Source organism: Romboutsia sp. MSSM.1001216sp_RTP31141st1_G3_RTP31141_220114 (assembly GCF_039031195.1).
In the GTDB taxonomy this organism is placed as follows: domain Bacteria; phylum Bacillota; class Clostridia; order Peptostreptococcales; family Peptostreptococcaceae; genus Romboutsia_C; species Romboutsia_C hominis.
Genome location: NZ_JBCIUO010000005.1, coordinates 1 through 57,671, shown reverse-complemented (window position 1 = coordinate 57,671; position 57,671 = coordinate 1). Strand labels below are relative to the sequence as shown.

The 57,671-nt window shown below is 29.3% G+C and carries 61 protein-coding genes (1 of these 61 running past the window's edge); 48 read left to right on the top strand and 13 right to left on the bottom strand.

Annotated features, from left to right (window positions below):
* Both ABCP60_RS09470 and thiI read left to right on the top strand, forming a co-directional pair.
* Window positions 1–939, top strand: partial view of a cysteine desulfurase family protein gene (locus ABCP60_RS09470; protein WP_092923635.1) — the 3' portion only. Its footprint begins 213 nt before the window's first position; 939 of the gene's 1,152 nt are visible here — the last part of the coding sequence; the start codon falls outside the window, past its left edge; the stop codon is at window positions 937–939.
* Between the two features lie 52 nt (window positions 940–991).
* Complete coding sequence (gene thiI / locus ABCP60_RS09465) at window positions 992–2,164, top strand: tRNA uracil 4-sulfurtransferase ThiI (RefSeq protein ID WP_343101660.1); 1,173 nt, start codon at window positions 992–994, stop codon at window positions 2,162–2,164.
* Window positions 2,165–2,258: 94 nt separating this feature from the next.
* On the opposite strand, the gene pflA is transcribed toward thiI, so the two are convergent.
* Both pflA and pflB read right to left on the bottom strand, forming a co-directional pair.
* Window positions 2,259–2,993, bottom strand: a complete 735-nt coding sequence (gene pflA / locus ABCP60_RS09460) for a pyruvate formate-lyase-activating protein (protein WP_092923641.1) — start codon at window positions 2,991–2,993, stop codon at window positions 2,259–2,261.
* A gap of 326 nt (window positions 2,994–3,319) precedes the next feature.
* Entirely contained in the window at window positions 3,320–5,551 is a 2,232-nt protein-coding gene (pflB, locus tag ABCP60_RS09455) for a formate C-acetyltransferase (protein ID WP_195238302.1), read from the bottom strand.
* A 342-nt stretch (window positions 5,552–5,893) separates the two neighbouring features.
* Here pflB and ABCP60_RS09450 point away from each other — a divergent pair, with 342 nt between their 5' ends.
* From ABCP60_RS09450 to spoVAE, 10 genes are all read left to right on the top strand, one after another.
* Window positions 5,894–6,853 (top strand): calcium/sodium antiporter, encoded by a 960-nt coding sequence (locus tag ABCP60_RS09450; RefSeq protein WP_092923647.1) that lies wholly within the window; start codon window positions 5,894–5,896, stop codon window positions 6,851–6,853.
* Between the two features lie 130 nt (window positions 6,854–6,983).
* Window positions 6,984–8,603 (top strand): DEAD/DEAH box helicase, encoded by a 1,620-nt coding sequence (locus tag ABCP60_RS09445; protein ID WP_092923650.1) that lies wholly within the window; start codon window positions 6,984–6,986, stop codon window positions 8,601–8,603.
* Between the two features lie 288 nt (window positions 8,604–8,891).
* Window positions 8,892–9,224: an anti-sigma F factor antagonist gene (gene spoIIAA / locus ABCP60_RS09440; RefSeq protein ID WP_092923653.1), complete on the top strand. Its 333-nt coding sequence runs from the start codon at window positions 8,892–8,894 to the stop codon at window positions 9,222–9,224.
* A gap of 13 nt (window positions 9,225–9,237) precedes the next feature.
* Window positions 9,238–9,666 (top strand): anti-sigma F factor, encoded by a 429-nt coding sequence (gene spoIIAB / locus ABCP60_RS09435; RefSeq protein WP_092923656.1) that lies wholly within the window; start codon window positions 9,238–9,240, stop codon window positions 9,664–9,666.
* 25 nt (window positions 9,667–9,691) lie between these two features.
* Window positions 9,692–10,456 (top strand): RNA polymerase sporulation sigma factor SigF, encoded by a 765-nt coding sequence (gene sigF / locus ABCP60_RS09430; RefSeq protein ID WP_092923659.1) that lies wholly within the window; start codon window positions 9,692–9,694, stop codon window positions 10,454–10,456.
* A gap of 176 nt (window positions 10,457–10,632) precedes the next feature.
* Complete coding sequence (locus tag ABCP60_RS09425) at window positions 10,633–11,220, top strand: stage V sporulation protein AA (protein ID WP_092923662.1); 588 nt, start codon at window positions 10,633–10,635, stop codon at window positions 11,218–11,220.
* Between the two features lie 8 nt (window positions 11,221–11,228).
* Window positions 11,229–11,645: a stage V sporulation protein AB gene (locus tag ABCP60_RS09420; RefSeq protein WP_343101659.1), complete on the top strand. Its 417-nt coding sequence runs from the start codon at window positions 11,229–11,231 to the stop codon at window positions 11,643–11,645.
* 3 nt (window positions 11,646–11,648) lie between these two features.
* Complete coding sequence (gene spoVAC, locus ABCP60_RS09415; protein WP_343101658.1) at window positions 11,649–12,089, top strand: stage V sporulation protein AC; 441 nt, start codon at window positions 11,649–11,651, stop codon at window positions 12,087–12,089.
* A 12-nt stretch (window positions 12,090–12,101) separates the two neighbouring features.
* Window positions 12,102–13,118 carry a stage V sporulation protein AD gene (gene spoVAD, locus ABCP60_RS09410; RefSeq protein ID WP_343101657.1) on the top strand — a complete coding sequence of 339 codons (1,017 nt, stop codon included), beginning with the start codon at window positions 12,102–12,104 and terminating at the stop codon, window positions 13,116–13,118.
* Window positions 13,119–13,124: 6 nt separating this feature from the next.
* Window positions 13,125–13,487, top strand: a complete 363-nt coding sequence (gene spoVAE / locus ABCP60_RS09405; protein ID WP_166505999.1) for a stage V sporulation protein AE — start codon at window positions 13,125–13,127, stop codon at window positions 13,485–13,487.
* Between the two features lie 115 nt (window positions 13,488–13,602).
* Here spoVAE and ABCP60_RS09400 read toward each other — a convergent pair whose 3' ends face one another.
* Window positions 13,603–16,383: a transglycosylase domain-containing protein gene (locus ABCP60_RS09400; RefSeq protein ID WP_343101656.1), complete on the bottom strand. Its 2,781-nt coding sequence runs from the start codon at window positions 16,381–16,383 to the stop codon at window positions 13,603–13,605.
* 238 nt (window positions 16,384–16,621) lie between these two features.
* On the opposite strand from ABCP60_RS09400, the gene yunB reads away from it, so the two are divergent.
* Window positions 16,622–17,296, top strand: coding sequence for a sporulation protein YunB (gene yunB / locus ABCP60_RS09395; protein ID WP_207733579.1), 675 nt, complete (start codon window positions 16,622–16,624; stop codon window positions 17,294–17,296).
* Window positions 17,297–17,336: 40 nt separating this feature from the next.
* Here yunB and ABCP60_RS09390 read toward each other — a convergent pair whose 3' ends face one another.
* Window positions 17,337–18,320: a SpoIVB peptidase S55 domain-containing protein gene (locus tag ABCP60_RS09390; protein WP_343101655.1), complete on the bottom strand. Its 984-nt coding sequence runs from the start codon at window positions 18,318–18,320 to the stop codon at window positions 17,337–17,339.
* Between the two features lie 315 nt (window positions 18,321–18,635).
* The gene (locus ABCP60_RS09385; RefSeq protein WP_092923687.1) at window positions 18,636–18,962 is read right to left on the bottom strand and encodes a hypothetical protein; all 327 of its coding nucleotides are present in this window, start codon (window positions 18,960–18,962) and stop codon (window positions 18,636–18,638) included.
* A gap of 203 nt (window positions 18,963–19,165) precedes the next feature.
* Here ABCP60_RS09385 and ABCP60_RS09380 point away from each other — a divergent pair, with 203 nt between their 5' ends.
* The 4 genes from ABCP60_RS09380 to ABCP60_RS09365 all read left to right on the top strand — a co-directional run bounded on the left by ABCP60_RS09380 (window position 19,166) and on the right by ABCP60_RS09365 (window position 23,113).
* Entirely contained in the window at window positions 19,166–20,002 is an 837-nt protein-coding gene (locus ABCP60_RS09380) for an N-acetylmuramoyl-L-alanine amidase (RefSeq protein WP_092923690.1), read from the top strand.
* A 14-nt stretch (window positions 20,003–20,016) separates the two neighbouring features.
* The gene (locus tag ABCP60_RS09375; RefSeq protein WP_166505996.1) at window positions 20,017–20,727 is read left to right on the top strand and encodes a zinc dependent phospholipase C family protein; all 711 of its coding nucleotides are present in this window, start codon (window positions 20,017–20,019) and stop codon (window positions 20,725–20,727) included.
* A gap of 143 nt (window positions 20,728–20,870) precedes the next feature.
* A complete protein-coding gene (locus ABCP60_RS09370; protein WP_343101654.1) occupies window positions 20,871–22,427 on the top strand; it encodes an ABC-F family ATP-binding cassette domain-containing protein in 1,557 nt (518 codons plus the stop codon).
* Between the two features lie 50 nt (window positions 22,428–22,477).
* Window positions 22,478–23,113 carry a TIGR01906 family membrane protein gene (locus ABCP60_RS09365; RefSeq protein WP_166505994.1) on the top strand — a complete coding sequence of 212 codons (636 nt, stop codon included), beginning with the start codon at window positions 22,478–22,480 and terminating at the stop codon, window positions 23,111–23,113.
* 23 nt (window positions 23,114–23,136) lie between these two features.
* Here ABCP60_RS09365 and ABCP60_RS09360 read toward each other — a convergent pair whose 3' ends face one another.
* Entirely contained in the window at window positions 23,137–23,400 is a 264-nt protein-coding gene (locus tag ABCP60_RS09360; RefSeq protein ID WP_092923702.1) for a cysteine-rich small domain-containing protein, read from the bottom strand.
* Window positions 23,401–23,513: 113 nt separating this feature from the next.
* Between ABCP60_RS09360 and hflX the strand changes: the two genes are divergently transcribed.
* The 5 genes from hflX (at window position 23,514) to ABCP60_RS09335 (ending at window position 28,220) form a co-directional block, all read left to right on the top strand.
* Window positions 23,514–24,809, top strand: coding sequence for a GTPase HflX (gene hflX, locus ABCP60_RS09355; RefSeq protein WP_092923704.1), 1,296 nt, complete (start codon window positions 23,514–23,516; stop codon window positions 24,807–24,809).
* 8 nt (window positions 24,810–24,817) lie between these two features.
* Window positions 24,818–25,483: a HEAT repeat domain-containing protein gene (locus ABCP60_RS09350; protein WP_166505993.1), complete on the top strand. Its 666-nt coding sequence runs from the start codon at window positions 24,818–24,820 to the stop codon at window positions 25,481–25,483.
* A gap of 173 nt (window positions 25,484–25,656) precedes the next feature.
* Window positions 25,657–26,094, top strand: coding sequence for an NUDIX hydrolase (locus tag ABCP60_RS09345; RefSeq protein WP_092923710.1), 438 nt, complete (start codon window positions 25,657–25,659; stop codon window positions 26,092–26,094).
* 141 nt (window positions 26,095–26,235) lie between these two features.
* Window positions 26,236–26,880 carry a YigZ family protein gene (locus tag ABCP60_RS09340; RefSeq protein ID WP_166505992.1) on the top strand — a complete coding sequence of 215 codons (645 nt, stop codon included), beginning with the start codon at window positions 26,236–26,238 and terminating at the stop codon, window positions 26,878–26,880.
* A 425-nt stretch (window positions 26,881–27,305) separates the two neighbouring features.
* On the top strand, window positions 27,306–28,220 hold the full coding sequence (locus ABCP60_RS09335; RefSeq protein ID WP_343101653.1) for a DUF2935 domain-containing protein: 915 nt from the start codon (window positions 27,306–27,308) through the stop codon (window positions 28,218–28,220).
* A 29-nt stretch (window positions 28,221–28,249) separates the two neighbouring features.
* Here ABCP60_RS09335 and ABCP60_RS09330 read toward each other — a convergent pair whose 3' ends face one another.
* Entirely contained in the window at window positions 28,250–28,642 is a 393-nt protein-coding gene (locus ABCP60_RS09330; RefSeq protein WP_166505991.1) for a sulfite exporter TauE/SafE family protein, read from the bottom strand.
* 1 nt (window position 28,643) lies between these two features.
* Window positions 28,644–29,012 carry a sulfite exporter TauE/SafE family protein gene (locus ABCP60_RS09325; protein ID WP_195238293.1) on the bottom strand — a complete coding sequence of 123 codons (369 nt, stop codon included), beginning with the start codon at window positions 29,010–29,012 and terminating at the stop codon, window positions 28,644–28,646.
* Between the two features lie 198 nt (window positions 29,013–29,210).
* Here ABCP60_RS09325 and ABCP60_RS09320 point away from each other — a divergent pair, with 198 nt between their 5' ends.
* The 3 genes from ABCP60_RS09320 (at window position 29,211) to ABCP60_RS09310 (ending at window position 31,148) form a co-directional block, all read left to right on the top strand.
* On the top strand, window positions 29,211–29,399 hold the full coding sequence (locus ABCP60_RS09320; protein WP_092923725.1) for a ferredoxin: 189 nt from the start codon (window positions 29,211–29,213) through the stop codon (window positions 29,397–29,399).
* 139 nt (window positions 29,400–29,538) lie between these two features.
* A complete protein-coding gene (gene nadE, locus ABCP60_RS09315) occupies window positions 29,539–30,294 on the top strand; it encodes an NAD(+) synthase (protein ID WP_166505989.1) in 756 nt (251 codons plus the stop codon).
* 131 nt (window positions 30,295–30,425) lie between these two features.
* A complete protein-coding gene (locus ABCP60_RS09310; RefSeq protein WP_092923731.1) occupies window positions 30,426–31,148 on the top strand; it encodes a YebC/PmpR family DNA-binding transcriptional regulator in 723 nt (240 codons plus the stop codon).
* 53 nt (window positions 31,149–31,201) lie between these two features.
* On the opposite strand, the gene ABCP60_RS09305 is transcribed toward ABCP60_RS09310, so the two are convergent.
* On the bottom strand, window positions 31,202–31,516 hold the full coding sequence (locus tag ABCP60_RS09305; RefSeq protein WP_092923734.1) for a DUF1540 domain-containing protein: 315 nt from the start codon (window positions 31,514–31,516) through the stop codon (window positions 31,202–31,204).
* Between the two features lie 92 nt (window positions 31,517–31,608).
* Complete coding sequence (locus tag ABCP60_RS09300; RefSeq protein WP_092923737.1) at window positions 31,609–31,929, bottom strand: hypothetical protein; 321 nt, start codon at window positions 31,927–31,929, stop codon at window positions 31,609–31,611.
* 161 nt (window positions 31,930–32,090) lie between these two features.
* Between ABCP60_RS09300 and ABCP60_RS09295 the strand changes: the two genes are divergently transcribed.
* From ABCP60_RS09295 to aspS, 21 genes are all read left to right on the top strand, one after another.
* Window positions 32,091–32,690 carry a hypothetical protein gene (locus ABCP60_RS09295; protein WP_343101652.1) on the top strand — a complete coding sequence of 200 codons (600 nt, stop codon included), beginning with the start codon at window positions 32,091–32,093 and terminating at the stop codon, window positions 32,688–32,690.
* 124 nt (window positions 32,691–32,814) lie between these two features.
* Window positions 32,815–33,324, top strand: coding sequence for a crossover junction endodeoxyribonuclease RuvC (ruvC, locus tag ABCP60_RS09290; protein WP_240294389.1), 510 nt, complete (start codon window positions 32,815–32,817; stop codon window positions 33,322–33,324).
* Window positions 33,317–33,919 carry a Holliday junction branch migration protein RuvA gene (gene ruvA, locus ABCP60_RS09285; protein ID WP_092923746.1) on the top strand — a complete coding sequence of 201 codons (603 nt, stop codon included), beginning with the start codon at window positions 33,317–33,319 and terminating at the stop codon, window positions 33,917–33,919. The genes ruvC and ruvA overlap by 8 nt, the downstream gene beginning before the upstream one ends.
* Before the next feature lie 160 nt (window positions 33,920–34,079).
* Window positions 34,080–35,096, top strand: coding sequence for a Holliday junction branch migration DNA helicase RuvB (gene ruvB, locus ABCP60_RS09280; RefSeq protein ID WP_092923749.1), 1,017 nt, complete (start codon window positions 34,080–34,082; stop codon window positions 35,094–35,096).
* A 192-nt stretch (window positions 35,097–35,288) separates the two neighbouring features.
* Entirely contained in the window at window positions 35,289–36,314 is a 1,026-nt protein-coding gene (gene queA / locus ABCP60_RS09275) for a tRNA preQ1(34) S-adenosylmethionine ribosyltransferase-isomerase QueA (RefSeq protein ID WP_343101651.1), read from the top strand.
* A gap of 10 nt (window positions 36,315–36,324) precedes the next feature.
* Complete coding sequence (locus ABCP60_RS09270; protein ID WP_092923755.1) at window positions 36,325–36,822, top strand: phosphate-starvation-inducible PsiE family protein; 498 nt, start codon at window positions 36,325–36,327, stop codon at window positions 36,820–36,822.
* Between the two features lie 28 nt (window positions 36,823–36,850).
* Window positions 36,851–37,972, top strand: coding sequence for a tRNA guanosine(34) transglycosylase Tgt (gene tgt / locus ABCP60_RS09265; protein WP_092923758.1), 1,122 nt, complete (start codon window positions 36,851–36,853; stop codon window positions 37,970–37,972).
* A gap of 183 nt (window positions 37,973–38,155) precedes the next feature.
* Window positions 38,156–38,434 (top strand): preprotein translocase subunit YajC, encoded by a 279-nt coding sequence (gene yajC / locus ABCP60_RS09260; RefSeq protein WP_092923761.1) that lies wholly within the window; start codon window positions 38,156–38,158, stop codon window positions 38,432–38,434.
* A gap of 66 nt (window positions 38,435–38,500) precedes the next feature.
* Window positions 38,501–38,863, top strand: coding sequence for a TIGR04086 family membrane protein (locus ABCP60_RS09255; protein ID WP_092923764.1), 363 nt, complete (start codon window positions 38,501–38,503; stop codon window positions 38,861–38,863).
* 64 nt (window positions 38,864–38,927) lie between these two features.
* Window positions 38,928–39,071 (top strand): six-cysteine ranthipeptide SCIFF, encoded by a 144-nt coding sequence (scfA, locus tag ABCP60_RS09250; protein ID WP_092923767.1) that lies wholly within the window; start codon window positions 38,928–38,930, stop codon window positions 39,069–39,071.
* A 244-nt stretch (window positions 39,072–39,315) separates the two neighbouring features.
* Window positions 39,316–40,689 (top strand): thioether cross-link-forming SCIFF peptide maturase, encoded by a 1,374-nt coding sequence (gene scfB, locus ABCP60_RS09245; protein WP_166505987.1) that lies wholly within the window; start codon window positions 39,316–39,318, stop codon window positions 40,687–40,689.
* A gap of 1 nt (window position 40,690) precedes the next feature.
* Window positions 40,691–41,191 (top strand): gamma carbonic anhydrase family protein, encoded by a 501-nt coding sequence (locus tag ABCP60_RS09240; RefSeq protein WP_092923773.1) that lies wholly within the window; start codon window positions 40,691–40,693, stop codon window positions 41,189–41,191.
* A gap of 74 nt (window positions 41,192–41,265) precedes the next feature.
* Window positions 41,266–42,930 carry an AarF/ABC1/UbiB kinase family protein gene (locus tag ABCP60_RS09235; protein WP_092923776.1) on the top strand — a complete coding sequence of 555 codons (1,665 nt, stop codon included), beginning with the start codon at window positions 41,266–41,268 and terminating at the stop codon, window positions 42,928–42,930.
* A 13-nt stretch (window positions 42,931–42,943) separates the two neighbouring features.
* Window positions 42,944–45,451 carry a single-stranded-DNA-specific exonuclease RecJ gene (gene recJ, locus ABCP60_RS09230; RefSeq protein WP_343101650.1) on the top strand — a complete coding sequence of 836 codons (2,508 nt, stop codon included), beginning with the start codon at window positions 42,944–42,946 and terminating at the stop codon, window positions 45,449–45,451.
* Window positions 45,452–45,465: 14 nt separating this feature from the next.
* Window positions 45,466–45,978: an adenine phosphoribosyltransferase gene (locus ABCP60_RS09225; protein WP_343101649.1), complete on the top strand. Its 513-nt coding sequence runs from the start codon at window positions 45,466–45,468 to the stop codon at window positions 45,976–45,978.
* A 192-nt stretch (window positions 45,979–46,170) separates the two neighbouring features.
* The gene (locus ABCP60_RS09220; RefSeq protein ID WP_166505985.1) at window positions 46,171–48,381 is read left to right on the top strand and encodes a bifunctional (p)ppGpp synthetase/guanosine-3',5'-bis(diphosphate) 3'-pyrophosphohydrolase; all 2,211 of its coding nucleotides are present in this window, start codon (window positions 46,171–46,173) and stop codon (window positions 48,379–48,381) included.
* 11 nt (window positions 48,382–48,392) lie between these two features.
* Window positions 48,393–48,842, top strand: a complete 450-nt coding sequence (gene dtd / locus ABCP60_RS09215; RefSeq protein ID WP_092923788.1) for a D-aminoacyl-tRNA deacylase — start codon at window positions 48,393–48,395, stop codon at window positions 48,840–48,842.
* A gap of 12 nt (window positions 48,843–48,854) precedes the next feature.
* Window positions 48,855–49,478, top strand: coding sequence for an MBL fold metallo-hydrolase (locus ABCP60_RS09210; protein WP_166505984.1), 624 nt, complete (start codon window positions 48,855–48,857; stop codon window positions 49,476–49,478).
* 130 nt (window positions 49,479–49,608) lie between these two features.
* Entirely contained in the window at window positions 49,609–51,081 is a 1,473-nt protein-coding gene (hemZ, locus tag ABCP60_RS09205) for a coproporphyrinogen dehydrogenase HemZ (RefSeq protein WP_343101648.1), read from the top strand.
* Window positions 51,071–52,333: a histidine--tRNA ligase gene (gene hisS, locus ABCP60_RS09200; protein WP_092923797.1), complete on the top strand. Its 1,263-nt coding sequence runs from the start codon at window positions 51,071–51,073 to the stop codon at window positions 52,331–52,333. Before hemZ ends, hisS begins: the two co-directional genes overlap by 11 nt.
* A 244-nt stretch (window positions 52,334–52,577) precedes the next feature.
* Complete coding sequence (gene aspS, locus ABCP60_RS09195) at window positions 52,578–54,362, top strand: aspartate--tRNA ligase (protein WP_092923800.1); 1,785 nt, start codon at window positions 52,578–52,580, stop codon at window positions 54,360–54,362.
* A 131-nt stretch (window positions 54,363–54,493) separates the two neighbouring features.
* Here aspS and ABCP60_RS09190 read toward each other — a convergent pair whose 3' ends face one another.
* Complete coding sequence (locus tag ABCP60_RS09190) at window positions 54,494–54,766, bottom strand: hypothetical protein (RefSeq protein ID WP_092923802.1); 273 nt, start codon at window positions 54,764–54,766, stop codon at window positions 54,494–54,496.
* Between the two features lie 303 nt (window positions 54,767–55,069).
* Between ABCP60_RS09190 and ABCP60_RS09185 the strand changes: the two genes are divergently transcribed.
* Complete coding sequence (locus tag ABCP60_RS09185; RefSeq protein WP_092923805.1) at window positions 55,070–55,360, top strand: metal-sensitive transcriptional regulator; 291 nt, start codon at window positions 55,070–55,072, stop codon at window positions 55,358–55,360.
* 10 nt (window positions 55,361–55,370) lie between these two features.
* Window positions 55,371–55,820 (top strand): SoxR reducing system RseC family protein, encoded by a 450-nt coding sequence (locus ABCP60_RS09180; RefSeq protein ID WP_343101647.1) that lies wholly within the window; start codon window positions 55,371–55,373, stop codon window positions 55,818–55,820.
* A 106-nt stretch (window positions 55,821–55,926) separates the two neighbouring features.
* On the opposite strand, the gene ABCP60_RS09175 is transcribed toward ABCP60_RS09180, so the two are convergent.
* Together ABCP60_RS09175 and ABCP60_RS09170 are read right to left on the bottom strand one after the other, a co-directional pair.
* On the bottom strand, window positions 55,927–56,403 hold the full coding sequence (locus ABCP60_RS09175; protein ID WP_092923811.1) for a threonine/serine exporter family protein: 477 nt from the start codon (window positions 56,401–56,403) through the stop codon (window positions 55,927–55,929).
* Complete coding sequence (locus ABCP60_RS09170; RefSeq protein WP_092923813.1) at window positions 56,403–57,191, bottom strand: threonine/serine exporter family protein; 789 nt, start codon at window positions 57,189–57,191, stop codon at window positions 56,403–56,405. The genes ABCP60_RS09175 and ABCP60_RS09170 overlap by 1 nt, the downstream gene beginning before the upstream one ends.
* Window positions 57,192–57,671: the final 480 nt, after the last annotated feature.

Sequence of the window (57,671 nt, the reverse complement as noted above, 5' to 3'; positions counted from 1 at the left end):
GAATCTAATAATACTATAATTAGAGGTGTAGTCAATCTACATAAAAAAAGAAAAAACCATATAATATCTACGAGTATAGAGCATCCATCAGTTTTAAATACATTAAAGGATTTAGAAAACGATGGATGTGAGGTAACATATTTAGATGTTGATAGAGAAGGTAAAATAGATTTAGAGGAACTTAAAAAAGCTATAAAGCCTACTACATGCTTAGTAACTATAATGCACGTAAATAATGAAGTAGGATCCATACAACCTATCCAAGAAATAGGTAAGTACCTTAAGTCATTAAAAGACAAAGTTTATTTACATGTAGATGCAGTTCAATCATATTCTAAGATAAACTTTAGACCATCAAGATATAATATAGATTTTATGAGTGTTAGTGGGCATAAATTCCACGGGCCTAAAGGTATAGGATTTATGTATATAAAGGAAACTAACAGGATAAAACCTATGTTAACTGGTGGGGGACAAGAAATCGGTGTAAGAGCAGGGACAGAAAATGCACCTGGTATATATGGATTAGGCGAGGCTATAAAAATTATAAATGATGATTTAAATTCTAAAATAGAAAAAATATCTTCTTTAAAGAATTTACTTAAAGAAGAAATATCTAAAAATATAGAAGATATAAAAATAAATTCTCCAGAAGATGGAGTGTGTCATATACTTAATATCTCATTTAAAGATATAAAAGGAGAAGTGTTACTTCATTGTTTAGAGCAAAAAGGTATGTATGTATCTACAGGTTCTGCATGTTCTTCTAAGAAAAAAGGAAGTCATGTACTAACTCAAATGAAATTAACTAATGAAGAAATAGAAGGAGCTATAAGATTTAGCTTATCAGATTTAAATACAGAAGAAGAGATTTTAGAAGCTGTAAAAATACTTAAAGAGGAAGTTGAATCTTTAAGAAAAATAATAAGAAGAAGTTGAATTTTTAAGAAAAACAACAAGAAGACGATAATCAAAATATGAGGTGATACATTTGTATAATATATTAATAGTTAAGTACGGGGAAATAGGTGTAAAAGGAAAAAATAGATACTTATTTGAAAATAAGTTAATAAAAAATGTAAAAAATATGCTTAAGCCATTAGGTGAATTTAAAGTTTATAAAGAATTTGGAAGAATATATGTAGACTTAGAAGACTATGATTATGAAGAAGTTGCAGAAGAAGTAAGAAAAGTATTTGGTATAGTAGGAGTATGTCCAGCAATAAGAGCTGAGAAAGATTATACTAAATTAAAAGAATTGGCGTTAGAAGTATTAGAAGAAAAAATAGATGCAGGGGCAAAGAGCTTTAAAGTAGAAAGTAAAAGAGGAGATAAGAGCTTTAAATTTACTTCTCAAGAAATGAGTAGAGATATAGCAGGTTACTTAGTATCTCAAGTTAAAGACAAAATAGCAGTAGATATAAGAAATCCAGAAGTTAGAATACGTTGTGAATATAGAGAAAATCATGTAATGGTATACAGTGATACTATACCAGGGTATGGAGGATTGCCTCTTGGAACAAATGGTAGAGCGATGTCTTTATTATCTGGAGGAATAGATTCACCAGTTGCATCTTGGATGGTAGCAAAAAGAGGTATGGAACTAGAATGTATACATTTCCACAGTTATCCATTTACTAGTGAAAAATCTCAAGAGAAGGTAAGAGATTTAGGAAAAATATTAGCTAAGTACTGTGGAAGAGTAAGACTTCATAAAGTTAATATGTTAGAAATACAAAAAACTATAGGTTTAAATTGTAAAGATGAAGAAATGACTATAATATCAAGAAGATTTATGATGAGAATAGCTCAAGCAGTAGCAGAAAAAAGACACTGTGATGCTTTAGTTACAGGAGAGAGTATAGGACAAGTTGCATCTCAAACTATACAAGGACTAACTTGCACAAATGCATCAGTTAGTATACCTGTATTTAGACCTCTTATAGCTATGGATAAAACTGAAATAGTTGATATAGCTCAGAAAATAGGAACATTTGAAACATCAATACTTCCAGAAGAAGACTGTTGTACAGTATTTGCTCCTAAAAAACCTGTGACTAAGCCTAGATTAGAGAGAATTGAAAAGTCAGAAAATGCATTAGATGTAGAAAAATTAATACAAGATGCTATAGAAAACATAGAAGTAGAAGATTTAGAATTCTAATTCTAAAATACTAATATTAAAATATATAACAAAAAAAGAAGTCCTAGGACTTCTTTTTTTGTTATATATAAATTATTCAAAAAAATTTAAGGGCTTATTTATTAAATACCTCAACACCAAATTCTTTTAAGACTTGGCTAGCTTTTTTAATATCTTCTGGAGTAGCATCAGGAACACCTTTTAACTCATACTCAATTCCCATACTCTCCCATTTGTGAACACCTATTGTATGATATGGTAATAATTCAAGTCTATCTACATTGTTAAGAGTAGATACAAACTTACCTAATGCTTCTAAGTTTTCTCTATCATCTGTTATACCAGGGACTAAAACGTGTCTTATCCAAACAGGTATATTTCTTTCATCTAAGTGTTTAGCTAACTTTAATGTTTTTTGGATTGTTACACCTGTTAAGTCTTTAGCCTTATCATCTATCATATGTTTTAAGTCAAGTAAAACTAAATCAGTATTATCAAGTATTGGATCTATTTTATCTATATCTACAAATCCAGAAGTATCTAAGCAAGTGTGTATACCATTTTTCTTAGCCTTAGCAAATAATTCTGCTACAAATTCTGGTTGAAGTGTAGCTTCACCACCTGAAACAGTTAAACCGCCACCAGAGAATTTCATATAAGATGAGTACTTAAGTACTTCAGTGATTAGTTCGTCAGTTGTATATTCTTTTCCACCTTTTGCATCCCATGTATCTCTATTGTGGCAATATTTACATCTTAATGGGCATCCTTGCATAAATACTATAAATCTTATTCCTGGACCATCTACTGTACCAAATGTTTCTATTGAATGAACTCTTCCTTTTATCATAATATCCACCTCTAAGTCGTTTTATAAATTAAGTTTCAAATATACTGTATACATAATATCGTCTAAATATATTATAAATTATTATATCTTTAAAGTCTATATTGTTTAAGTAATGTATAATTCCTTATATTTTAATTATACCCAGTAAGTACCTATACAAACTATATATGTAAAAAAATTTTAGATTATAATATTATTACATACAATTAATTTTAAAATAAATAAAAAAAGAGTGTAAGTTGATGAGACTTACACTCTGAAAAATTATATACTTTGATTCTTGATAATTGTTAAACTATCTGATGTAAGATTATAGATGTTATAAATTAAGCCATTTTTCCGTGGAATGTTCTGTTTATAACGTCTAATTGTTGCTCTCTAGTTAACTTGATGAAGTTTACAGCGTATCCTGAAACTCTTATAGTTAATTGAGGGTATTTTTCTGGATGCTCCATAGCATCTTCTAAAGTAGCTCTATCAAATACGTTAACGTTTAAGTGATGAGCTCCTTGAGCGAAGTATCCGTCCATCATTGAAGATAAGTTGTTTACTCTTTCGTTCATATCTTTTCCTAAAGCACCTGGTACTATAGAGAAAGTATTAGATATACCATCTTGAGCATGCTCGTATGGTAATTTAGCAACTGAAGATAATGAAGCTAAAGCTCCGCTGTTATCTCTTCCGTGCATTGGGTTAGCTCCTGGAGCGAATGGCTCACCAGCTCTTCTTCCGTCAGGAGTGTTACCAGTCTTCTTACCGTAAACAACGTTTGAAGTTATTGTTAATATAGATTGAGTATGGTAAGAATCTCTGTAAGTTTTGTTCTTTCTTATTTTGTTCATGAAGTTTTCTACTAAGTCACAAGCTATTTGGTCAACTCTGTCATCGTTGTTTCCGAATTTTGGATAATCTCCTTCTATTTCGAAGTCAACAGCTATACCAGCTTCGTTTCTTATAGTTTTAACTTTAGCATGTTTTATAGCAGATAATGAGTCAACGCAAACTGATAAACCAGCTATACCACAAGCCATAGTTCTGAATATTTCTCTATCATGTAAAGCCATTTCTAATGCTTCATAAGAGTACTTATCATGCATGTAGTGGATTATGTTTAATGTATTTACGTATAAGTTAGCTAACCAATCAGTGAATGGTTCGAACTTAGCCATAACTTCATCGTAATCTAAGTATTCTGAAGTTATTGCTTCGAATTTAGGTCCAACTTGTACTCCTGACTTCTCATCAACACCACCGTTTATAGCGTATAATAAAGTCTTAGCTAAGTTTACTCTAGCTCCGAAGAATTGCATTTGTTTACCTATTCTCATTGCAGATACACAACAAGCTATACCGTAGTCATCTCCCCAGTATGGTCTCATTAAGTCATCGTTCTCGTATTGAACAGAACTTGTATCTATTGAAACTTTTGAACAGAAGTCTTTGAATCCTTGAGGTAATCTAGTAGACCATAATACTGTTAAGTTTGGCTCTGGAGATGGTCCAAGAGTGTAAAGAGTATTTAACATTCTGAATGAGTTTTTAGTTACTAATGTTCTACCATCTATACCCATACCACCGATTGATTCAGTTACCCAAGTTGGGTCTCCTGAGAATAAATCGTTGTATTCTGGAGTTCTTAAGAATTTAACCATTCTTAACTTCATAACGAAGTGGTCCATTATTTCTTGAATTTCTTCTTCAGTTATTGTTCCGTTAGCTAAATCTCTTTCGAAGTATATGTCTAAGAATGTAGAAGTTCTACCTAATGACATTGCAGCTCCGTTTTGATCTTTTATAGCTCCTAAGTATCCGAAGTATAACCATTGAACAGCTTCTCTTGAGTTAGTAGCTGGCTTAGATATATCGAATCCGTAAGATAAAGCCATTCTCTTTAATGCTTCTAAAGCTTTTATTTGATCAGATATTTCTTCTCTAGCTCTTATAACTTCTTCGTCTATACATCTTACTTCGTATTCAGCTTTTTGAGCTAATTTATCTTCTATTAATCTATCTACACCGTATAAAGCAACTCTTCTGTAGTCACCTATTATTCTACCTCTTCCGTAAGCATCTGGTAAACCAGTTATTATACCAGATCTTCTAGCAGCTCTCATTTCAGGAGTGTAAGCATCGAATACCCCTTGGTTATGAGTTTTTCTATATTTAGTGAATATTTCGCTTATTTCAGGATCACATTCGTATCCGTAAGCCTTACAAGAATTTTCAACCATTTTTATACCACCGAAAGGCATAACAGCTCTTTTTAATGGTGCGTCAGTTTGGAAACCAACTATTGTTTCTAATTCTTTATCTAAGTATCCTGGTGCATAAGCATCTATCATAGATACTGTTTTAGTATCAACGTCTAAAGTTCCGCCATTTTCTCTTTCTTTTTTGAAAAGAGCCATAGCTTCTTCCCATAATTTTTTAGTGTTTTCAGTAGCTCCAGCTAAGAAAGAATCATTTCCTTCATATGGAGTGTAGTTTTCTTGGATGAACCCTCTAACATCTATTTCTTTAGTCCATCTACCTTCTTTAAATCCTTGCCATGCATTCATGTGAATAGCCTCCTTGTTAGGGTTTAAAATTTGTAAAGTTATTTATTGTTATTTAAATTTAAATATTTAATATTATTATTTAAATTTAAATATTTAAAAAATTTATATTATTAATCTAGCTAGATAATTTTTAGACAATATAATCATAACATATAAAAGGTATTTTGTATACAACCTTTCGCATAAATATTGTCGATAATTTTTAAATTTAATCTGAATTTGTTTTCCTTATAATCATATAATACCCAAGTGTTTTTATGCTAAAACAAAAAAATTTAAAAATAAAAAAATAGTATATATGTCCAAATAATGAATATCTATCTTATATAGGGGAGGGATATTATGTTATTTATTATTATACTATTTATTTTAGGTTTTATATTAATAACAAAAGGAGCAGATATATTTATAAACTATACAGTAATAATAGGGAAGAAGACTAATATATCGGAATTGGTACTTGGTGCTACGATAGTAAGTTTTGCAACAACTCTTCCAGAGTTAACAGTGTCAACAGTAGCATCTTTACAAGGGCATACAACAATGAGCCTAGGGAATGCAGTAGGTTCTATTATTTGTAATACAGGCTTAGTACTTGGGTTAGTAGCATTTATAAGTCCATTTAAAGTAGATAAAAATATGTTTTTTTCAAAATCAATAATTCTTTTAATATCAGTATTTTTAACAATATTACTTAGTATAGATGGAAATATTAATAGAATAGATGCATTATTGCTTCTTTTAATGCTTTTAGTATATATGTATACAAATTATAAAAGTGTAGAAAAAGATAGTAAAACAGACTTAAGTAAAAATTATAATAGAGGAAGTATAAATATAAAGGAAACATTGAAAATAGCTGTCTTTTTTATACTTGGATTAGTAATGATGGTTTTAGGCTCAAAATTATTAGTAGATAATGGGATAAAAATAGCAGAAATTATAGGCATACCACAAGGAATAATAAGTCTTACTGTAATAGCACTAGGTACGTCACTGCCTGAATTAGTATCATCAATAACTGCTATAAGGAAAAAGCATCATGCTATATCAGTGGGAAATGTATTAGGTGCTAACATATTAAATATAGTATCTGTAATAGGAATATCAGCAATACCAAATGATATACCAATTTTGGCACAAACAGCAAAAATAGATTTTCCTTTTATGATAGCTCTACTTTTGATTTTAATAATACCAACTATTAAAAAACATAAATTACATAGATGGCAGGGAATGCTAATGCTTTCAACATATCTTTTATATATGGCTACACTATATTATATATATATCGTTGCTTAATGGTATAAAACAAGTTGTATTATCTTGAATATTATAGATGAGTAAGGGATAAAATACTAATTGCATATTATTCGAATTAAATATATAATAGATAAGTTAATATAATTAGATAACGGAAAGGAAATAATATATGAACACAATAAAATTCGAAGACTTACCAATAAGTGATGATATAAAAAAAGCTATATCGGACATGGGGTTTGAAGAGCCATCTCCAATACAAGCTCAATCTATACCTGTTGTATTATCAGGTAAAGATGTTATAGGTCAAGCACAAACAGGTACGGGAAAAACAGCAGCATTCAGTATACCAATACTAGAAACTATAAATCCAGAGGACAAAAGTTTACAAGCGGTGGTACTTTGTCCTACTAGAGAACTTGCAATACAAGTTTCTAAAGAAATAAGAAAAATATCTAAATACATGCACGGAATAAAAACTTTACCTATATATGGTGGGCAACCAATAGATAGACAAATAAAGTCTTTAAAAGGGGGAGTTCAAATAGTAATAGGAACTCCAGGTCGTGTTATAGACCATATAAACCGTAAAACATTAAAAATGGATAATGTTAAGATGGTTGTATTAGATGAAGCGGATGAGATGTTAGATATGGGGTTCAGAGAAGATATAGAAACTATAATAAGTAGAACTCCAGAAGATAGACAAACAGTATTCTTCTCAGCTACTATGCCAAAAGGGATATTAGAGTTAACAAAGGCATACCAAAAAAATCCAGAGCACATAAAAGTTGTTAGAAAAGAACTTACAGTGCCTAATATAAAGCAATATTATATAGAAACAAGATCTGCAAATAAATTAGAAGTATTATGTAGATTAATAGATGTTTATAATCCAAAATTATCAGTAGTATTCTGTAATACTAAGAGAGGTTCAGATGAATTAGTTAGTGAATTACAAGCTAGAGGATATTTTGCAGATGCATTACACGGGGATTTAAAGCAAACTCAAAGAGATATAGTTATGGATAAGTTTAGAGGGGGAACTATAGACATACTAGTAGCGACAGATGTTGCAGCTAGAGGAATAGACGTTGATGATGTTGAAGCGGTATTTAACTATGATCTTCCTCAAGATGAAGAATACTATGTTCATAGAATAGGTAGAACTGGTAGAGCTGGTAGAGAAGGTATATCTTTCAGCTTTGTATTTGGAAAAGAAATGAGAAAGATGAAAGATATAGAACGATATACTAAGACTAAGTTAATTAAGCATGGTATACCTTCAATAGCTGATGTTGAAGAAAAGAAAGTAAGTGCATTCTTCAAAGAAGTTAAATCAACTATGGAACAAGGTAAATTAACTAAACAAATGCAATGGTTAGAAACATTCTGTCAAGAAGAAGATTACTCTACAGTTGATGTAGCTGCTGCACTTTTAAAATTAGCTTTAGGTGAAGAACTTAAAGAAGAAATAGTAGAAGAAAAACCAAGACAACGTAGAGAAGCGCGTTCTAAAGGTGGATCAACTGGGGCTCAAGAAGGTATGGCTAGATTATTTATAAATGTAGGTAGAAACCAAAGAGTTCAAGCTAAAGATATATTAGGCGCAATAGCTGGAGAAGTTGGGATACCAGGAAAACTTATAGGAACTATAGATATATATGACAAATATACTTTCGTTGAAGTACCTAAGCAAAATGCTAAAAAAGTATTAGAAAAGATGAAAGATATAAAAATAAAAGGTAACAAGATAAACATAGAAAAAGCAAACAACAAAAGAAGATAGATAAAAAGCATAGCAAAAGCTATGCTTTTTTATATGCAAAAATTTTCTATTAATTATTACTTTATATAAAGATAAATAAATTAATAGAAAAAAATGTATATTAATAAAAAATATGTAAATAATAAATATGTGGATTGCCAACATTTAACATCATTAATTATATAATTTATGTCTGATGTTGATTAAGACATAATAAAACAAAAGTAGTTAAATTTTGTTGAAGGATAAAAAGTAAATATAATAGAATTGATTAAGAGTTAATATACTCAATAATCAGGGGGGATACAAATGATAAACTACTACTTAGAACAAAAAACTCTAACAATAGAGTTTGTATTTACAGAACTAGACCACCATATAACAAATGAGGTTAGAGATGAAATAGATAATATATTACTATCTAAGCCTATAAAAAACATAATATTTGATTTTAGAAATATTAAATTTATGGATTCATCAGGGATAGGTGTAATTATAGGTAGATACAAAAAAATATCAGCTGAAGGTGGAAAAGTATCTATAATAAATGCAAATGAAAGAGTTGAGAAAGTATTTAATTTATCTGGAATGAATAAAATTATAGACATAAACAATACAGATGAAGTAGTAAGTTCTATATAAGGGGGAATACAAAATGAAGAACATTATGGAAGTTAAATTTTCTGCTAAATCTGAGAATGAAAGTTTTGCTAGAGTTATAGTAGCTTCATTTGCTGCGAAATTAGATCCGACTATAGATGAACTAGCAGATATAAAAACTGCAGTATCAGAAGCTGTAACCAATTCAATAATTCATGGATATGATGAAAATGAAGAAGAATTCGTATATTTAAGATGTGAAATAGAAGGAAATACTATAAAAATAGTAGTAGAAGATAGAGGTAATGGTATAGAAGATGTTCAAATGGCTATGCAACCACTTTACACATCAAAGCCAGAGCTTGAAAGATCAGGAATGGGATTTACTGTAATGGAGAGTTTTATGGATGATGTATGGGTAAGTTCAATAAAGGGTGAAGGGACTAAAATTGTAATGACTAAAAAAATAAACTTACCACAATAAAGTCCAAAAGAATAGAGGTTTTATTATGGGGATAATTGCAATAAAAGAAGAAAAGAGAGTATTGCTTAGTCATGAAGAAACATTAAAATTAATAGATAAAGCACAAAATGGAGATGAGGAAGCTAAGGAAATACTAATAACTAACAATCTAGGATTAGTTAGAAGTGTTGTAACTAAATTTTTAAATATAGGTTATGATAGAGATGATTTATTTCAATTAGGGTCAATAGGTTTAATAAAGGCTATATATAAGTTTGATCCTAAGTTTAATGTAAAGTTTTCTACATATGCTGTACCAATGATATTAGGAGAAATAAAAAGATATCTAAGAGATGACGGAATGGTAAAAGTATCTAGGTCTTTAAAGCAAATAGCTATAAAAGCTAAAACACAAAGTGAAATACTTAGCAAGAAACTAGGAAGAGAACCAAGTATAGAAGAAATAGCTAATGTATTAGAAGTGGAAAAAGAAGACTTAGTTATGGCAATGGAATCTAATTTTTCTGTAGAGTATTTACATGGAGTTATACATGAAGAAGAAGGAAATCCAATTTGCTTAATAGATAAGATTAGCTTAAAGGGAGAGTGTGAAGAAGAGAAAGTAATAGATAATCTTCTTTTAAAAGAAGTTTTAGGCAAATTAGAAAAAAGAGAAAGACAGATAATAATGCTTAGATATTTTGAAGATAAAACTCAAAGTGAAATTGGGGATATGTTAAATATATCTCAAGTACAAGTTTCTAGAATAGAGAAAAAAGTATTAGCTAAATTAAAATCATATATTAGTTAATAAAAATAAAAAGCACCCAATAGACAAATATTTGTTTAGTGGGTGCTTTTTATTTGAAATAAATTATAGGTAAAAACAACCTAGGTTAAAATTTATATAAATGTTGCTTAAGTTTTAATATATTAGAATATTTTATTAGCTTAAACAAATAATAAAGTAAGAAGGAGGTATTATATATGGATGATATTTACTTAATACCTAAGAGTATAAAACCTTTTAACATATCAAAAAAAGAGATTTATTTAGGTGAAATATATACTATCTATCCAGAGGCTTATGAAGCGAAAATAAAAGATATATGCTTAAGAAGCTACGACAATAATACATCTAAATATGATGTAATACATTTAGGTGAAGTTATAGAAGAAGTAAATAATAGGTTTCCAAAATTAAGGTTAAATTTTTTGAAACCTGAAGATATAATAATCTTCTTTGACAGCTACAAAAAAGATAGAACTAAATACATAAGAGTTTTCATAGTAGCAGTAGTAGTACTTATGGGTTCTATAATGGGAATAATGAACTTTCATGCAGATGTAAATATGGCTCATTCGCAATTTATGATGGTAAATGCAATCACAAAAGATGCAAAGTCTTATATGCCATATTTTCAAATACCATACTCAATTGGTATAGGAATTGGCGTAGCATTATTTTTTAATAAATTCATACCAAATTATTCTAGAGGAGAGCCTAGTCCTTTAGATTTAAAGATGGTTTCATTAAATAAAGAAATAGAAAATCAACTAAGAAAAAAACAGTGAGGTATTTTGTGAAATTATTTTTAATAATATTTGGAATATCATCAGGAGTAGTTGTTGGGTCAGGAGTAGTTTCTTTACTAATACTTGTAGGTATAATACCTAGAATGGCACAAATAAGTAAGACAAAAGAATTTATAGGGGCATATGAAAGTCTACTGGTTATAGGAACTTTATTTGGAAGCTTAATTTCAATTCAAGGCATGAATATACGCATAGGTAAAATAGGTGCTTTAGTAGCAGGGCTTGCTTATGGAGTATTCGTAGGTTTTTTAAGTTCGGGCCTAACAGAGATATTAGATTATATACCTGTAGTTGCAAGAAGATTAAAAATACCTGCTTTGTATTTAAAATATATAATTATAGCAATGCTTGTGGGAAAAGTAATTGGATCTTTAATAGGATGGTCTATAATTCAAGGAGGTTAATTTATGGATAAAAATTACAAAAAGTATGTTGAAGAAAAAAGCCCAAAACCAACATACGCGAAAAACTATATATTAGCATTTATAGTTGGTGGAATAATATGCGTAATAGGACAAGGTATAAATGATTTTTATATGAATTTTGTAGGGCTTGGTAAACTAGATGCAGCAGGCGCTACATCAATAACTTTGATATTTATAGGAGCTTTATTAACAGGTCTTGGTATGTATGACCTTATAGGAAAAAGGGCAGGTGCAGGTTCAGCTATACCTATAACAGGATTTGCAAATTCTATAGTATCACCTGCTATGGAGTTTAAAAGAGAAGGTTATGTACTTGGAGTAGGAGCAAACTTATTTAAAATTGCAGGTCCAGTATTAGTATATGGAATAGGCTCATCTATTCTATGTGGATTTATATACTATATTTTCAATCTTATAAAATAAGGAGACTAAAATATGAAAAGTAAAAGAATTGGAAATAGAACAGTAAAACTAGAAAATAAGCCAACTATTATATCAGCTAGTTCAGTTGTTGGTCCCAAAGAAGGAGAAGGACCATTAAGAGAATATTTTGATATTATACTTGAGGATGACTTATGTGGTCAAAAATCATGGGAATTAGCAGAAAGTGATATGGTAAAAACTGCTATGAAAAAAACATGTGAAAAAGCTAATAAAAAATTAGAAGATATAAATTATATGATAGGTGGAGATTTGCTCAATCAAATATTTCCTGCATCTTTTGCTGCTAGGGACTTATCTATACCATTTATAGGAATATATGGAGCATGTTCTACTATGGCAGAAGGTATGTGTATAAGCTCTATGCTTATAGACGGAGGATTTGCAGACTTGATACTATCTGGAACATCTAGTCATTTTTGTGCAGCAGAGAGACAATTTAGGTTTCCTCTAGAATTTGGTAATCAAAAACCTATGACAGCTCAATGGACCGTTACTGGTGCAGGTAGTGTATTAATATCTCCAAAAGGGCAAGGGCCTAAGGTTACCCATGTAACTATTGGAAAAGTAATAGATAAGGGTATAGATGATGGTAATAATATGGGAGCAGCTATGGCTCCTGCAGCAGTAGATACTATATACTCATATTTTAATGATACAAAAGATGACCCAAATAGCTTTGATGTAATAGCTACAGGAGATTTGGGAAAACTAGGTAAAGAAATAACAGAAGAATTATTAGATCAAAGGGGACTTGATATATCAAAAGTATATATGGATTGTGGAATAGAAATGTTTAATATGGAAAAACAAGATGTACACTGTGGAGGTAGTGGATGTGGATGTTCAGCTACTGTTTTCTGTGGATATATTTACAAAAAACTTAAAAATAAAGAATTCAATAAAGTAATGCTAGTATCAACAGGGGCTTTATTATCACCAACTAGTACTTTACAAAAACAAACAATACCCTGTGTAGCTCATGCAGTAATTATTGAAAATAAGGAGTGATTAAATATGCTTATGGATTATGTAAGGGCATTTATAGTAGGAGGAATAATTTGTCTTATTGGTCAGATTCTTCTTGATTACTTTAAAGTACAAATGCCCTATATAATGGTATCTTATGTTACTAGCGGAGTAATTTTAACATTTTTAGGGATATATGAACCTATAGTTAAGTTTGGAGGATCAGGAGCGACAGTACCTATAATAGGATTTGGATATTCATTAGCAAATGGCGTAAAAAAAGCAATAGAGACTGATGGGTTTATGGGAATATTCACAGGAGGTACAATTGCAACTGCAGGAGGAATAGCAGGAGCTATATTTTTTGGATATATGATGGCACTTATTTTTACACCAAAAGCTAAACCTTAAAATTAATAAATGTATATAAGTTAATAATTTAAGTTATATAAAATATTATAATATAAGGCATAAATAAAAAAAGACTATCTCAAAATAGAGAATAGTCTTTTTTATATATATTAAACTATTGTCCAGTTGGATTACTAGCTGGATTAGTAGCTCCACCGCTATTATCGGCAGGAGGAGTAGTATTTCCACCACCATTACTAGGAGGAGGAGTTGCAGTTCCGCCGCCATTATTAGGAGGAGGAGTTGTAGTATTTCCGCCACCATTATCGGCAGGAGGAGTAGTATTTCCGCCACCATTATCAGCAGGAGGAGTAGTATTTCCCCCGCCATTATCAGTAGGAGGAGTAGTATTTCCACCGCCATTATCAGCAGGAGGAGTAGTATTATTATCTACAGTACCTTCATTATTTTGGTTTTCAGGAGGTGTAGTAGATTCTTCATGTTTTGGCTTTACAGCATTGGCTCTAGAAGTATATTTAGTTGGAGATGTTCCATCTATAAATGCTGCTTTAACACCAGATGAAGATCTTCCACCATCTATTAAGTTAATTTTAGCAAAGTATACTTTATCAGGAACTTTGAAATCAACTTTCTTTAAGTTTTCATGAATTTGTCTCATAACTATAGACCAAAGTTTTGCTGCCGAACCACTTCCACCTTCAACACTTTCACGAGGTATAAATTCTCCTGTAGTAGGATTTTTTCTACCTGCATCATCACCTATATAAGTTGCACCAACGTAGTATGGAGTGTAACCAACAAACCAAGCATCTAAGGCTTTATTAGTTGTTCCTGTTTTACCAGCAACAGGCATTCCACCAGGTATAGCAGCTTTACCACCGATACCTTCAGTTATAACTGCCTTTAGCATATCAGTAATTACGTAAGCAACATCAGGATCAACAACTTTGTGTTGTTCAGGAGTATTCTTAACTATTAATTGTCCATCATAACTTGTTATAGTTGTAAATATAGTTGGCTCTATATAAACACCGCCATTAGCTAAAGTTCCATAAGCAGAAGCCATTTCAAGAGGTGATATACCATGAGTCATACCTCCAAGTGTTAATGCTGGGAATCTTCTATCATTACTTTCTGCATTTGCAGTATTACTATCAACTAAAGTTGTTATACCAAAATTCTTTAAGTAATCCATCATTATATCAACACAATCTTTATAAGAATCACCTAAAAGTTCGGCAGTTCTTATAGCTATAGTATTTGATGAGTAAGCTAAAGCTTTACGTAAACTCATGATATCTTTACCAGGAGTAGTCGTATTTGGATTCCACTTATTATTTTCCTTAAACTTATAAGGTGTAAGATTTGCAGTAGTATCACTTAATGCAGTAGCTTGAGTTAATTTAAGTGTATCTATAGCAGGTGTATAAACTGATAATGGCTTTATAGTTGAACCTGGTTGTTGAGGAGTAGTAGCTCTATTTAGAGTTTTTCTTCCTGTTATATGTCTACCACCAACTAAAGCTTTTATTTCACCAGTTTTATAATCTAATATAACCATAGATGATTGAGGTTGAGTCATTCCATTGCTATGACGGCTACCAGGGAAGTTATTATCATTATCATATTCTTTTTCTAATATTTTTTGCATTTTAGGGTCTATAGTAGTGTGTATCTTTAAACCACCATTATAGAACATATTATATGCTTCGTCTTTAGTATTACCTTGTGCTACTAAAGCATCTATAACTTTATATTCTATTAAATCCTCAACTGAAGAAGAAACACTTTCTTTAGGCTTAGGTAGTTTTATATTTATTTCCTCAGCCACAGCCTCATTGTATTCTGATTGTGTTATAGCTCCAGTTTGTAGCATTTTACCTAAAACAATATTACGTCTTTCTTTAGCCTTAGGATTAGGTACAGCTTTTCTAACAACCATAGTACCAGCTTTTAATTGCTTGTAAGTATCATCGTTAGGAATAAGTCCCCAAGAATTTAACTTTTCAACCATATCTAATTCCATTGGAGTAGGATCATCAAGAGTATCATCAGGAGTATTTATGAAAAATAGTAATCTATTTGCAACATCATCCTTAGTTTCATTACCTTCTAACTTAGCAGTAATATAAGCTGAATATCTTGACGGGTTTTGAGTAGAACCTGCAAGTAATGCTGACTCACCAAGAGTAAGTTGCGATGCTTTTTTATCAAAATATCCTCTAGCACCAGCCTCAGCACCAGCTAGACCCTTACCAACGAAGAAGTTATTTAAGTAAAGTTCTAATATCTCATCTTTACTTAAGACTTTACTCATTTCATGAGCATAGTATATATCCTTTATTTTACGAGGAAGGCTTTGTTCAGTAGATGTTAGTAACATTTTTGATACCTGCATAGGTATTGTACTACCACCTTGCTTATCTCCAGTAAGAGTTTTTACTACAGATCTTAGCAATCCTCTTATATCTACTCCACCATGTTCATAAAAACGCTCATCTTCTATAGCTACTATTGCCTTAGGAAGATATTTACCCATATCTTTTAGAGGTACAGGTTGCTTTTTATTTACACTAGGGGCATTAGAAAGTAGATCATTATTAGCATAGTATATACGCGTTGTTTGATAAGTCTTTTCTTCTAAAAGAGCTTTTGATATTGGCTCAGCGTTTCTTAATGAAGCAAAAACTACACCAGTTCCAACGGCTACTCCAGCAACTAATAAAACTAAACAAACTACCAAAATAGACCTGAGAGTCTTAAACTTATCTTTTTTCTTTTTTTGTTTAGTTTTTTTATTTGAGCTACTAGTAGATGAACCACGAGAAGTAGATGAACTACGAGTGGTAGATGAACTACGAGTAGCTGTTGAAGAAGAAGAACTTGCTTTCTTTCTTCTTATTTTATTTCTATTTTCATTATTATCATTATTCATTAAGTTAACCTCCTTACTTAATGCAATATTATACCATATATATATGAAATTTTCTAATTACAGAATAAAATAGTCATAATTTATATATACTAAAAATCTGCAAAATACTTCCAAAACAAACATGTTATTAATTATATAATTTAAAAAATTATTATAACTTTAATAATAATTATTTTTATCTAATAATATAAAAAATATGTGATACTTTGTTTGCATAAAATATTATGGGGGTGATATTTTGAATAAAAATAGATATGATTTTAAAAATAGCTTTATTAAAAAACCACTAATAATATTTTTAATTATATCTATATTATCTATATTAATAGGAAGCTTTATATATGTAGATAAAAATTTAAGACCAACAATAACAGTTCTTGCAGAAACAAAAGCAATAGAACTGGCAAACAGATCTATAAATAAAGCTGTTGGAGACATTGTAAAAGATAAGATTAATTATTCAGATTTAATGAATACAAATATGGATTCTCAGGGAAAAATAACTATGATTCAAGCCAACACTATAATGATGAATCAAATAGCTTCAGATGTTGCTTTAGAAATTCAAGAAGAATTAAAAAAGGTAAAATCAACAACTGCATATATACCTATAGGAACAGCTCTTAAAAGTCCCATACTTGCTAAATACGGTCCTCAAATTAAGGTATCTATTGAACCAATAGGAACAGTATCAGTAGATTTTGAAACTAAGTTTGAATCATCTGGTATAAATCAAACTAGACATACAATATATCTTCAAGTTAAGACACAAGTAAGAGTAGTAATACCACTTACAACATCAACTAAAGAAGTTAAAGCTAAAGTACCTATATGTGAAACTATAATAGTAGGAGATGTACCAAATAGCTTTATTAATTTACCAGAAAAAGGTTTACTAAATGTATCTCCTTAAATATAAAGATAAGCCAGGATTAACCTGACTTATCTTTATATTAATTTTCATTCATCCACTTTATATAAACTGCATATCCAAGAGCAGGATTGTTTTCAATAGCATGTGATACAGCTCCGATAATTTTATCACCCTGAACAATAGGAGCTCCACTCATACCTTGAACAATACCACCTGTAAGAGCTAATAAATCCTTATCTACTACTTTTATTTTAAAGGTTTTAGCTTTAGGAGAATGTTGAAGTTGTATATCAACTATTTGTATATCAAATGCATCTTTTGTATAAGAACCAGTTTGTAAGATTATTTGAGCTTTTCCTAGTTTAACCTCATCCAAAGAAGCAACTTTATAAGGTTTTAACAAAGAATCTTTAAATGTAGCTATTTCACCTTTTATACCAAAATCTGAATTATGAGTAAACTCACCAATAACATCTTTTCTAACAGCATTAATGCAACCAACATGACCTCTAGATGACTTGTCGATAGTTAAATCCTTTGTAGTATATATGTTACCATTTTTTATAGGTACTTTTCTCGCCAATCCAATGCTTATAGGATGACCTACAGCTCCAAATCTATTTGTTTTAGGATTAATATAAGTTAGTGTAGCAAATCCACTTATATAATTATTACAATTTATCTTTTCTAATTCGTCTTTAGTAGTTTTAAATGAAAAAGTATTTTCTCCTCTTTTTACAAGAACAACTACCTCATCTTTAATAGATAAATTAGACAATAAATCTGTAAAATCTTTGTAACTATTAATCTTAGTTCCATTAACTTTTAAAATTGAATCTCCAACACAAAATGAAGAACCTTCAATAAAATTTTTAACAACTAAATTTTCTAATTCAGCATCTATCTGGATTAAATTTCCCATAGGAATTAGATAATCTTCATCTTTTTGGATAGAATGTGAATAAATTAAATTAGTTGAGAGAAAATATAATAAAAATGATATAAATAAGATAAATTTTAACTTTGATAAACTTTTATTTTTTAAATCTAAAAACTTATACATAAAACACCTTCTTTCTGTCTATACTTGATTGATTTTGGTGCCTTAATAATATATTGCGCACTAATTTTCTTTTAATCCTTGTAAAATAGAAGCAATATAGTTTTAGATTACATAAATAAATAATTAATCAATAACATAGAAAAAAATACTTTTTTAAAATATAAATACATAAGCAAATAGCAATATAAAAACAAAAAGTATTTATTTATAGTTCATAACGTAGGATATTATTAATAATAAAATATAAAATAATTACAGTTAAAATATTTACATAAAAAATATACACAAAAAAATAAAAACACTATACAAAAATTGTTAAGTGTTTTTTCTTTTTACTTTTTTATAAACTTTCCTTTTATAAGATTTATTTCTAATTTTTTTAGTAGGTATATTAGTTATAGCAACATCTGGAATAGGAGATGGAACTGGTTCTGAGTCATCTTCTGAAAAGCATGCTTCAACTGATGAAATTAAAGCAAGTTCATCAGACAATACTGCAAAAAAAGAAGCTAAGATACTCAAATCTTGAGTATCAAACTCCTCTGCAAGGGCAATGGATATAGTTGAAGCTAACACTATATAATCAACATAACCAAATTTACATAGTCTAGGCTTATTTTTATCATTACACTTATCATTCATTTTTATAACCACCTCCTATAAAAGGTCATATAAATATATATGAGTTCAATAAAAAAATAAAACCATAATATAAAAGTATAAAAAATTTCAAAAAGTAAAATATGTAATATTTAACTAAAAATGAATATAAGAGTACATTTAATGTAAAAATATATAAAGATATTAGTTTTAATATAAATTGAAATTTAGGAAGGTGTATGTAGTTGAAAAAATATAGAATATTAGTATTATCCATAATGACCATAGCAATTATAATAATATTTACTTCAAACCCAATGAGCAATTTAAATAAAGGGACAGGTTTAATAGGTAACATCATAAAACAAAATGAACAATCTAATGATGAAAAAGAAGCAAAAGATAATAAAGTTAATGACAATAGTACAAAAGAAAAGAATAAAGCTGATCAAAAAGAAATATTAATATGCATAGATCCAGGACACCAAGAAAAAGGAGATAGAAGGCCAGAACAGGTAGCTCCTGGTTCGGGTCAAACAAAGGCAAGAGTGTCATCTGGTGCGACGGGTGTTTCAACAAAAAAACCAGAATACATATTAAATTTAGAAGCATCCATGGTTTTAAAGCATATATTAGAGGGTAAAGGATACAATATAGTGATGACTAGAGAATCTCATAATGTTAATATAAGCAATGCAGAAAGAGCTCAGTTAGCAAATGATAAAAATGCCAAAATGGTAATTAGAATTCATGCAGATAGTATAAGTAATCCATCAAAAACAGGAGCGTCGATTTTAATACCAGCTAAGGATGGTAAATATACAACTTCAATATACGAAGAAAGTAGTAAGTGTGCAAATTTAGTACAGGAAAAGATGAAAAATGATGGTATAAATATAAATGGTATATTTGAAAGAAATGATTTGACAGGATTTAATTGGTCTAAGGTACCAGTAATTTTAATAGAAATGGGATTCTTAAGTAATCATAGTGAAGATCAGATGATGTCAAATCCAGAATATCAAAGAAAGCTTATGCAAAGTGTAGCTGACGGGGTGGAAGAGTATTTTTTGACTAATTAGATTAGGTGAGGACAATGAAAAAAAAAATAGAAGGTGTTTATGCCAAAGCACTAACAAATACTTTTAAGTTTGTAAATCCAATAAAAAAAAGTATAATAAAAACAACTTGTGAAGTACATTTATTTATAAATGAAAATTCACTAGAAATATTAAAAAAAGAAGGAAGTTATGAAATATATAATTTTTTTAAGGAATATGTAAATGATATAGAAAGAGGTCTTGTATGGGCAGATCAAGACTTTAAATCATACCACCATTTTTATAATCCAAAAGAAGGTAAAGGTAAGTATGGGTATGAAGATAATGCTCTAACAGTAGCTATAGGATATTACGATAAAGCAAAGAAATATTTTAAGGCAGGTAATTACACAAGAAGTATGTTTTTCTTTGGAGCAGCGTGTCATATAATACAAGATTTGACAATACCACAACATGCTAAAGGAAGGCTTTTAGATAATCATAGACAGTTTGAAGTGTATGTAAAAAATAACTATAAGAAAATAAAGCGATTTAAAGCACATGAAGAGCCTATTTTATTAAATAGTATAAAAGAATATGCTGATTATAATTCAATGTATGCCTTAAATGTTGACTATATGTATAAAAATGTCACTGACTTAAATACAAAATTTTATTTGATAGCAGTAAAAAGTATAAATATAGCTCAACGAACTACTGCAGGATGTATGGTAATGTTTTTTGAAGATGTAATGCATTTAAACTAATTAAAGAAGAGAATGTTCTAGTATGAATTTTCATAAAAGAGCATTCTTTTTTTATAGATGCTAAAGGTTTGCTATTTACTTGATTTAACTTTAAAAAGAATATATTATATTATAGAATGTAAAGATAAAATAACAAAAGAGGTGTGAAAATGCTAGTAGTAGAAAATGTAAGTCATGGTTTCGGAGCGAGGACTATACTAGAGAATGTTTCATTCAGATTAAGAAAAGGTGAACATATAGCTTTAGTAGGAGCCAATGGAGAAGGAAAATCAACATTTTTAAATATAATAACTAAAAAACTTATGCCAGACGCAGGTAATATAAAGTGGTCATCTAGAGTAAGTGTAGGTTACTTAGACCAGCATACAGTACTTGAAAAAGGTAAAACTATAAGAGATATATTAAGAGATGCCTTTAAGCCTATGTTTGATTTAGAGCAAGAAATGTTAGCTATGTATGATAAAATGGGAGAAGCTAATGACGATGAAATGTCAAAGCTTATGGAAGAAACAGCTGAGATTCAAACAATATTAGAAAATAGTGGATTCTATATGATAGATGCAAAAATTCAAGAGGTAGCAAATGGTTTAGGTCTTGGAGAAATAGGGTTAGATAGAGATGTTACTGATTTAAGTGGTGGGCAAAGAACAAAAGTACTTTTAACTAAGTTGTTACTTGAAAATCCAACTATATTAATACTAGACGAGCCTACAAACTACCTAGATGAAGAACATATAGTATGGTTAACAAGATATCTACAAGAATATGAAAATAGTTTTGTATTAGTTTCTCACGACATACCATTTATAAATAATACATGTAATGTTATATATCATATGGAAAGTGGAGAATTAAATAGATACAAAGGTAACTATGATGAGTTTATGAGACTTCATGAAATTAAAAAGCGTCAAGAAGAACAAGCTTATGATAGACAAGTTGAGGAAAGAAAGAAATTAGAAGACTTTATAGCTAGAAATAAGGCGAGAGTTGCAACTCGTGGAATGGCTAATAGTAGACAAAAACAATTAGATAAAATGGAAATATTAGAAAGACCAAAGGAAAAGATAAAGCCTACATTTGGATTTAAAGAAGCAAGAACTCCAAGTAGATTTATATTTGAAACAAAGGACTTAGTATTAGGATATAATGAACCATTAACAAAGCCATTAAACTTTACACTAGAGAGAAATCAAAAAATAGCTTTAAAAGGTATGAATGGTATAGGGAAGTCTACACTTCTTAAAACATTACTTGGTATAATAAAACCATTTGATGGTGAAGTTAAGTTAGGAGATTACTTAGAAGTTGGATATTTTGAACAAGAAAGCTCAAGAGAAAACACAGCTACTCCAATGGATGAAGTATGGGCGGAATTCCCAGGCCTTACAAACTTTGAAGTAAGACAAAATCTTGCTAAATGTGGTCTTGCTAATGAACATATAACTAGCCAAATGAGAGTTTTAAGTGGAGGAGAAGCAGCTAAAGTTAGATTATGTAAAATAATGTTAAAAGATATAAACTTATTAGTTCTTGACGAACCTACAAACCACTTAGACGTAGAAGCTAAAGATGAATTAAAGAAAGCTATAAGAGAATTTAAAGGAACTGTATTATTAGTATGCCATGAGCCAGAGTTTTATAGTGATATAGTTGATGATGTATGGAATATAGAGGACTTTACAACTAAAATAGTATAATTATGTATTTAAGAGAATAGAGTATTTTATAAGACTAAGGGGTATGATTAATGAAAAAGATTATAAATATAATATTTTCGTTGTGCTTTAGCATATTAATAATAACTGGTGTAATAAAATTTACAGTAGGTTTTAAGCCTTTATACTACTATGATGTAGATAAGCTTAATATAGTAGAATTAACTAATATGTCTAAGGAAGACATAAAGTTAAATTATGACTATTTAATAGAGTATATTACAAGTAAAAAAGAAAATGATTTTGAAATGCCTACTCTAACTTCTTCAAAAGAAGGTAAAATACATTTTGAAGAAGTTAGAGAAATATATCAAAATGTTAATAAAATATTTAATGTATGTCTTATAATTTCTGTATTAGGAATTGTTTATAACATAAGAAATAAAAATATAAGATTTTTAAATTTAACATCAATATTATTAATAATTATGCCAGTTGCGTTGGTTATACCTATAGTCATAGATTTTGATAGCAGCTTTGTTGTATTTCATAAGCTATTATTTGACAATGACTATTGGATATTTGATCCAATATTAGATCCTGTTATAAAAATTTTGCCAGCAGAATTTTTTATGAATTCAGGTTTGATGATATTAGGTTTGATATTAGCATCTAGTATAATTATTCAGGGTATATATAGACTTTTAAAAAGAAAGAGAGAGCAATAGTATTATGCTCTCTCTTTAGTATATTACTCTTTTTCACTAGCTACTTTAATAATATCTTGAAATTTACTCATAATATAGTCATAGTTGTTTTTATTATGAGGAAGTAGACACTGAGAACAATCTTTTATACCTTTGTCTGTATATCTAAAATTTCCACCACAGTTTTTTCCTAGAGCGTATAAAGGACAGTAGCAAAATAAACAATTAAATTCCTCGGGTTTATTAGTTTTATGACAAGGAAAATACTCGCAATTTTTATGGTTAAAAAACTTATAATTTTCACTCATGAGACGAACCTCCTAATTAATTAAACTAAGATAATTATACTAAATATTTCTATTAGTGGTATAATAAAAACATTAAAATCTTTGGAAAATCAGTAAGATAATGAGGTGTTATAATGGAACATATAGAAGAAAAAAAACAAGAAAGAGCCTTGCTTGTAGGACTTAATATAACTTCTACAGCAAAAAGAACAGATGATATAGATATAAATGAATCAATGGAGGAATTAAAAGAACTTGCAAAAGCTGCAGGAGCGGAAGTTGTAGGAAGTTTAATTCAAAATAGGCAATCAAGAGATTCTGCATTTTATGTAGGAAAAGGTAAAGTAGAAGAAATAAAGGCATACTGTGAATCTTTAGATGCTACAATGGTAATATTTAATGATGAATTATCAGGTGCTCATATAAGAAATATAGAAGAAATAGTAGGCATAAAAATAATAGATAGAACTACTTTAATACTTGATATATTTGCACAAAGGGCATTAAGTAAAGAAGGTAAACTTCAAGTTGAACTAGCTCAGTTAAACTACAGACTTCCAAGATTATATGGAATGGGTGGCCAAATGAGTAGAACTGGTGCAGGTATAGGTACTAGAGGACCAGGTGAACAAAAGTTAGAAATAGATAAGAGAAATATACTTAACAAAGCAGCTGACATAAGACGTGAACTTAGAGAAGTTAAAAAAATAAGAGAAACTCAAAGAGTACAACGTATAAAATCAAATATACCTATAGTTGCACTTGTGGGTTACACTAATGCAGGAAAATCAACATTATTAAATGAATTAATAAAAACACATAAAGATTATGAAGCTGAAAAAGAAGTATTTGCAAAAGATATGCTGTTTGCTACTTTAGATGTAACTTTAAGAAAAGCAGTACTTCCAAGCAAAAAAGAATTTTTAGCAGTAGATACAGTTGGATTTGTAAGTAAACTTCCACATGATTTAGTAGAGGCATTTAAAGCAACTTTAGAAGAAGTTCAATATGCTGATTTAATACTTCATGTAGTAGACGCTACAAACTCAAATTATGAAATACAAATGAAAACAACTGAAAAAGTTCTTAAGGAATTAGGAGCAGATAATAAAAATACAATACTTGTATATAACAAAATAGACAGATTAGACCTAGATATATACCCTAAAAACAGAGATGATGTAGTATATATATCTGCTAAAAAAGGTGTGAACATGGATAAGTTATTAGAACTTATAGAAAATGCCCTAAGTGAAGCTACATATCAAGTTAAGCTTTTATTACCTTATGAAAGAGGAGATATATTTAGTAAACTTAAAAATAAATATAATGTAGAAAATTTTGAATATGTAGAAAATGGAATAACAGTTGATGTTAATTTGTTAGAAGAGGATTATAATATATATAAGGAGTATATATTAGAAAAGTAGGTAATAATATGAATATAAGTTGGGACAATATAGGCAACTTAGAGGACCATTATATAACTTATCTTCTATACAAAGAATCTAAAACAGTTTCTCAAATCAGTAAAATAAGAAATATATCAGTTACAGAGGTAAATGACCAATTAATAAAGGCAAAGCTAGAAATAAAATCAATGTTAAAAGAAAAAATTGAGTTATCAAAAGACATAATAGACAAATTTTTAGGGAAAAACAAAAATGACAGATTAGATTTTATAAGTAGCCTAAGTGAAGAAAATTTAATAGACTTTAAAAGAAAGCTATACAAAAGAATACTGACAGAAAAAAATGCAGAAGACTTAATGATATTGATTTGGACAACAGGAGAGCTAAAGGATGATAGGTTCCTAAAATTACTACATCCTCTTACAAGTCATAGACATTCGGACGTAAGAAGAATAACATATTCAGCCCTTAGGAAGATAGAATCACCTAAAAGTAGAGAGTACTTACAAAGGGGATTATATGATACCAATCCTCAAACTAGACAATACTGTGCAAAAGCACTTGCTAAAATTGGAAATGAAAATAGCTTAAAGATGTTAAAACAACTAAAAAGCAAAAAACAATTTGAGAAAGACTACGTATTAAGAGCATATGAAGACGCTATTTATAATTTAGAAAATATAGATAAATAACTTAACATAAAGGAAAAATATTTTACATATAATTAACAAATTAGTTATTTATCTATAAGACATTAAAAACCTAACATTAGAAAATCTAATAAAAACTTTGAAACATTACTTTTTAAGCAAAATATCTAAAAATTTATTACATGCTATAGAAAGTTAAATAGGAGGGGTTTTAAATGATAGTAAGACATTGTGCTGGTGGAGTAGTATTTTATGCAAATAAGGTTCTTTTGATAAAAAACGATAGAGGAGAATGGACACTTCCAAAAGGTAAAATATTTAATGGTGAACTAAAAACAGAAAGTGCAATATTAAGTGTAAAGCAAGAAACAGGTGTAGAAGGAAAAGTTTTAGGGGTAGCCGGAGATAGTATGTATGAATTTTTCTCTAGAAGCAGACAACAACAAGTATGCAACTCAGTTACTTGGTATATAATGGAAACATCAGATACTAGTTGTGTATTAAATAAAGAATTATTAGATGGTGGATTCTTTAAGGTAAAGGATGCTATAGAACAACTAACACATAAAAAGGAAAAATCATTAGTAGAAATATCTTATAAAAAGTACAAAGAATTAAAAAAAGAAGTAGTTGAAACTAGTGCAAGTATATAATATATATTAAATATAAATAAGAGAAAGGGTTTAGCCCTTTCTTTTTTGATTTATAATAGCTTATTCGATATAATATATTATAAAAAGTATAAAATAAAGTTAGTAAATTAAGAACTAATATTTAGATAGATGGAGGCTTTTATGAGTACATACAAAACATTGCATGAATTTGGAATGGATGAAGTTATAATAGAAAAATCAACTTTTATAGGGTATGCAAAGCCTATAAAAACAGAAGAAGAAGCAGTAGAATTTATAAACGAAATAAAGAAAAAGCATAAGGATGCAACTCACAATGTGTGGGCATATACAGTGGGAAAAAGTATGAACATACAAAGATATAGTGATGATGGAGAGCCGCAAGGAACAGCAGGAATACCAAGCTTAGAAGTTATAAAAAAAGAAGATTTAAGGGATGTGGTAGTTGTTGTTACTAGATACTTTGGAGGAGTTAAGCTAGGTGCAGGAGGACTTGTTAGAGCATATACTAAAGGTGCTAAGATAGGCCTTGAAGCTGGTAAAATTATAGATAAGGTTATGTATAAAGAGGTTAGAATAAAGATAGATTACAATCAACTTGGAAAAATACAAAATGAGATAATGAACATGGGGTATTTTGTAAAAGATACTATTTATGAAGATAGTGTTGAGATGATAGTTTATTCAAGACTTAATGAGGTTGATGCACTTACATCAAGAATGACAGATATAACTAGTGCTACGGCAGATATAACATTAGGTGAGGAATTTTATTTATCAGAAAAAGATGGTCAAATAATAATTTAGTATATATTAAATTGCCATATAAAAAAACTAGTTTTAATCTAGGTTTATTCACTAATTCTACATTTTAAAAATCTTATAATATAAGAGGTTATTATAACTTTAGCTTATTGTACATCGGTTGTTTTTTTAATTGGAGAATCTAAAATAAATCCATAAATAATTTTAGTGATATTCTTATAAAACAAATAGAGTAAGTATTTTGACTTACTCTATTTTTATATACTAGAGTATTAATATGTAAACTTTTTATTGATATTTAATTATTATGAGCATAAAGAAAGATGTAATACATTAATTATAGAATTTTTACCTTGATTAAAATATTGACCAAAATTTTAATTTGTAACTTAAGGGAATTAAATTTTCTATTCACTAAGTTATATTTAAATGCATATTATAGATAAAAATGATTTTTAGGAGGAAATATGATAAACGATCAAAAGTATGCTATTTTATCTCTTGAATTACATCTATTTTTTGCAAGGATAATGAAAGAGCACTCTATTTTTTTAGCGGCCGGATTTACACCTAAAAACTCAGACCTTGCTAATGAGGCAGAACATTACAAAAGGGAATTTGAAAAATTACTATCATTTGCAGTGAGTGCTAGTAATGGAATAATTAGACCTAATGTCTTACAATCTGGAGAAATTATTACTAACTATACATTAGGTACAGAAGGAAAGACACAAAATTTAACAGGAATAGAAATAGACCAAAATATAACTAGATCAGAATCAAGGCTACGTAGTGGAAATAATCCTAATGTTAGCGCTAATTTAGTAAATTATGTAGGTCAACTTAATGACAATGCAAAGAGATTACTTAAGGGACTTATTGGTTTTAAGGAAAGATTATTAGATGGAGTATTATCTTGTAACTTGTTTACAGTTAACTACCCATTACTTATTGAACATATACTTCGTGAGGCAAAATTATATCTTTCATTAGTGGAAGATCTTGATAATAGAGTTGATATTGATTCTAAAGATGCTAGAGAAACAGAGTTATTCTGGGATCAAATAATGATGGAACATGCACTATTTATAAGGGGACTACTTGATCCTTCTGAAAATAACTTAATTGAAACTGCAGATGAATTTTCAGATGATTTTGAGGATTTAATAGAAGATGCAAAAAATATGATGAATGCAACGATAAATAGTATTACAAATAAAACATTAAATCAAACTATTCAACTTAGAAACTTCAAACAAGCAGGAACAGAGGGGATTGCAAGTTGTAAAATAAGATCTATAATACTTCCACTTCTTGGAGATCATGTATTAAGAGAAGCTAATCATTATATAAGATTATTACAATCTTATCAAAACATGTAAATAAAAAAATGAGTTCTATTTATTAGAACTCATTTTTTTATTTTCTTAAAACTACATTTACAAGATTTAGGAGGGCATTTTATACCTTTGTAAATCTCTAAACATCCTATGGATAAAAGGAATACTCCAAATATTTTTCTAAGTAGTTCTGATGAAAGGTGGTTAGCTACTAGAGAACCAATAACAGCACCAATAACACCGAAGGTTGCAATTGGAATTATAAGTTTTAAAATAGTGTTTTTATTTTTTATATGAACCATTAATGCAAATATTGTCATTGGAATTGAAGAAAGTAAGTTTATGCTTTGAGCTATCTTTGGATCAATATTTAGGAATAAGATTAGGGCTGGTATTAAAATAGTTCCGCCGCCCATACCCATTCCACCTATTATGCCACCTAAAAATCCTATCAAATACAGCAATCTAAAACACCATCCTTAAAGATGCAATAATCATAATAAGCCCAAATGAAATCCGTAAAAAACGCCCAGTTACTTTACATAAAAGCTTAGCACCTAATATTCCACCAATAACACTTCCTACAGCCACTTTAAATGTAAGTTCAAGATCATAGGTACCATTAGAAATATATACAACAGAGCTTGCACTTGTAAGAAAAACTATTATCGCCAATGCAGTAGCATGGGACTTGTGTTCTTCAACCTTTAATATGTTGTTTAATATAGGAACTAATAAAGTACCTCCTCCAGATCCAAATACCCCATTTATAAACCCTGTTATAAGACCTATTAATGTATTTTTAATATTAAAATTAAAATGTTTATTTTTCATTATAATCACCTTTTAAAGATAGCTTTTACAGAAATGCTAAATTATATTTATGTAATATATAATAATTAAGAGAAAATAATTTTGAATTTTAATTTATATATATGGTTATACTATGATTAAACGAGCTTAAATACCTTCAATTAGAAGGAGAAATTCAGAAAATCATCTGAAAATATATTTATGTAGGAGAGTTCAATTATGAAAGCAGTAGTAGATAAAGATACATGTATATCATGTGGCCTATGTCCAACTATATGTCCAGAAGTATTTTCAATGGACGATGATGGAAAAGCAGTAGCAATAAGTGGCGAAGTTCCAGAAGGTGAACAAGATGCATCTAAAGAAGCTGAAGAAAGCTGTCCAGTTGATGCAATAAGCGTAGACTAATTTAAAATAAAAAATCCATCTATTTTTAGATAGCTATTTAAGTAATTAATTAGTTCTAAATAGATGGATTTTTTTTATTTATAAACATATGATATAATGAAAATATACAAAATATGTAAAGTGTGGATAGGAGATAAATATGAAAGATATAAAGTTAAAGATAGACAAAACTGTAGAGTGGTTAAGGGAAAAAGTTAAGGAAGCTAATAGTAAAGGCTTAATTGTTGGAGTATCTGGTGGGATAGATTCAGCTGTAGTAGCTTACCTTATAAAAAAAGCATTTCCTGAAAATTCTATGGGTGTAATAATGAGCATAAAAAGCAATCCAAATGATAGAGAAGATGCCCTTAAAGTTATAAATGGATGTGGTATAGAATTTCTTGACTTAGATTTAACACAGCCGCAAGATTTAATATTAAGTACAGTAATAAATTCTCTTAAAGAAAAGAATTTATATAAAGAAGATTATTTAAAAATGACAGATGCAAATTTAAGAGCGAGAGTTAGAATGAGTACTGTATATACAGTGGCAAACAATTTAGGATACTTAGTAGTAGGAACAGATAATGCGGCGGAAATACATACAGGTTACTTCACAAAATATGGAGATGGAGGAGTAGATTTAGTGCCGTTATCAAACCTTACTAAAAAAGAAGTATACGAGTGGGCAAAAGTATTAGGCGTACATAAAGATGTAATAAATAAGGCACCATCAGCAGGTCTTTGGGAAGGACAAACTGATGAAAATGAAATGGGTACGACTTATGATATGATAGATGCAGTAGTGGAAGGAAGGTTAGATGAAGTTCCACAAAAAGATAAGGAAATAATCGACAGACTTCACAGAGTGAGTGAGCATAAAAGACACACGCCAGCAGGTCCTCCTAAGTTCTAATTTACTAATTTAAATATATATGCTAAAATTTACGAGTAATAATAAATTTATGAGAATTTATTAAATGATTAGAAATATATATATATTTCTAAATAATATAAAATTAATCATACGTAGTAAGGAGTGAAAGTATGGGACGTATAGGAAACATAATAAATAGAAAAGGTAAGCAAGATGCCAAAAGAGCAAAGATATTCACTAAGCATGCTAGAGCAATAGCTGTTGCAGCTAAAGAAGGTGGAGGAGATCCAGAATACAATGCTACTTTAAAAACTGCTATAGAAAAAGCTAAAGCTGATAATATGCCAAACGACAACATAGATAGAGCTATAGCTAAAGGAGCAGGCGGTGGAGCTAACGAGAACTATGAGACTATAGTTTATGAAGGATACGGACCAGGTGGAGTTGCTGTTATAGTTGAAGCTTTAACAGACAACAAAAACAGAACTGCTGGTAACGTAAGATATTATTTTGATAAAAACGGTGGAAACTTAGGAACTAGCGGATGTGTATCATTTATGTTCGATAAAAAAGGACAAATGTTAATAGAAGCCACTGATGAAGTTTCAGAAGAAGAATTAATGGATGCTGCTCTAGAAGCTGGTGCAGAAGACTTCATAACAGAAGAAGATGGATTTGAAGTAATAACAGCTCCAGAAGACTTTACAGCTGTAAGAGATGAGTTACAAGCTAAGGGATATGAATTTATATCTGCTGAGGTAAAATTAATACCTCAAACTACAACAGTATTAACTGATGAAGAACAATTAAAGTTCATGGAAAAATTAGTTGATATGTTAGAAGAAGATGATGATGTTCAATCTATAGCTCATAACTGGGAAATCGAAGAATAATCTATAAAGATAAGAGCCTAGGCCAAAATATTTGGTCTAGGTTTTTTATGTATTTATTTGCATTTAAAACTAGAACAATATGTTTCAGATAACTCATTTGGTCTAGGCGTTTTAGAAGTAACAGCTATATTATTAAGTGCACATATGACACCTGCATTATGAGTACATGTTTTAACATTACATCCTATAAATGAACATGGATGATCATTATTAGAACTAGATAAGTTATCACTAGACTCTACAAAGGAACTACAACAAGTATGAGTGCTTGTATGAGATTTTTTGCCATTAACAGCAATTTTATTTGCATAACACATTCCGCTATCATTATGTGAACAATTTATTACATTACAGTTTACACTAGACATAAAATTAACCTCCTAATAAATTAATAAATCTATTAGGAGTATTTCCAAGAATAAGGAAAATATATCATTATTTAACAATAAAAATAAATATATTAGTTATCGTGCATAAATAATTGATCAAAATATTGAGTATCCATAAGCGCTTTTGCAACCAATGTTGATGATGATGGATAGCTTTTTATAGGTGGCCATATAACAAATAATTCTTTTTCAAAATCATATATAGTATATTTTTCTCCACGTGTCATGATATCAGAAACTTTAGCAGTTAAGCTTTTTATCTTTAAAAAATCATCTAAGGTAAGGTCATAAAATATAGATGCCTTATGTTGTGGTTGTTTTAAAAGTAAAATGTTTTGCTTAAATTCTATAAAATCAAGTCTATCGGAAATTTCTTTAACGTATGAACTCACATAAATACCCCCCTTATAAATAAATTTAATAATGATATATATAATATGTATAAAAAACAATTAATGGGACAAAAATTCAAATATAAATAATTACTAAAAATTACCTAAATATAAAAGATTTTATATCTATAACAATAAATTATGTAGAAGGAGGTATTTTAATGTTTGAAAGAAGAGACCCATTTAATTGGAAAATACCTGTTATGATAATAGCAGGAGTGGTTGCTTTAACAGGTGGTATTTATATAGGAGTAAAAACTAATAGTGCAGATGCTCAAAAAGTGAATGCTAAAGAAGAAATAAAAAAAGAACAAAAGGTTAAAGAAGTATTTGGTTTGAGTAAGGATTGTGAAATATGGGTTCATAAGAAAAATGAAGATGGCAGCGAATCAGATAAGAATCCTATGATGGTAGGAACAGTAGATAAATCATTAGTAGAAATGAATGAGAAAGAAATAAGAGAATATTTAAAAAATAAATATCCAGAAAGGGAAGTAGAAAAAATAAGTAAATATGAGATAGTTTTATCAGAAATTCAAACACATAAAGATGCATCTAGAAGCAATAAGTATGCTTTAGAAGCAGATGATGATCTTATAGGACTTTATAAATATGATGATGATGGAAATCGAGAATTAGTAGAGGATACTCAAATACATATAAATTCACTTCCAAAATCAGTACAAGAAGAAATTCAAAAGGGAGTGGTCGTAGATTCACAGGAAGAAGCTTACTCAAGACTTGAAAACTTCGGAAGTTAATGAAATAACCACAACGTAGTGTATATGTTGTGGTTATTTTTGTAACGTAAATAAAACTTATGCTATAATGTATAAGAACATAAGTTTTATTTGAGTTACAAAGATTAATGGGAGGAAGTTTTATTTGATAATACTAGGCATAGACCCAGGAATAGCAATAGTTGGGTTTGGAATAATAGAGTATAAAAATTCGAAATTTAGAGTAATAGATTATGGAGCAGTTACAACTCCTGCAGGAATGGATACATTAAAAAGATTAGAACTTGTTTATAAAGGAATTGATTTAATAATAAAAAAATACAATGTAGATGAAGTTGGAATAGAGGAATTGTTCTTTAATAAAAATGTTAAGACGGCTATAAGTGTAGCACAAGCTAGAGGAGTAACCATGCTTGCTTGTTCACACAATAATAAGCCTGTATATGAATACACACCTCTTCAGGTTAAACAAGGTGTAGTAGGATATGGAAGGGCACAAAAGGCACAGGTTCAGCAAATGGTAACTTCATTTTTAAACCTAAAAGCAGTACCAAAGCCAGATGACGTAGCAGATGCTTTAGCAGTTGCAATATGTCATGCTCATGCCAATAGATTGGAAAAAACATTAAAAAATATAGGGGGTAAGTATGTATAGTTATATAAAAGGAACAATAGAAGAAATATATTTAGACCATATAGTAATAGATAATAATAATATAGGATATAAAATAAATGCATCATCAAACACTATAAAAGATTTAGAAATAGGAAGTATGGCAAAGATATATACAAAACTTATAGTAAGAGAAGATGATATGAGTCTTTGTGGATTTTCAACAAAAGAAGAAATGCATATGTTTGAATTATTAACATCTGTATCAAAAATAGGTCCTAAAGTTGGACTTGGTATATTATCTTTTGCAACACCAGGACAATTAGGAGCCTATATATTAAGTGAAGATATAGCAAAAATGTCTAAAGCACCAGGTGTAGGTAAAAAGACAGCTGAAAGAATAATACTTGAGTTAAAAGATAAAGTAGATAAAAATAATATAGAATTTGAGCCAACTCTACTTACGCAAGCTCCAGTTGCTATATCAAAAGACGAAGCAGTAGATGCATTACTTGCTCTTGGGTACTCAAGTGCTGAGGCAAAGGAAGCAGTAGATAAATGTAAAAAAGACGGACTTAATACAGAAGACATAATAAAGAAATCACTAACATATCTAATGAGTAAGGCATTAAGATAAATTTATAAAATATGATATATTAGTTGAAAATTGAATCAATGAAGATATTTAATATTGTATATTTACAAGGCTTTATATTAAATACTAAAAATTAAGTTGATTGAAGGAATTTAACTTAAATAAATTGTTTACAGACAATAAAATGTAAGGGGGTAGGATTATGTACGATTTTGAAGATGAAAACAGAATAATTACATCTACCATGAAAAATGAAGATGTAGATATAGAAAATAGCTTAAGACCAAAATCTCTAGATGATTATTTAGGTCAAGAAAAAGCTAAAGAACAGTTAAAAATATTTATAGAGGCTGCAAAGTCTAGAAATGAACAATTAGACCATGTACTATTATATGGACCTCCAGGATTAGGTAAGACAACTTTATCAAGTATAATAGCTAATGAAATGGGTGTTAATCTAAGAATAACATCAGGTCCTGCAATAGAAAGAGCAGGGGATTTAGCTGCAATACTAACTAACTTAAATGAAAATGACGTATTATTCATAGATGAAATACATCGTATAAATAGAAGTGTAGAAGAAGTATTATATCCTGCAATGGAAGATTTTTGTTTGGATATAATAATTGGAAAAGGTCCATCAGCTAGAAGTATAAGACTAGACCTTCCAAAATTTACACTAATAGGAGCTACAACTAGAGCTGGTATGCTTACAAATCCACTAAGAGATAGATTTGGAGTTATATCAAAACTAGATTATTACACTGTTGATGAATTAGCAAAAATAGTCATAAGATCAGCTGAAATATTAGGAGCTACTATAGAGGAAGGTGGTGCAATAGAAATAGCAAGACGTTCTAGAGGAACACCAAGAATAGCAAATAGACTTTTAAAAAGAGTAAGAGACTATGCACAAGTAAGAGCAGATGGAGATATAACTAACGAAGTTGCAGATAAGGCACTAGAACTTTTAGGCGTAGATAGTTTAGGTCTTGACTATGTAGACGAAAAGTTACTTATGACAATAATTGAAAAGTTTAAGGGTGGACCTGTAGGGCTAGATACATTAGCTGCATCAATAGGAGAAGATAGAAATACTATAGAAGATGTATATGAACCTTATTTATTACAATTAGGATTTTTAAATAGAGGGCCAAGGGGAAGGGTGGCAATGCCACTTGCCTATGAGCACCTAAAAATTCCTTACCCTACTAAATAAAGCTATTAAAAATAAAAACTAGGCTTTGTTTTAAAAAGAAATCTAGGGTAAAATAGAAAAGTAAAATAAAGACGAAATAAAAAATCATTAATTTATAGAGTTATAATAATGGCTAGGAATATGAATATAGAAAAAATATGATATTTTTGTTATTATGATAATTATATAAATTTTATGGAAAGGACGTTTAAATTGAAGACAAGTGATTTTTACTTTGACCTACCAGAAGAATTAATAGCGCAAGTACCTATAAAGGATAGATCAAGCTCAAAGCTTATGGTCTTAGATAGAGAAAGCGGAGAAATTGAGCATAAGATATTTAAAGATATAATAAATTATTTAAATCCAGGAGATTGCTTAGTTCTTAACAATACTAGAGTTATACCAGCTAGATTGATAGGAGAAAAACTTGATACTGGAGGAAAAATAGAATTTCTTTTACTTAAAAGAACAGAAGAGGATACTTGGCAAGCTCTAGTTAAGCCAGGTAAAAGAGCTAAGGTAGGAGCTAAATTCTCTTTTGGAAATGGAAAGCTAATAGGAGAAGTAGTGGGACTTGCTGAAGAGGGTTCTAGAATAATAAAGTTTTATTATGAAGGAATATTTGAAGAAGTTTTAGATGAACTAGGAAATATGCCACTTCCTCCATATATAACAGAAAGATTAGAAGAGAGAGAAAGATATCAAACTGTATATTCAAAACACAATGGTTCAGCGGCAGCACCAACAGCAGGGTTACACTTTACACAAGAGCTACTTAGTGAGATAAAAGCAAAAGGTGTAGATATAGCATTTGTTACTCTTCATGTTGGCCTTGGAACTTTTAGACCAGTAAAAGTAGAAGATGTATTAAATCATGAGATGCACTCTGAGTTTTATATGGTAGATAAAGAGGCAGCTGACAAAATAAATAAAGCAAAAGCTAATGGAAAGAAAGTTATATGTGTTGGAACTACTAGCTGTAGAACTGTAGAGTCTGCAAGTAGTGAAGATGGAGTTGTACAAGAGTCTAGTGGATGGACTAATATATTTATATACCCAGGATATAAGTTTAAGGTAGTAGATAGACTTATAACTAACTTCCACTTACCAGAGTCAACTTTAATAATGTTAGTAAGTGCTTTATGTGGAAAAGACAAAACATTAAATGCATATAATGTTGCAGTTGAAGAAAAATATAGATTCTTTAGTTTCGGAGATGCCATGATTATAAAATAGGGGGAATTTGATGAAAAATATAGATAAAAATAATTTATCTTTAAGAATAGCCTATGTTTTTGAATCAATTTTAGCAATGGTGGTTCTACTTGCTGTATTTTTAGGAACTATAGACGTTTTAAGAGTAATATGGACAGCCTATATAGTAGATTTTCATACACCGGTTGATTATGGTCAACTAAATGATATATTAGGACAGATTTTACTTTTAGTTATAGGGGTAGAGCTTGTAGTAATGTTATCACTTCATATTCCAGGTGCTCTTTTAGAGGTATTACTATATGCAATAGCTAGAAAAATGCTATTACTTCCAAAGAGTGAAGGTATGACAGAAGTATTATTAGGTGTTATAGCAATAGCAGGATTGTTTATTATTAGAAAATACTTAATAGCTAAGGATAACAGTACTATGAATATAACCAGTATTCACTATGAAGACTGTGAAGAAGGTCAAGAATGTGAAGAATGCGAAGCTTGTAGAGAAAGAATGAAGCAACACAACGTATAAAATGAATAGATAGTAAGGAGACAAAATTATGAGTGCAATAAGATATGAGCTTATAAAAACATGTAAGCAAAGTGGAGCTAGATTAGGAAGACTTCACACTCCACATGGGGTTATAGAAACACCTATATTTATGCCTGTTGGAACTCAAGCAACAGTAAAATCAATGACTCCAGAAGAGTTAAAAGAAATAGGATCTCAAATAATATTAAGTAACACATATCACTTATATATGAGACCAGGACATGAGTTAGTTAAGGAAGCTGGTGGGCTTCATAAGTTTATGAACTGGGATAAGCCAATACTTACAGATAGTGGAGGATTCCAAGTATTTAGTTTAGGGCCACTTAGAAAGATAACAGAAGAAGGTGTACATTTTAGATCTCATATAGATGGATCTAAACACTTTATAAGTCCTGAAAAAGCTATGGAAATACAAAATGCTCTAGGTTCAGATATAATGATGGCCTTTGATGAATGTGCTCCATATCCAGCGGATAGAGAGTATGTTAAAAACTCTTTAGAAAGAACTACAAGATGGTTAAAAAGATGTAAAGAAGCTCATAAAAACACTGAAAAACAAGCATTATTTGGTATAATTCAAGGTGGGATGTACAAAGATTTAAGAGAGCAATCTGCTAAAGAAATATTAGAATTAGATTTACCAGGATATGCAGTAGGTGGTCTAAGTGTTGGAGAGCCTAAAGAATTAATGTATGAAGTATTAGATTATACAGTACCTCTAATGCCAGAAGATAAGCCAAGATATCTAATGGGTGTTGGAAGTCCTGACGACTTATTAGAAGGTGTTATAAGAGGAATAGATATGTTTGACTGTGTTTTACCTACTCGTATAGCTAGAAACGGTACAGCTATGACTAGTGTTGGTAAAATAGTAGTTAGAAACGCAAAATATGCAAAAGACTTTACTCCATTAGATCCAAATTGTGATTGTTACTGCTGTAAGAATTATACTAGAGCATATATAAGACATCTTGTTAAGGCTAATGAAATATTAGCAGCAAGACTAATAACGACTCACAACTTACACTTCCTATTAAACTTAATGAAGCAAGTAAGACAAGCTATAATGGAAGATAGATTATTAGACTTTAAAGAAGAGTTCTTTAAGCAATACGGATACAAATTATAGAAATTGTACTATGAAATAAAGTATTTTTAATATATAATTATTAATGAAAAGGTAAACTCTTCCTATATTTTAGGGGTATAGTTTATATAAATACTAATTAAAAATAAATAGATTATCCAAGGAGGGTAATCTATAATATTTATAGTATTATAGAATTTAGTATAATAAAAAGGAGTGAAGGTAATGCCACAACAAATGATAATGGCTGTAGTTATGTGGGTAGCAGTATTTGCTGTATTCTACTTCCTATTAATAAGACCTCAAAAGAAAAAAGAAAAGCAATTAAAAGAAATGAGAGAAAACCTAAAAACAGGAGATAAGGTAACTACTATAGGTGGTATAATAGCTCATGTTGCAAAGGTTGAAGAAGATCATGTAGTATTAGAACTTGGACCAAACAGAAGTAAAGTTCCATTTGAAAAATGGGCTATAGGAACTGTTCAGCCACAAGATGAGAAATAATTAAATAATAGTAATTTAAATACCTTTCCTAGAATATATATATATTACTGAGGGGAGGTATTTTTTATGGAAAAAACAAATCATATCTTAAAAGGTCTTGGATATGCGTACATATTAACATTAGCTACTTTACTTATATATAATTTAATACTTACATTTACAGATATGTCAGGAAGCAGTATAGCTATGGCATCTTCAGTTATAACTACAGCATCTTCAGCGTTTGGGGGCTTTTATGCTACTAAACATATAAAAGAAAAGGGTCTTATATATGGATTATTGGTAGGTTTAGTTTATATAGTGTTTCTTATATTGTTAGTTTGTTTAGCTAAAGATCAATTTATGTTTGATATGGGTATGCTTTATAAGGCACTTTTAGTATCCTTATCTGGTGGTATTGGAGGGGTTTTGGGTGTAAACTTCAAATAGAAGTTTTACATAAATACATTTTGTGATATAATCAATAGGGAAATTTAACTAGGAGGTACTTAAAATGGAAAAGAAACATGTTAAAACTTTATCTCAAGCTACATTAAAGCAAAGTGCTGCTAAAGGTGGATGTGGAGAATGTCAAACTTCTTGTCAATCTGCTTGCAAAACTTCTTGTACAGTAGCAAACCAAGAGTGCGAAAGATAATAAGTTTAGGATAAACATAAAAAGTAAGGCGTCATAACTTATGACGTCTTATTTTAATTTTAATTAATGAGTGTGATTTAGCATAGATTATATACATAAATATTATTTTAGATATAAATTAAGCTAATTTTTTGAAGTATTGCCTATATTTTATTTAAGTTATATAATGAAGGATAGAGTTTAAATACAATGAGGAAAATTGTTGATATAGATGAATAAATAATAAAACTTGGGAGGACGCAAAATGAGTATGATACATAAGTTTTCAATGAACGGATATAATATAGTTTTAGATGTAAATGGTGGAGCTGTTCATGTTGTTGATGATGTAGCGTATAGATTATTAGATCATTACAAAGAAAATACAAAGGAAGAATTATTTAAGATTCTAGGTGAAGAATTCACTAAAGAGCAATTAGAAGAAGCATATGAAGAAATAGCTACTTTAGAATCAGAAGGTCTTTTATATACAGAAGATAGCTATGAATTACACCCAGCATTTGTTGATAGAAAGAAAGTTGTTAAGGCATTATGCTTACATGTTGCACATGATTGTAACTTAAAATGTAAATACTGCTTTGCAGCACAAGGTGACTTTGGTGGAGCTAAGGAAATGATGAGTTTTGAAGTTGGTAAAAAAGCAATAGATTACCTTATAGCTAACTCTGGAAACAGAAGAAACTTAGAGATAGATTTCTTTGGTGGAGAGCCATTAATGAACTTTGATGTAGTTAAGCAATTAGTTGAGTACGGAAGAAGTGTAGAAAAAGAACACAATAAAAATATAAGATTCACTATAACTACTAACGGTATATTACTAGATGATGAAAAGATAGAATATATAAACAAGAATATGCACAATGCAGTTTTAAGTTTAGATGGTAGAAAAGAAGTAAATGATAATATGAGACCAACTTTAAATGATAAAGGAAGTCATGACATAATATTACCAAAGTTTAAAAAACTTGTAGAAGGTAGAGATAAAGATAAGTACTACTACATAAGGGGTACTTTCACAAGAGAAAACTTAGACTTCTCTAAAGACGTTATGCATTTTGCTAACGAAGGATTTGCTCTTACATCTATAGAGCCTGTTGTAGATGCAGATGAAAATCCATATGCTCTTAAAGAGGAAGATTTACCAAGAGTATTTGAAGAATATGAAAACTTAGCAGTAAAATATGCTGATATGTTAAAATCAGGTAAAGATTTTAAATTCTTCCACTTTATAATAGACCTAAATCAAGGTCCATGTGTAATAAAGAGAGTAACAGGATGTGGAGCAGGAAATGAATATCTTGCTATAACTCCAAATGGAGATATGTATCCATGTCACCAATTCGTTGGAAATGAAGACTACAAACTATCTAACATAATGGAAGAAGAAATAGTATTCCCTAAAGAAGTTGTAAAGAGCTTTAGAGATGCTCACGTATACAGCAAAGAAGATTGTAAAAAATGTTGGAATAAATTCTACTGTTCAGGTGGATGTCATGCAAATGCAATAAACTTTAACAATGACATAATGAAGCCATATGAATTAGGATGCGAAATGCAAAAGAAACGTACAGAATGTTCAATAATGATACAAGCAAAATTAATGTTAGAAGGAGAATAAGATGATAAAAGGGTACAAAGGAATAGAACCTAATATTCATGAAAATGTGTTTGTAGCAGATAGTGCAGATATAATAGGTAATGTAACTATAGGAAAAAATGCTAACATATGGTATAACGTAGTTATAAGAGCAGATGAAAGTAGCATAACTATAGGAGAAAATACAAATATTCAAGATGGATGTGTAGTTCATATTTGTCATGATGCACCGACTATAATAGGAAACAATGTAACTATAGGACACAAAGCTCTTATACATGGATGTAAAATAGGAGATAATACATTAATAGGTATGGGGGCAATAGTGTTAGATGGTGCTAAAGTCGGAGAAAGTACACTACTTGCTGCTGGAAGCTTAGTACCTCCAGGTAAAGAAATACCATCAGGAGTACTTGCTATGGGTTCACCTGCAAAAGTAATAAGAGAACTAACACATGAAGAAAAAGAAAATCTTAAAAAATCAGCATTAAAATATGTAGAAACTGCAAATAATCATAAATAAGAAAACTAAAAGGGCAATTTTAATATTGCCCTTTTATTGTTTACTTAAGTCAATAAAAGATGGAGCTGATAAGAGTGAGAATAAGTTACAGAAATATAAAAAGATACAAAGAAATTATACGCATATTAATTAAATATGGGTTTTCTTATATAGTAGAAAAATTAAATATTGAAGGTGTAGCATATAAAATACCTATAACCAATCCATCTGAAGAAATAAAACAAATGTCTACGGGGGAAAAGATAAGACGAGCTTTTGAAGAGTTAGGACCTACTTATGTTAAGTTAGGACAAATCTTAAGTACTAGAAAAGATTTGTTAGACCAAGATATAATAGATGAATTATCTTTGCTTAGAGATAGTGTAGAACCTTTTGATACGGATATTGCTAAAGAGATATTTAAAGAAGAAATAGGTCTAGATATAGAAAAAGTATTTAATGAATTTAATCCTAATCCAATAGGGGCGGCATCTATTGGACAAGTATATGAAGCCAAGCTTCAAAATGGAGAAGATGTAATAATAAAGATACAAAGACCTAATATTGAAAGTAGGATAAAATCAGATTTAGAAATACTAAAGGGAATGGTTTTAGCATTTAAAGATTCAAATAAACATAGCTCTATAGACGTTATACAGATAATTGAAGAGTTTCAAACTCAATTAATGAGAGAGCTAGATTACAACTTTGAAGCTATAAATGCTATGAAGTTTAGGAAAATGTTTGAAAATAGTAGAGAAGTTTATATACCTAAAATCTATGGAGAATTTACTACAAAAAAAGTATTAGTAATGGAAAAAATTATAGGTATAAAACTAAATGATGCAGAGAAAATAAAGGAACTTAATTGGGACACAAAGATAATAAGTGATATAGGGATTAAGTCTTTATTTAAGCAAGTATTTGAGTATGGCTTTTTTCATGCTGACCCACACCCAGGCAATATTTTTGTGGTTAGTCAAAACACTATATCTTACATTGATTTTGGGATGGTAGGAATAGTAGATAGAAATACACTAAATGCTTTAAATGAAATTGCAGTAGCTCTGGTAGAGAAGAATGTAGATAGGGTAATATATATATTAACAGAGATGGATGTTATAAATAATGAAGTGGATATAATTGGGCTAAGACAAGATTTATTATATTTAATTCATTATTATTATGATGTTCCAATAGAAAAAATAAATATATCGGATATTATGAATGAAGTATTTAGATTCTTTAGAAGATATAAAGTATCAATACCATCACAGCTTTCTACACTTGCAAAAGCAGTAATAACCCTAGAAGGAACTGGAAGAGATTTAAATCCAAACTTCTCCGTGTCATCTATAGGTAAAGAATTTATGAAGCATTATTATATAAATAAATTTAATCCTCAAAATGCTTTCTTAAAGTCAAAACATATGACAGAAGAGATAATATCAGATATGAAAACTATACCTAAGCAAATGAGAGGTATACTTAGAAATATAGAAAAAAACAATATAAAAATTCAATTAGAAGACATAAAGTTTGCTTCACTAGAGGAAATAATGAGGGATCTAACTACACAAGTGTCTTTAAGTTTAGTATTAGCTGCTATAATAGTCGGTTCCTCACTTATAATTTCATCACCTAATATAACTAATAATATATGGATAAGGTTTACTGCATTAAGCGGTTTCTTTATATCATTTATAATAGGTATATTAATAGTAGTCAAAATTATAAGAATTCAATATAAAAAGAAATAGAGGGGGATAAGTTATGTTCAATAAAAAATGGACACTTAAACATACGGGAGATGTATGTGAAAGCGAATTAAGTAAAAAATTAAAAATTTCCCCGGAAATTAGTCAAATTTTAAAAAATAGGGAAATAAATAACGAAAAAGATGCAGAAATATTTATGAATCCATCATTAGAATATTTAAGAGACCCATTTTTAATGAAGGACATGGATAAAGCCGTAGATAGAATAAAAAAAGCTATAGACAATAAAGAGAGCATATGGATATATGGAGATTATGATGTAGATGGAGTATCTTCTACCTCAATATTATGTTTATATTTTGACTCTATTAACTATCCAGTTAATTATTACATACCAAATAGATTAGAAGAAGGATATGGCATAAATGAAGAAGCTATAAGACACATACATAATCAAGGATGTAACCTAATGATAAGTGTAGACTGTGGTATTACATCTGTAGAGGAAGTAAAAATAGCAAATGAATTAGGTATAGATGTTATAATAACAGACCATCATGAGTGTCAAAGTGAAATACCTAATGCTCTAGCTGTTATAAATTCAAAACAAGAAGATTGTAATTATCCTTTTGATATGCTTTGTGGATGCGGTGTTGCCTTTAAATTAATACAAGCACTTACTCCTAAAGAAGAATTTAAAAATAGTTTATATAAATATTTAGAAATAACAACCCTAGCTACTATATGTGATATAGTACCGCTAGTAGACGAAAATAGAATAATAGTAAAAAATGGTTTAACTCTTATGTCTAAGGGCAATAATATAGGCTTAAGGGAGCTTATAAAGGTTTGTGGAGTTGAAACAGAAAAAATAGGTTCATCTCATATAGGATTTTCTATAGGACCTAGAATAAATGCATCAGGTAGACTTGGATACTCAATGTTAGGTGTTGAATTATTTACTACAAAAGATACAGAAAAAGCTAAAGAAATAGCTATGTTATTAGAAGAGAAAAATAACGAAAGACAGTTAATAGAAGGAAAAATGTATCAAGAAGCAGAGGCTATAATAGAGGCTAATGAAAAGTACAAGACTGATAAAGTTTTAGTTATAGCTAATGAAGGGTGGCAACATGGAGTTATTGGTATAGTTGCATCAAAGCTTACAGAAAAATATTACAAGCCAACAATACTATTAACTATAGAAGATGGTGAAGCTAAAGGTTCAGCTAGATCTATAAAAGGGTTTAGTATATTTGATGCACTTGTAAGATGTAAAGATTTATTAAATAAGTTTGGTGGGCATGAACAAGCAGCAGGTTTATCTTTAGATAAAGAAAACATAGACAAGCTTTCTAATGAAGTTAATAAGTTTGCAGATTATGAACTTACTGAAGAAGACTTAATCGAAAATGTAAAAGCAGAACTTGAATTAAAAGAAGAATCTATAAGTTTAGAATTAGTAGAAGAACTTCATAAGCTAGAGCCATATGGATTAAATAACCCTAACCCTAGATTCATAGTAAGAGATGCAATACTTAAAAGTATAATAACTATGGGTAAAAATAAACAACATATAAAGTTTACTATAGAAAAAGAAAAGTCTTATGAATGTATAGGATTTAATATGGCATACCTTAAAGAAAGATATATGTCAGGAGATAAGGTAGATGTACTTTTTCAATTAGATGAAAATAATTTTATGGGAAGAAGAAGTATTCAGCTTTTATTAAAAGATATAAGAATGTCTTATCCTAAAAATAGTAGTACAAATGAAGATATTATTGAACTATTTTCAAAGACTATACCTAGTGAAAATTGCTTATACGATATAAAAGAAGTTGATAAAAATTCATTATATGAAAAATTTGGATTTGATAATATAGAAGAAATGATAAGTGGAAATAAAGATATTAATATATTTGATTACATAACTAAAGATACATTAGTTATAGCAAATACTATAAATGGGTTTTATAGAGCTATATCAGATATGTCATTAGTAGATGAAGGTATAATAGATGGATTTGACATAAACTACAACGAAATTATGTCAAATAGTGTTAAACTTCAGCTTATATTCTCTCCAAATATTGAAAAAATTAATATAAAAAGATATAATAATATTATTCTTTATGATTATTTGTATAATATGGGGGACTATTCTCATTTATACGAAAAAGCGAATAATGAGGCTATAATTATCAAATATTATAGTCAAACGGATTTACTATATCTAAACAATATTGTAAATAATTTAATTCCAGAAAGAGAAGAATTTATATACGTATATAAATTTATGCTTTCAAATAAAGAAATAAATGTTGATTTTAAGGATATAAAGAAGGTATTTAACATGATACCTTTAAAAGTATTTACAATATTAAAAGTGTTTAAAGAATTGTTACTATTAGATTTTGAGTTTGTATATGATAACTTACTAAATACAAAATCTATACATATAAAGTTATTACCAAAACCAGACAAAAAATTAAACTTAGATGAAAGTAAAATACTTAAAAACTTAAAAACTCTTAACGAGAAATACAGAGAAAGTTATTAGGAGGAGCAATTGTAATGGATTTAAAACAAAAGATAAGAGAAATCAAAGACTTCCCAAAAGAAGGAGTAAGTTTTAAGGATATAACTACATTAATGCAAGACGGAGAAGCTTTTAAATATGCTATAGACGAATTTATAAAAAATTTAAAAGATAAAAACATAGACATAGTAGTAGGACCTGAAGCGAGAGGATTCTTAACAGGAACTCCAGTTGCTTATGGAATGGGAGTTGGGTTTGTCCCAGTTAGAAAACCAGGAAAATTACCATATGAAACAGAAAGCTATCAGTACGGATTAGAATATGGTAGTGACACTTTACAAATACATAAAGATGCTATAAAGCCAAGACAAAGAGTAGCAATAGTTGATGACTTACTAGCTACTGGAGGAACTATGGAAGCTGCAGCGGCTCTAATAGAAAAATTAGGTGGAGAAGTTGTATCTATGCAATTCTTAATAGAATTAGAGTCCTTAAATGGAAGAGAAAAGCTATCTAAATACGATGTAAATTCTCTAATAAAATATTAATAAATTAGATTATTTTACAAAGGTGCTTAAAGGCATTACTAAAATAGTTGGTATTATACCAACTATTTTAGTATAAAGAATTAAAATGTTTACACAATAGGATTAAAAAGGTATTAAATTAATATAGGGTTTTGTTTCTTTGAGTAAATGAATGAGGCTTTATAAAATTACATATGTAAAATAGGTGGTATTATGCATGATAAGGAATTACAAGAATTAATAGAAAAAATAAAAGGTTATGCTCCAAATGCTGATATAGATTTAGTAAAAAAAGCTTATTATCTTGGTAAAAAAGCACATGAAGGTCAGTTTAGAAAGTCTGGTGAACCTTATTTCATTCATCCTCTAGCAGTTGCCAATATACTAGCAGACATGGAACTTGATATAGAAACTATAGCAGCAGGAATATTACATGACGTTGTTGAAGATACGGACTATACTTATGAAGATATAGAAAAAGAGTTTTCTCAAGAAATTGCCAATTTAGTGGACGGAGTAACTAAACTTGGACAAATTAAGTATCAATCAAAAGAAGAAACACAGGCAGAAAATCTAAGAAAAATGTTTATGGCTATGGCTAAGGATATAAGAGTTATACTTATAAAATTAGCAGATAGACTTCATAACATGAGAACTTTAAAATTTATGCCTCCAGAAAAAGCAAAATCAAAAGCAAAAGAAACACTTGAAATCTATGGGGGAATAGCAAATAGATTAGGTATTTCTAAGATAAAATGGGAATTAGAAGATTTAGCACTTAGATATATAGATCCAGATGGATACTATGAATTAGTTGAAAAAGTAGCTAAAAAAAGAAGCCAAAGGGAAGAGTATATAAAAAAAGTTTTAAGTATACTAGATGAAAAATTAAAATCTGTAAATATACCATACAATGTATATGGAAGACCTAAGCATTTTTATAGTATATACAGTAAGATGAAAAATAAAGACAAGGGATTTGAAGAAATTTACGATTTAACAGCAGTCAGAATAATAGTAGATAATGTTAAAGATTGTTATGCAGTACTTGGAATGGTACATACATTATGGAAGCCAATTCCAGGAAGATTTAAAGATTATATAGCAATGCCAAAACCTAATATGTATCAAAGTCTTCATACCACTGTTATAGGACCAGATGGAGAACCTGTAGAGATACAAATAAGAACAAAAGAAATGCATCAAATAGCTGAATACGGGATTGCAGCTCACTGGAAATATAAAGAAGGTAAAACTCAAGATACAAGACAAAATGTTGAAGAGAAACTTCAATGGTTAAGACAAATGATGGAGTGGGAAAAAGACTTAAAAGATCCTCAAGAGTTTTTAGATGCTCTTAAAGATGATGTATTTAGTAGTCAAGTTTATGTATTCACTCCAAGGGGGGACGTTATAGAACTTCCGGCAGGTGCAACTCCAATAGATTTTGCTTATAGAGTGCATACTAATGTAGGTAATAAATGCGTTGGAGCTAAGATAGACGGAAGAATAGTTCCTATTGATTATAAATTACAAAACGGAAATATAGTAGAAATATTAACTTCTTCAAATTCAAATGGACCAAGTAGAGACTGGATTAATATAGTAAAAACACCAAATGCTAAAAGTAGAATAAGACAGTGGTTTAAAAAGGAAAGAAGAGAAGAAAATATTGAACGTGGAAATTTAATACTTGAAAAAGAATTTAAAAAATATAATATACCAGCAAAAGAAGCTTGTATAGAAAAGTACCTAGGTCAAGTGGCTAAAAAATTCAATCAACAAACTGTAGAGGATTTAATAGCTACTATTGGTTATGGTGGAATAATGGCATCACAAGTTGTTCCAAAGGTAAGAGAATTATACGAAAAAGAAGTCAAAAAAACTAAAAAAGAACAAGAAGTAAATGCTGTAGAGGACTTAAAGAATCATAATTTAACAGATTCTGAATATAAGAAAAAGAGAAAGAATACATCTCAAGGAGTAACAGTAAAAGGACTTGATAATATATTAGTTAGATTTGCAAAATGTTGTAATCCACTTCCAGGTGATGAAATAGTAGGATATGTTACAAAAGGTAGAGGTGTAGCTGTTCATAGAAAAGACTGTCCTAATGCAAATGTAAATGGAGACTTCTTTAAAAATAGATTATTAGAAGTTGAATGGTGTAACTCGGAAAGTAGTAGATTTGAAGCAGAAATTCAAATAAAAGGTGTAGATAGAAAAGGTATAATTAATGATATAACTCATGCTGTAGCAGTTGAAAAAGTAGGATTTAATGGTATAAATGCCAGAAAAGGAAAAGAAGGTATTATAAATGTTAATCTACTTATTGAAGTTGATAATATAGATGAGCTAAATTTATTAATGAAAAAGATAAAATCTATACCAGGAATAGAAGATGTATATAGAGTAATAAACTAGGAGGAAGGACTATGAGAGCAGTTGTACAAAGAGTATCATCATCTAAAGTTACAGTAGGTGATCGTGTTACAGGCCAAATAAACAAGGGACTACTTGTTTTACTTGGAGTGACTCATGAAGATACATCAAAAGATGTTGATTACATGATAGATAAAATACTAAACCTAAGAATTTTTGAAGATGAAAATGAAAAAATGAACTTATCTCTTAAAGATGTAGGTGGAGAACTTTTAGTGGTTTCACAATTTACCTTATATGGTGATTGTAGAAAAGGAAAAAGACCAAGCTTTACAAATGCAGCAAGACCAGATGTTGCAACTAAACTTTATGAAGAGTTTGTACAAAAAGCAAAGAATAATGATATAGTAGTTGGAACTGGTGAGTTTGGTGCTCATATGATGGTAGATTTAACTAATGATGGACCAGTTACAATATTATTAGAGTCAAATAAAGCTTTCTAGGGGGATTTAAAAATGAAAATAGAAAAAATACTTGAACCAAGCTTTGGTGAAAATATGTATATATTAGTAGATGAAGAAACTAAAAAATGTGCAGTAGTAGACCCAGGTGGAGCAGAAGATAAGATATTAAATTATATAAAAAATAATGGTTTAACACTTGAGTATATATTATTAACTCATGGACATGGAGATCATATAGGTGCAGTAAAATCTATAAGAGAAAAGACAGGTGCTAAGGTAGTTGCACATACTGATGAAAAAGAGCTATTAAATGATAATAGAAAAAATTTAAGTTGTATGATGCCTCATTGCGGACCACAAGAATTAGATGCTGACATATATGTAAATGATAAAGAGAAATTAACATTAGGTAATTTAAAACTATCATTTATACATACACCAGGACATACAAAAGGTGGAATGTGTATAAGAGTCAATGATGATATGTTTACTGGAGATACTTTATTTGCAGGAAGTATAGGTAGAACAGATTTTATTGGAGGAAGTTATAAAGAGTTAGAAAAATCTCTTAAGAAATTATCAAAATATGAAAATGACGTTAAAATTCATCCAGGTCATGGACCAAGTTCTACTTTAGGAATAGAAAAGACGAGCAATCCATATATGAGCAGATAAAAAATAATTGCTCCAATAACTTATGGATAATATATAACTAAAGTTTTAAAAGATAGCTATATTAGCTATCTTTTAGGCATTTCAGTAACTTAAAGTAAATTTAACTATTATGTTAAGAAGGAGCAAGAAAATGATAGGTGTAGTTTTAAAAGGACATGATTATAAATACGAAGTAGCTGAATTAATAAAACTATTTACTACGGATTTTGAATTTGTAGAAAGAAAAAGCTTCGGAAGAATATTAACAAATACATTATTAAAATATAATGATACAATAATCGCTAAAACTGAATACTATGAAAATTATGATTTAAAGTATGAGTTTAGAGACCATATAAACATAAGTGGATTAAATGAACAAGAAATAAAAAAAGCTACAAAAGAAACTATAAAAAGAAGTATATTTAAAGTTTTAAAAAATAGATTAAACTCATATGTACCTTGGGGGATACTAACAGGTATAAGACCTGTTAAGATAGTACACACTCTATTAGATCAAGGTGTAGATGAAGAGTCTATAAGAAAAATATTAAAAGAAAAATACTATATAATGGATGAAAAAATAGACTTAAGCTTAGAAATTGCAAAGAGAGAAAGAATATTTATATATCCAATAGATAAAAATAAAATTTCTTTATATGTAGGTATACCATTTTGTCCAACAAGATGTTATTATTGTTCATTCCCAGCAAATCCATTAAAGCAATTTGGACATTTAAGAAAAGAATATGTAGATAAGCTTATTGAAGAAATAAAGGGACTTTCTAAAATATTAAAAGACACTAATAAAGAAATAGAAACACTATATATTGGCGGAGGAACTCCAACAGCTTTAGAAAAAGAAGAGTTAGATACTTTAATAACTGCTTTATTTAAAGAGTTAGATTTAAGTACAATAAAAGAATTTACAGTAGAAGCAGGAAGACCTGATACTATAACTAGAGAAAAATTAGAAGTTCTTAAAAAGCATAATGTAGATAGAATAAGTATAAATCCTCAAACTATGAATGATGAAACATTAGCTAAAATAGGTAGAGACCATACTGTAGCTGATATAGTAGATTGTTTTAATATGGCAAGAGCAATAGGATTTGATAATATAAATATGGATATCATATTAGGTCTTGTAGATGAAGATTTAGATATGGTTAGAAAAACTTTAGAAGAAATCAAAAAACTTTCACCAGAAAGTTTAACAGTACATACATTAGCTGTAAAAAGAGCATCTAATCTAAAAGAAAATCTAGATAAATACGAACTTACAAGATATGAAGAAATGATAAAAATGATAGATTTATCAATGGAATATGCTCGTGATATGGGACTTAATCCATATTATATGTACCGTCAAAAGCATATGTTAGGAAATCTAGAAAACATAGGATATGCTAAAGAAGGTTATGAATGTATATATAACATTCAAATAATGGAAGAAAAGCAAAGTAACTATGCAGTAGGTGCTGGATCTATATCAAAATTTGTATATGTTGATGAAGATAGAATAGAAAGAGTTGACAATGTTAAAAATGTAGAGCAATATATAGACAGAGTTGATGAAATGATAGAAAGAAAGAGAAAGGAGATATACAAAAATGTTAACTAAAGCTCCAAGAGGAACTAAGGACATAACTCCAAAAGATGCTTACAAATGGAATTATGTTGAAAATAAATTTAGAGAGGTATGTGCATTATTTGGATACGAAGAAATGAGAACTCCAATATTTGAACATACAGAATTATTCAAAAGAAGTGTTGGAGATACAACTGACATAGTACAAAAGGAAATGTATTCTTTTGAAGATAAAGGTAAAAGAGATATAACTTTAAAGCCAGAGGGAACTGCTGGTGTAGTTAGAGCATTTATAGAAAATAAATTATATGCGGAAACTCAACCAACAAAGTTATTTTATATGACACCTTGTTTTAGATATGAAAGACCACAAGCAGGAAGACAAAGACAATTCCACCAATTTGGAATAGAAGCTTTAGGAAGTGACAAACCATCATTAGATGCAGAAGTAATAGCTTTAGCTGTTCAATTTTTCAATGAAGTTGGTCTTAAAGATTTAGTGGTTAGCATAAACTCTGTTGGATGTCCAACTTGTAGAGCTAAATACAACGAAATACTAAAAGCATACTTAGATTCAAAAGCAGATGTATTATGCGAAACTTGCTTAGAAAGAAAAGATAAAAACCCAATGAGAGTTATAGACTGTAAGAATCCTACATGTCAAGAAAACTTACAAGATGTACCTTTTATGGTAGATCACTTATGTGATGATTGTAGAGAACACTTTGCAAAAGTACAAGAGTACTTAAGTGAAATGGAAATAAACTATGTAGTTGACAAAAAAATTGTTAGAGGACTTGATTACTACAAGAAAACTGCTTTTGAGATAATATCAAATGATATTGGTGCTCAAAGTACAGTTTGTGGTGGAGGAAGATACGACGGACTAGTAGAACAAATTGGAGGACCTAAAGGAGTTAGTGGTATAGGATTTGGTCTAGGAGTTGAAAGATTATTATTAACTTTAGAAAATAATAATATAGAAATCGAAAATCCACATGCTATGGATATATTCATAGTAACAATAGGAGATAAAGCTAAAACTAAGAGCTTTAAAATATTAAAAGATTTAAGAAGTGAACATATAAGTGCTGAAAATGACCACTTAGATAGAAGCGTTAAGGCACAATTTAAGTACTCAGATAAAATAAATGCAAAATTCACTATAGTTATAGGTGATGATGAGCTAGAAAATGATAGTGCTACACTTAAGAATATGGCTACATCAGAGCAAACTACTATAAAACTAAGTGATATAGTTAAAGAATTAAAGGAAAGATTATAATTTATAAATTACTATACAATTTTAAATATAATTTATGATATATCATAAATTATAGAAAGCCAATTTTAAATGGACAAGTAAATTGCAGTAATGATAAAATATTAAATTATAATAAGTCTTATACAAAAGGTCTTAAAGAAAGACTTTTGAAGCACATATACAAAGATTATATATCAATAATTTTTAAATAAATATAGTTTATTATGTGCTATAGGAAATTTAAAGAAAGCCTGGAGGGTAAATAATGGAAACTCTAAACGGATTAAAGAGAACTCACTATTGTGGGGACTTAAGAGAAAACAATATAAATGAAGAAGTTGTCCTTATGGGATGGGTTCAAAAGAAAAGAAACTTAGGTGGATTAGTATTTGTTGACTTAAGAGATAGAAGTGGATTATGCCAAATAATATTTGATACTGACGTTAATGCTGAAGCTTTTGCTAAGGCTGAAAAGTTAGGTTCTGAATATGTTATAGCTGTTAAGGGAAAAGTTTGTGAAAGATCATCTAAAAACCCTAACATGCCAACTGGTGATATAGAAGTATTTGCTACTGAACTTAGAATACTTAATGAATCTCAAACACCACCAATATATATAAAAGATGATGATAATGTATCAGAAGAATTAAGACTTAAGTATAGATACTTAGATTTAAGAAAGCCATCTATGCAAAAGACTTTAATGTTAAGAAGTAAGGTTGCAAATATAGTAAGAAACTACTTAACAGAAAATAACTTCTGTGAAATAGAAACACCTTTCTTAATAAAGCCAACTCCAGAAGGTGCTAGAGATTATCTTGTACCAAGTAGAGTTAATGAAGGTAAATTCTATGCTTTACCACAATCACCACAATTATTCAAACAATTATTAATGGTAAGTGGTATGGATAGATACTTCCAAATAGTTAAGTGCTTTAGAGATGAAGACTTAAGAGCAGACAGACAACCTGAGTTTACTCAAATAGACTGTGAAATGTCTTTTGTTGAACAAGAAGATGTTATGGCAATAATGGAAAAAATGGTGCAAACTATATTTAAAGAAATATTAAATGTAGATGTAGCATTACCACTTCCAGTTATGACATATGCTGAAGCTATGGAAAGATACGGAAGTGATAAGCCTGATACTAGATTTGGATACGAATTAACTAATATATCTGATTTAGTAGAAAACTGTGGATTTGGAGTATTTGCTAATGCTACTAAAGATGGAATGAGCGTTAGAGGTATAAATGTTGAAGGTAAATCTGATGAAATAAGTAAAAAGCAATTAAGTAAAATAGAAGACCATGCTAAGACTTACAGAGCTAAAGGTCTTGCTTGGATGAGAATAGGAGCTAACAGAGAGGTTACTTCTCCAATAGCTAAGTTCTTCACAGAAGAAGAATTAACAGCTATACTTGACAGAATGAATGCTAAAGAAGGCGACTTATTATTATTCGTTGCTGATAAAAACTCTGTAGTATTTGATGCATTAGGTCAAGTTAGACTTGAAGTTGCTAGAAGACTTAACTTATTAGACAACAATGAATACAAAATGTTATGGGTAACTGAATTCCCTGTATTTGAAGAAGATGAAGAAACTGGAAGAATGGTAGCTAAACATCATCCATTCACTTCTCCAATGGATGAAGATATAGAAAAGCTTGAAGGAGATGACAAAGCATCTTTAAGAGCTAAGGCTTACGATATAGTTATAAACGGATACGAAGTTGGTGGAGGAAGTGTTAGAATATTTAACGCTGACGTTCAACAAAAAATGTTTAAAGCATTAGGATTTACTGAAGAAGAAGCTAGAGAGAAATTTGGATTCTTATTAGATGCATTTAAGTATGGAACTCCTCCTCATGCAGGAATTGCATTTGGACTTGATAGATTAGTTATGATACTTGCAGGAACTACTAACATAAAAGATGTTATAGCATTCCCTAAAAACCAAAGTGCAGTATGTCCAATGACTAATGCTCCAGCAGTAGCTGAAGAAGCGCAATTAAAAGAATTAAATATAAAAGTTGAAATAAACAAGTAATATACAAATTTTGTATATTATAGCAAAGAAAGTGCCTCAAGATAGATTATTAAGAGGCACTTTCTTTATTTATTTATTTTTGAGCAAGGTATAAACCTAGTGGATACATAAAAATTATAATTTAAGTTTGACTATTTAATATTATTTTGAGAATAGTACTTGCTTACAAGCATCTTTTCTCCACCTTCAACGGATCTTTCTCCACCCGCATAAGGTTTAGTACCCTCCATGTTATATGCTTTATCTCCAGATAATAAATTTTTAGCATGATCATCTAAAGTATCTTGTGAATATTTATTAGTTGTTTTATTATCTGAGCTATCGTAATAATCAAGTTCAGATGAAACTTCCATTCTTAAGTTATTTAAAGCTTTTTTAGCATTTGATTTAGAATTAGTATCCATATTAGAATCTCCTTTAAAAGTAATCTATTAATATAATCAACATAATAAGCTAAAACTATACTTAAAAGAGTAAAATAGTATTATAATTAAGATATAAATATGAAAAATATTTAGAATTTAATAATTATATTATATAATATAATTACTAATCATTATTAAAAACTATTTATTTTGTAATTAAAAATGATTAGTAGGCTATATTTTCTAAAAAATTCGTATAAAGTATTAGATAGTTTGAATTAAATTCACATCGAAAAAATAAAAATAAGCTATAATATATATATCAATAAAAGAGGTGAACATATGGAAAGAAAATTAGCTGAGTCAAATGATAAAGAAGCTCTTATAAAAAGACTTAAAAGAATAGAGGGACAAGTTAAAGGTATTCAAAATATGATAGAAGAAGAAAGGTATTGTGTAGATATATTGGTCCAAATATCGGCAATTAGATCTGCTATAAACAAAGTGGGTACAATAGTGCTTGAAAATCATATAAAAGGATGTGTTTCTCACACCATAAAAAGCGGTAATGAAGAAGTTACAGAAGATGTTATAAATGAATTAATGGGTACTATAACTAAGTTTACAAAATAGGGGTGGTTTTGTGGAACAACAAGGGTATATAATAGAGATTTTAGATAAAAATACTGCTAAGCTAAAAATGCAAAGGCATTCTGCTTGTGCAGCTTGTGGAAAATGTGTTACTAGTTCAGAATCAAAAGACATAGTGGTAGAAGTTGATAATAACATAGGTGCTAAAGTTGGAGATAGGGTAAAAGTAAATATGGATGGTGTAAATGTATTAAAAGCAGCCTTTTTAGTATATCTTGCTCCATTAGCAGGTCTTTTGATTGGAACAATAGCTACATATTTTATACTAAATAGCATAAGTATGACAAGTAGTATAGAAGTTATAAGTTTTATAGTGGGTATTACTACTATGATGATTGTTTTTTTTATACTTAAAAAAAGAGATAAAAAATTTAGAGAGAGCAGAGAGTATATACCTATAATTACGGATATAGTATCAAGTGGAAAAGATATTTCTTTATAGTATATAGTCAATCATGCTCATATATTAATAAAAAGGCTATGAATATAGAATTAAACTCTATTTTCATAGCTTTTTTATAAAGATTTTATAATTAAAATCTAATCAATTATTTATTAACCTTTTGAATTAATGCTGCCATTTTCTTTAGTTTGAATATATTTATAGTTCTAACAAAAGAAGTCATAACTAATATTCCAAGTGCTATAGCGGCCCCAGAAAATAATACATCTGTACCAACTGATACAGCCATATCATAATCTCTTTGAACTAGATAAAGCATAGTATTATACATTCCAAGTCCAGGAACTAAAGGTATTATACCTGGTATTACAAATAATATTGCAGGATGTTTTAATTTCCTAGCAAGCATTTCACTTATAAAAGCAACAATTAGAGTAGCTATGAAGTTTGAAATTATTGCATTAGAAGTAATTCCCATTAAATAATAATACATTGTCCACCCTATACCTCCAGTAATTCCTGCTGGAACTAGTGTAGATATAGGTCCATTTAAAAATACAGCAAATCCAACAGTAGAAAATGCTGAAAATATAAAATGCCAAACTAAACTCATATCAGTCATTAGAATGCACCTCCAAACTTAAGCCATAAATCTAGAACAAGACCAACACCACAAGCTATAGAAATAGCAGTTAAGCCTGCATCAAAAGCACGTGCTACTCCTGAAATTAAATCCCCTGCAATTAAATCACGTATACCTTTTATAAAAGATACTCCAGGAAGTAGTGGCATTATAGAACCAACTATTAGGGTTTTAGGTGTTGCTAAGAAACCAAGTTCTGTTATTAAAACCCCAGTTAAAGCTATAAATACTGAAGCTATTAAACTAGAAAAGGCTGGTATATTACTTATCTTCATAATTTTTTTATAACATATAACTGCTAGTATAGATATTATAGTTGTAAATATGAAATTAATTAAATTATTACCCCCAACAACACAAGCAAAAGAAGCAGATGCTAAACCTGTGGCTATGTAAACTAATTTAGGCGGATGTTCAGGAGTCTCCCCAAGAACTTTAAGCTCTGCTAAAGCATCTTTTATAGGCATATCCTTTGCATTAACAAACTCTCTAGAAAAATTATTAAGTAGAGAAATTTTGTTTAAGTTTATTCCACGGTTTCTAATCGTTTTCATGAAGGATAAACCATCAAATCTATCATCTGATATGATGATAGCGGTAGGAGTTGCAAATACGCTAATATGATTAAAACCCCTCGACTTACAAACTCTAATAACGCTATCCTCTACACGATAAGTTTCAGCCCCATTTATTAGCATAAGTTCACCAAGAAATAAAGCTAACCTAAGTACGTCTTTTTTGTATTCTTGATTGCTGTCGTTATACATAAAATTCCCTCCTAACTAACCTATTATAAGCATTATAACATCTTTTTTGACATATGTTTACAAAACTATAGTTAAATATATGAATTTAAAATAAAGCTTTAAATTTATACATTATATAGATTAAATAATAATAATTATTATATCTATTTTGTCAAAATACTCATCTTTTATTTATATTAAAAAACTTATAGAATTTAAAAATACAAATAAAAATATTTTTAAAAAATTTTATTAATACATAATATAATAAAAATAACCTAAATCTAGATTATTACTTGCTTTTTATAAAAAATATTGATACAAAATATTGAGAAAAAATGAAAAAAATAAAAAAGTTTAAAAAAAGTGTTGACCATATAAAAATAAGATGATATAGTAGTACTTGTCCAAGAGAGGACAGTAAGAACTTTGAAAATTAAACAGTAGGTTAATTTATATAACTGATTCTTAAAGAATCGAAAACAAACCAAGCCAGATATT

What these genes read in the sequence shown, in the direction of transcription:
- pflA (WP_092923641.1), bottom strand. Translation starts at nt 2,993, where the DNA reads ATGATAAAAGGAAGAGTTCATTCAATAGAAACATTTGGTACAGTAGAT.
- pflB (WP_195238302.1), bottom strand. Translation starts at nt 5,551, where the DNA reads ATGAATGCATGGCAAGGATTTAAAGAAGGTAGATGGACTAAAGAAATA.
- ABCP60_RS09450 (WP_092923647.1), top strand. Translation starts at nt 5,894, where the DNA reads ATGTTATTTATTATTATACTATTTATTTTAGGTTTTATATTAATAACA.
- ABCP60_RS09445 (WP_092923650.1), top strand. Translation starts at nt 6,984, where the DNA reads ATGAACACAATAAAATTCGAAGACTTACCAATAAGTGATGATATAAAA.
- spoIIAA (WP_092923653.1), top strand. Translation starts at nt 8,892, where the DNA reads ATGATAAACTACTACTTAGAACAAAAAACTCTAACAATAGAGTTTGTA.
- spoIIAB (WP_092923656.1), top strand. Translation starts at nt 9,238, where the DNA reads ATGAAGAACATTATGGAAGTTAAATTTTCTGCTAAATCTGAGAATGAA.
- sigF (WP_092923659.1), top strand. Translation starts at nt 9,692, where the DNA reads ATGGGGATAATTGCAATAAAAGAAGAAAAGAGAGTATTGCTTAGTCAT.
- ABCP60_RS09425 (WP_092923662.1), top strand. Translation starts at nt 10,633, where the DNA reads ATGGATGATATTTACTTAATACCTAAGAGTATAAAACCTTTTAACATA.
- spoVAC (WP_343101658.1), top strand. Translation starts at nt 11,649, where the DNA reads ATGGATAAAAATTACAAAAAGTATGTTGAAGAAAAAAGCCCAAAACCA.
- spoVAD (WP_343101657.1), top strand. Translation starts at nt 12,102, where the DNA reads ATGAAAAGTAAAAGAATTGGAAATAGAACAGTAAAACTAGAAAATAAG.
- spoVAE (WP_166505999.1), top strand. Translation starts at nt 13,125, where the DNA reads ATGCTTATGGATTATGTAAGGGCATTTATAGTAGGAGGAATAATTTGT.
- ABCP60_RS09400 (WP_343101656.1), bottom strand. Translation starts at nt 16,383, where the DNA reads ATGAATAATGATAATAATGAAAATAGAAATAAAATAAGAAGAAAGAAA.
- ABCP60_RS09390 (WP_343101655.1), bottom strand. Translation starts at nt 18,320, where the DNA reads ATGTATAAGTTTTTAGATTTAAAAAATAAAAGTTTATCAAAGTTAAAA.
- ABCP60_RS09385 (WP_092923687.1), bottom strand. Translation starts at nt 18,962, where the DNA reads ATGAATGATAAGTGTAATGATAAAAATAAGCCTAGACTATGTAAATTT.
- ABCP60_RS09375 (WP_166505996.1), top strand. Translation starts at nt 20,017, where the DNA reads ATGAAAAAAAAAATAGAAGGTGTTTATGCCAAAGCACTAACAAATACT.
- ABCP60_RS09365 (WP_166505994.1), top strand. Translation starts at nt 22,478, where the DNA reads ATGAAAAAGATTATAAATATAATATTTTCGTTGTGCTTTAGCATATTA.
- ABCP60_RS09360 (WP_092923702.1), bottom strand. Translation starts at nt 23,400, where the DNA reads ATGAGTGAAAATTATAAGTTTTTTAACCATAAAAATTGCGAGTATTTT.
- hflX (WP_092923704.1), top strand. Translation starts at nt 23,514, where the DNA reads ATGGAACATATAGAAGAAAAAAAACAAGAAAGAGCCTTGCTTGTAGGA.
- ABCP60_RS09350 (WP_166505993.1), top strand. Translation starts at nt 24,818, where the DNA reads ATGAATATAAGTTGGGACAATATAGGCAACTTAGAGGACCATTATATA.
- ABCP60_RS09345 (WP_092923710.1), top strand. Translation starts at nt 25,657, where the DNA reads ATGATAGTAAGACATTGTGCTGGTGGAGTAGTATTTTATGCAAATAAG.
- ABCP60_RS09340 (WP_166505992.1), top strand. Translation starts at nt 26,236, where the DNA reads ATGAGTACATACAAAACATTGCATGAATTTGGAATGGATGAAGTTATA.
- ABCP60_RS09335 (WP_343101653.1), top strand. Translation starts at nt 27,306, where the DNA reads ATGATAAACGATCAAAAGTATGCTATTTTATCTCTTGAATTACATCTA.
- ABCP60_RS09325 (WP_195238293.1), bottom strand. Translation starts at nt 29,012, where the DNA reads ATGAAAAATAAACATTTTAATTTTAATATTAAAAATACATTAATAGGT.
- ABCP60_RS09320 (WP_092923725.1), top strand. Translation starts at nt 29,211, where the DNA reads ATGAAAGCAGTAGTAGATAAAGATACATGTATATCATGTGGCCTATGT.
- nadE (WP_166505989.1), top strand. Translation starts at nt 29,539, where the DNA reads ATGAAAGATATAAAGTTAAAGATAGACAAAACTGTAGAGTGGTTAAGG.
- ABCP60_RS09310 (WP_092923731.1), top strand. Translation starts at nt 30,426, where the DNA reads ATGGGACGTATAGGAAACATAATAAATAGAAAAGGTAAGCAAGATGCC.
- ABCP60_RS09305 (WP_092923734.1), bottom strand. Translation starts at nt 31,516, where the DNA reads ATGTCTAGTGTAAACTGTAATGTAATAAATTGTTCACATAATGATAGC.
- ABCP60_RS09295 (WP_343101652.1), top strand. Translation starts at nt 32,091, where the DNA reads ATGTTTGAAAGAAGAGACCCATTTAATTGGAAAATACCTGTTATGATA.
- ruvA (WP_092923746.1), top strand. Translation starts at nt 33,317, where the DNA reads ATGTATAGTTATATAAAAGGAACAATAGAAGAAATATATTTAGACCAT.
- ruvB (WP_092923749.1), top strand. Translation starts at nt 34,080, where the DNA reads ATGTACGATTTTGAAGATGAAAACAGAATAATTACATCTACCATGAAA.
- ABCP60_RS09270 (WP_092923755.1), top strand. Translation starts at nt 36,325, where the DNA reads ATGAAAAATATAGATAAAAATAATTTATCTTTAAGAATAGCCTATGTT.
- tgt (WP_092923758.1), top strand. Translation starts at nt 36,851, where the DNA reads ATGAGTGCAATAAGATATGAGCTTATAAAAACATGTAAGCAAAGTGGA.
- yajC (WP_092923761.1), top strand. Translation starts at nt 38,156, where the DNA reads ATGCCACAACAAATGATAATGGCTGTAGTTATGTGGGTAGCAGTATTT.
- ABCP60_RS09255 (WP_092923764.1), top strand. Translation starts at nt 38,501, where the DNA reads ATGGAAAAAACAAATCATATCTTAAAAGGTCTTGGATATGCGTACATA.
- scfA (WP_092923767.1), top strand. Translation starts at nt 38,928, where the DNA reads ATGGAAAAGAAACATGTTAAAACTTTATCTCAAGCTACATTAAAGCAA.
- scfB (WP_166505987.1), top strand. Translation starts at nt 39,316, where the DNA reads ATGAGTATGATACATAAGTTTTCAATGAACGGATATAATATAGTTTTA.
- ABCP60_RS09240 (WP_092923773.1), top strand. Translation starts at nt 40,691, where the DNA reads ATGATAAAAGGGTACAAAGGAATAGAACCTAATATTCATGAAAATGTG.
- recJ (WP_343101650.1), top strand. Translation starts at nt 42,944, where the DNA reads ATGTTCAATAAAAAATGGACACTTAAACATACGGGAGATGTATGTGAA.
- ABCP60_RS09225 (WP_343101649.1), top strand. Translation starts at nt 45,466, where the DNA reads ATGGATTTAAAACAAAAGATAAGAGAAATCAAAGACTTCCCAAAAGAA.
- ABCP60_RS09220 (WP_166505985.1), top strand. Translation starts at nt 46,171, where the DNA reads ATGCATGATAAGGAATTACAAGAATTAATAGAAAAAATAAAAGGTTAT.
- dtd (WP_092923788.1), top strand. Translation starts at nt 48,393, where the DNA reads ATGAGAGCAGTTGTACAAAGAGTATCATCATCTAAAGTTACAGTAGGT.
- ABCP60_RS09210 (WP_166505984.1), top strand. Translation starts at nt 48,855, where the DNA reads ATGAAAATAGAAAAAATACTTGAACCAAGCTTTGGTGAAAATATGTAT.
- hemZ (WP_343101648.1), top strand. Translation starts at nt 49,609, where the DNA reads ATGATAGGTGTAGTTTTAAAAGGACATGATTATAAATACGAAGTAGCT.
- hisS (WP_092923797.1), top strand. Translation starts at nt 51,071, where the DNA reads ATGTTAACTAAAGCTCCAAGAGGAACTAAGGACATAACTCCAAAAGAT.
- aspS (WP_092923800.1), top strand. Translation starts at nt 52,578, where the DNA reads ATGGAAACTCTAAACGGATTAAAGAGAACTCACTATTGTGGGGACTTA.
- ABCP60_RS09190 (WP_092923802.1), bottom strand. Translation starts at nt 54,766, where the DNA reads ATGGATACTAATTCTAAATCAAATGCTAAAAAAGCTTTAAATAACTTA.
- ABCP60_RS09185 (WP_092923805.1), top strand. Translation starts at nt 55,070, where the DNA reads ATGGAAAGAAAATTAGCTGAGTCAAATGATAAAGAAGCTCTTATAAAA.
- ABCP60_RS09175 (WP_092923811.1), bottom strand. Translation starts at nt 56,403, where the DNA reads ATGACTGATATGAGTTTAGTTTGGCATTTTATATTTTCAGCATTTTCT.
- ABCP60_RS09170 (WP_092923813.1), bottom strand. Translation starts at nt 57,191, where the DNA reads ATGTATAACGACAGCAATCAAGAATACAAAAAAGACGTACTTAGGTTA.